Source organism: Myxosarcina sp. GI1 (assembly GCF_000756305.1).
GTDB lineage: Bacteria > Cyanobacteriota > Cyanobacteriia > Cyanobacteriales > Xenococcaceae > Myxosarcina.
Window position 1 is genome coordinate 1 of record NZ_JRFE01000050.1, and the last position, 57671, is coordinate 57671.

53 protein-coding genes and 6 pseudogenes (1 of these 59 running past the window's edge) are annotated in these 57671 nt (G+C 39.9%); 28 read left to right on the top strand and 31 right to left on the bottom strand.

Annotated features, from left to right (window positions below; genetic code table 11):
• Positions 1-461: 461 nt before the first annotated feature.
• Both KV40_RS26340 and KV40_RS35345 read right to left on the bottom strand, forming a co-directional pair.
• Positions 462-1241, bottom strand: a pseudogene (locus tag KV40_RS26340) (transposase); the annotation flags it as partial.
• A gap of 103 nt (positions 1242-1344) precedes the next feature.
• Positions 1345-1542: pseudogene (locus tag KV40_RS35345) on the bottom strand (IS701 family transposase); the annotation flags it as partial.
• A gap of 315 nt (positions 1543-1857) precedes the next feature.
• On the opposite strand from KV40_RS35345, the gene KV40_RS26350 reads away from it, so the two are divergent.
• Positions 1858-2373, top strand: a complete 516-nt coding sequence (locus KV40_RS26350; RefSeq protein WP_036487534.1) for an MAPEG family protein — start codon at positions 1858-1860, stop codon at positions 2371-2373.
• Between the two features lie 228 nt (positions 2374-2601).
• Here KV40_RS26350 and KV40_RS26355 read toward each other — a convergent pair.
• The 3 genes and pseudogenes from KV40_RS26355 to KV40_RS26365 all read right to left on the bottom strand — a co-directional run bounded on the left by KV40_RS26355 (position 2602) and on the right by KV40_RS26365 (position 4467).
• A pseudogene (locus KV40_RS26355) lies at positions 2602-3687 on the bottom strand (tyrosine-type recombinase/integrase).
• Positions 3684-4199 (bottom strand): GNAT family N-acetyltransferase, encoded by a 516-nt coding sequence (locus tag KV40_RS26360; protein WP_036487535.1) that lies wholly within the window; start codon positions 4197-4199, stop codon positions 3684-3686. Before KV40_RS26360 ends, KV40_RS26355 begins: the two are co-directional and overlap by 4 nt.
• Entirely contained in the window at positions 4189-4467 is a 279-nt protein-coding gene (locus KV40_RS26365; protein WP_036487537.1) for a DUF1778 domain-containing protein, read from the bottom strand. The genes KV40_RS26360 and KV40_RS26365 overlap by 11 nt, the downstream gene beginning before the upstream one ends.
• A 92-nt stretch (positions 4468-4559) precedes the next feature.
• Here KV40_RS26365 and KV40_RS26370 point away from each other — a divergent pair, with 92 nt between their 5' ends.
• Genes KV40_RS26370 through KV40_RS26390 form a run of 5 tightly spaced genes read left to right on the top strand, consistent with a single transcriptional unit; the run spans position 4560 to position 6540 of the window.
• Positions 4560-4778 carry a Uma2 family endonuclease gene (locus KV40_RS26370; RefSeq protein WP_081942948.1) on the top strand — a complete coding sequence of 73 codons (219 nt, stop codon included), beginning with the start codon at positions 4560-4562 and terminating at the stop codon, positions 4776-4778.
• A 7-nt stretch (positions 4779-4785) separates the two neighbouring features.
• Positions 4786-5256, top strand: coding sequence for a hypothetical protein (locus KV40_RS26375; RefSeq protein ID WP_036487539.1), 471 nt, complete (start codon positions 4786-4788; stop codon positions 5254-5256).
• Positions 5257-5291: 35 nt separating this feature from the next.
• Entirely contained in the window at positions 5292-5546 is a 255-nt protein-coding gene (locus KV40_RS26380) for an AbrB/MazE/SpoVT family DNA-binding domain-containing protein (RefSeq protein ID WP_036487540.1), read from the top strand.
• Positions 5534-5941 (top strand): type II toxin-antitoxin system VapC family toxin, encoded by a 408-nt coding sequence (locus KV40_RS26385; RefSeq protein WP_036487542.1) that lies wholly within the window; start codon positions 5534-5536, stop codon positions 5939-5941. The genes KV40_RS26380 and KV40_RS26385 overlap by 13 nt, the downstream gene beginning before the upstream one ends.
• A gap of 5 nt (positions 5942-5946) precedes the next feature.
• On the top strand, positions 5947-6540 hold the full coding sequence (locus KV40_RS26390) for a hypothetical protein (RefSeq protein WP_036487544.1): 594 nt from the start codon (positions 5947-5949) through the stop codon (positions 6538-6540).
• Positions 6541-6547: 7 nt separating this feature from the next.
• Here the strand turns inward: KV40_RS26390 and KV40_RS26395 are convergent, their stop codons facing one another.
• From KV40_RS26395 to KV40_RS26420, 5 genes and pseudogenes are all read right to left on the bottom strand, one after another.
• Positions 6548-6790, bottom strand: a complete 243-nt coding sequence (locus KV40_RS26395) for a WGR domain-containing protein (protein ID WP_036487545.1) — start codon at positions 6788-6790, stop codon at positions 6548-6550.
• Positions 6791-6877: 87 nt separating this feature from the next.
• Positions 6878-7360 (bottom strand): annotated as a pseudogene (locus tag KV40_RS36860) (IS4 family transposase); the annotation flags it as partial.
• 154 nt (positions 7361-7514) lie between these two features.
• Positions 7515-8768: a group II intron maturase-specific domain-containing protein gene (locus KV40_RS26410; RefSeq protein WP_216595469.1), complete on the bottom strand. Its 1254-nt coding sequence runs from the start codon at positions 8766-8768 to the stop codon at positions 7515-7517.
• Between the two features lie 2 nt (positions 8769-8770).
• Positions 8771-10432: a group II intron reverse transcriptase/maturase gene (gene ltrA, locus KV40_RS26415; RefSeq protein WP_036476559.1), complete on the bottom strand. Its 1662-nt coding sequence runs from the start codon at positions 10430-10432 to the stop codon at positions 8771-8773.
• Between the two features lie 613 nt (positions 10433-11045).
• Positions 11046-11753: pseudogene (locus KV40_RS26420) on the bottom strand (reverse transcriptase N-terminal domain-containing protein); the annotation flags it as partial.
• A gap of 558 nt (positions 11754-12311) precedes the next feature.
• On the opposite strand from KV40_RS26420, the pseudogene KV40_RS26425 reads away from it, so the two are divergent.
• The 5 genes and pseudogenes from KV40_RS26425 to KV40_RS26445 all read left to right on the top strand — a co-directional run.
• Positions 12312-12794: pseudogene (locus tag KV40_RS26425) on the top strand (transposase); the annotation flags it as partial.
• Positions 12734-13342, top strand: coding sequence for a Crp/Fnr family transcriptional regulator (locus KV40_RS26430; protein ID WP_156114200.1), 609 nt, complete (start codon positions 12734-12736; stop codon positions 13340-13342). The pseudogene KV40_RS26425 and the gene KV40_RS26430, both read left to right, overlap by 61 nt.
• A 274-nt stretch (positions 13343-13616) precedes the next feature.
• Complete coding sequence (locus tag KV40_RS26435) at positions 13617-13886, top strand: DUF1830 domain-containing protein (RefSeq protein WP_052055989.1); 270 nt, start codon at positions 13617-13619, stop codon at positions 13884-13886.
• A gap of 61 nt (positions 13887-13947) precedes the next feature.
• Positions 13948-14271 (top strand): hypothetical protein, encoded by a 324-nt coding sequence (locus KV40_RS26440; RefSeq protein WP_156114201.1) that lies wholly within the window; start codon positions 13948-13950, stop codon positions 14269-14271.
• A gap of 16 nt (positions 14272-14287) precedes the next feature.
• Positions 14288-14470 carry a hypothetical protein gene (locus KV40_RS26445; RefSeq protein WP_036487549.1) on the top strand — a complete coding sequence of 61 codons (183 nt, stop codon included), beginning with the start codon at positions 14288-14290 and terminating at the stop codon, positions 14468-14470.
• Here the strand turns inward: KV40_RS26445 and KV40_RS26450 are convergent.
• Positions 14457-14705 (bottom strand): hypothetical protein, encoded by a 249-nt coding sequence (locus KV40_RS26450; protein ID WP_052055990.1) that lies wholly within the window; start codon positions 14703-14705, stop codon positions 14457-14459. The genes KV40_RS26445 and KV40_RS26450 overlap by 14 nt on opposite strands.
• A 356-nt stretch (positions 14706-15061) precedes the next feature.
• Complete coding sequence (gene aat, locus KV40_RS26455; protein WP_036487551.1) at positions 15062-15637, bottom strand: leucyl/phenylalanyl-tRNA--protein transferase; 576 nt, start codon at positions 15635-15637, stop codon at positions 15062-15064.
• A gap of 164 nt (positions 15638-15801) precedes the next feature.
• Between aat and KV40_RS26460 the strand changes: the two genes are divergently transcribed.
• Positions 15802-17112 (top strand): YcjF family protein, encoded by a 1311-nt coding sequence (locus tag KV40_RS26460; RefSeq protein ID WP_036487553.1) that lies wholly within the window; start codon positions 15802-15804, stop codon positions 17110-17112.
• 197 nt (positions 17113-17309) lie between these two features.
• Here KV40_RS26460 and KV40_RS26465 read toward each other — a convergent pair whose 3' ends face one another.
• Positions 17310-18524: an NAD(P)/FAD-dependent oxidoreductase gene (locus tag KV40_RS26465; RefSeq protein ID WP_036487555.1), complete on the bottom strand. Its 1215-nt coding sequence runs from the start codon at positions 18522-18524 to the stop codon at positions 17310-17312.
• 436 nt (positions 18525-18960) lie between these two features.
• On the opposite strand from KV40_RS26465, the gene KV40_RS26470 reads away from it, so the two are divergent.
• The 3 genes from KV40_RS26470 to KV40_RS26485 all read left to right on the top strand — a co-directional run bounded on the left by KV40_RS26470 (position 18961) and on the right by KV40_RS26485 (position 22483).
• Positions 18961-19470 (top strand): DUF1993 domain-containing protein, encoded by a 510-nt coding sequence (locus KV40_RS26470; RefSeq protein WP_036487557.1) that lies wholly within the window; start codon positions 18961-18963, stop codon positions 19468-19470.
• Between the two features lie 596 nt (positions 19471-20066).
• Entirely contained in the window at positions 20067-20945 is an 879-nt protein-coding gene (gene bchL / locus KV40_RS26480) for a ferredoxin:protochlorophyllide reductase (ATP-dependent) iron-sulfur ATP-binding protein (protein ID WP_036487561.1), read from the top strand.
• Between the two features lie 131 nt (positions 20946-21076).
• Positions 21077-22483: a ferredoxin:protochlorophyllide reductase (ATP-dependent) subunit N gene (locus KV40_RS26485; protein WP_036487563.1), complete on the top strand. Its 1407-nt coding sequence runs from the start codon at positions 21077-21079 to the stop codon at positions 22481-22483.
• A 126-nt stretch (positions 22484-22609) separates the two neighbouring features.
• Here KV40_RS26485 and KV40_RS26490 read toward each other — a convergent pair whose 3' ends face one another.
• The 11 genes from KV40_RS26490 to hisA all read right to left on the bottom strand — a co-directional run bounded on the left by KV40_RS26490 (position 22610) and on the right by hisA (position 34939).
• Positions 22610-23014 (bottom strand): response regulator, encoded by a 405-nt coding sequence (locus KV40_RS26490; protein WP_036487565.1) that lies wholly within the window; start codon positions 23012-23014, stop codon positions 22610-22612.
• A 605-nt stretch (positions 23015-23619) separates the two neighbouring features.
• Positions 23620-23940 carry a hypothetical protein gene (locus KV40_RS26495; protein WP_036487567.1) on the bottom strand — a complete coding sequence of 107 codons (321 nt, stop codon included), beginning with the start codon at positions 23938-23940 and terminating at the stop codon, positions 23620-23622.
• A gap of 76 nt (positions 23941-24016) precedes the next feature.
• Positions 24017-24925, bottom strand: coding sequence for an alpha/beta fold hydrolase (locus KV40_RS26500; RefSeq protein ID WP_036487569.1), 909 nt, complete (start codon positions 24923-24925; stop codon positions 24017-24019).
• A gap of 37 nt (positions 24926-24962) precedes the next feature.
• Complete coding sequence (locus tag KV40_RS26505) at positions 24963-26558, bottom strand: sodium:solute symporter (RefSeq protein WP_036487571.1); 1596 nt, start codon at positions 26556-26558, stop codon at positions 24963-24965.
• Between the two features lie 563 nt (positions 26559-27121).
• On the bottom strand, positions 27122-27310 hold the full coding sequence (locus tag KV40_RS26510) for a hypothetical protein (protein ID WP_036487573.1): 189 nt from the start codon (positions 27308-27310) through the stop codon (positions 27122-27124).
• A gap of 144 nt (positions 27311-27454) precedes the next feature.
• A complete protein-coding gene (locus tag KV40_RS26515) occupies positions 27455-28063 on the bottom strand; it encodes a low-complexity tail membrane protein (RefSeq protein WP_036487575.1) in 609 nt (202 codons plus the stop codon).
• Between the two features lie 88 nt (positions 28064-28151).
• The gene (gene infB, locus KV40_RS26520; RefSeq protein ID WP_036487576.1) at positions 28152-31118 is read right to left on the bottom strand and encodes a translation initiation factor IF-2; all 2967 of its coding nucleotides are present in this window, start codon (positions 31116-31118) and stop codon (positions 28152-28154) included.
• A gap of 293 nt (positions 31119-31411) precedes the next feature.
• On the bottom strand, positions 31412-31717 hold the full coding sequence (locus KV40_RS26525; protein ID WP_036487578.1) for a YlxR family protein: 306 nt from the start codon (positions 31715-31717) through the stop codon (positions 31412-31414).
• A gap of 30 nt (positions 31718-31747) precedes the next feature.
• A complete protein-coding gene (gene nusA / locus KV40_RS26530; RefSeq protein ID WP_036487580.1) occupies positions 31748-32983 on the bottom strand; it encodes a transcription termination factor NusA in 1236 nt (411 codons plus the stop codon).
• Positions 32984-33444: 461 nt separating this feature from the next.
• Positions 33445-33906 carry a ribosome maturation factor RimP gene (rimP, locus tag KV40_RS26535; RefSeq protein WP_036487582.1) on the bottom strand — a complete coding sequence of 154 codons (462 nt, stop codon included), beginning with the start codon at positions 33904-33906 and terminating at the stop codon, positions 33445-33447.
• Between the two features lie 259 nt (positions 33907-34165).
• Positions 34166-34939: a 1-(5-phosphoribosyl)-5-[(5-phosphoribosylamino)methylideneamino]imidazole-4-carboxamide isomerase gene (hisA, locus tag KV40_RS26540; RefSeq protein WP_036487584.1), complete on the bottom strand. Its 774-nt coding sequence runs from the start codon at positions 34937-34939 to the stop codon at positions 34166-34168.
• 944 nt (positions 34940-35883) lie between these two features.
• On the opposite strand from hisA, the gene KV40_RS26550 reads away from it, so the two are divergent.
• The 4 genes from KV40_RS26550 (at position 35884) to KV40_RS26565 (ending at position 39677) form a co-directional block, all read left to right on the top strand.
• Complete coding sequence (locus KV40_RS26550) at positions 35884-36699, top strand: DUF1206 domain-containing protein (RefSeq protein ID WP_036487587.1); 816 nt, start codon at positions 35884-35886, stop codon at positions 36697-36699.
• Between the two features lie 27 nt (positions 36700-36726).
• Positions 36727-37530, top strand: coding sequence for an SDR family oxidoreductase (locus tag KV40_RS26555; protein ID WP_036487589.1), 804 nt, complete (start codon positions 36727-36729; stop codon positions 37528-37530).
• Positions 37531-38868 (top strand): NAD(P)/FAD-dependent oxidoreductase, encoded by a 1338-nt coding sequence (locus KV40_RS26560; protein ID WP_036487591.1) that lies wholly within the window; start codon positions 37531-37533, stop codon positions 38866-38868.
• A gap of 266 nt (positions 38869-39134) precedes the next feature.
• The gene (locus tag KV40_RS26565) at positions 39135-39677 is read left to right on the top strand and encodes a hypothetical protein (RefSeq protein WP_036487593.1); all 543 of its coding nucleotides are present in this window, start codon (positions 39135-39137) and stop codon (positions 39675-39677) included.
• Positions 39678-39803: 126 nt separating this feature from the next.
• Here the strand turns inward: KV40_RS26565 and KV40_RS26570 are convergent, their stop codons facing one another.
• From KV40_RS26570 to KV40_RS26580, 3 genes are all read right to left on the bottom strand, one after another.
• Positions 39804-40676 carry a hypothetical protein gene (locus KV40_RS26570; RefSeq protein WP_036487595.1) on the bottom strand — a complete coding sequence of 291 codons (873 nt, stop codon included), beginning with the start codon at positions 40674-40676 and terminating at the stop codon, positions 39804-39806.
• A 66-nt stretch (positions 40677-40742) separates the two neighbouring features.
• Positions 40743-44489, bottom strand: a complete 3747-nt coding sequence (bchH, locus tag KV40_RS26575; RefSeq protein ID WP_036487597.1) for a magnesium chelatase subunit H — start codon at positions 44487-44489, stop codon at positions 40743-40745.
• A gap of 145 nt (positions 44490-44634) precedes the next feature.
• On the bottom strand, positions 44635-45093 hold the full coding sequence (locus KV40_RS26580; RefSeq protein ID WP_036487599.1) for a DUF1772 domain-containing protein: 459 nt from the start codon (positions 45091-45093) through the stop codon (positions 44635-44637).
• Positions 45094-45193: 100 nt separating this feature from the next.
• Here KV40_RS26580 and KV40_RS37055 point away from each other — a divergent pair, with 100 nt between their 5' ends.
• The 3 genes from KV40_RS37055 (at position 45194) to KV40_RS26590 (ending at position 47449) form a co-directional block, all read left to right on the top strand.
• Positions 45194-45316 (top strand): hypothetical protein, encoded by a 123-nt coding sequence (locus KV40_RS37055; RefSeq protein WP_256381173.1) that lies wholly within the window; start codon positions 45194-45196, stop codon positions 45314-45316.
• 18 nt (positions 45317-45334) lie between these two features.
• Positions 45335-45511: a type II toxin-antitoxin system HicB family antitoxin gene (locus tag KV40_RS37485; protein WP_216595737.1), complete on the top strand. Its 177-nt coding sequence runs from the start codon at positions 45335-45337 to the stop codon at positions 45509-45511.
• A 465-nt stretch (positions 45512-45976) separates the two neighbouring features.
• On the top strand, positions 45977-47449 hold the full coding sequence (locus KV40_RS26590) for a GAF domain-containing protein (RefSeq protein ID WP_052055991.1): 1473 nt from the start codon (positions 45977-45979) through the stop codon (positions 47447-47449).
• Positions 47450-47556: 107 nt separating this feature from the next.
• Here KV40_RS26590 and KV40_RS26595 read toward each other — a convergent pair whose 3' ends face one another.
• Together KV40_RS26595 and KV40_RS26600 are read right to left on the bottom strand one after the other, a co-directional pair.
• Positions 47557-48966 carry an S-layer homology domain-containing protein gene (locus KV40_RS26595; RefSeq protein WP_081942951.1) on the bottom strand — a complete coding sequence of 470 codons (1410 nt, stop codon included), beginning with the start codon at positions 48964-48966 and terminating at the stop codon, positions 47557-47559.
• 52 nt (positions 48967-49018) lie between these two features.
• Positions 49019-49705, bottom strand: a complete 687-nt coding sequence (locus tag KV40_RS26600; RefSeq protein ID WP_036487601.1) for a hypothetical protein — start codon at positions 49703-49705, stop codon at positions 49019-49021.
• Between the two features lie 153 nt (positions 49706-49858).
• On the opposite strand from KV40_RS26600, the gene KV40_RS32680 reads away from it, so the two are divergent.
• A complete protein-coding gene (locus tag KV40_RS32680) occupies positions 49859-51148 on the top strand; it encodes a PPC domain-containing protein (protein WP_052055993.1) in 1290 nt (429 codons plus the stop codon).
• 36 nt (positions 51149-51184) lie between these two features.
• Here KV40_RS32680 and hpnH read toward each other — a convergent pair whose 3' ends face one another.
• Positions 51185-52201 carry an adenosyl-hopene transferase HpnH gene (gene hpnH / locus KV40_RS26610; protein WP_036487603.1) on the bottom strand — a complete coding sequence of 339 codons (1017 nt, stop codon included), beginning with the start codon at positions 52199-52201 and terminating at the stop codon, positions 51185-51187.
• Positions 52202-52420: 219 nt separating this feature from the next.
• On the opposite strand from hpnH, the gene KV40_RS26620 reads away from it, so the two are divergent.
• Positions 52421-52705 (top strand): DUF4212 domain-containing protein, encoded by a 285-nt coding sequence (locus KV40_RS26620; RefSeq protein WP_371260843.1) that lies wholly within the window; start codon positions 52421-52423, stop codon positions 52703-52705.
• Positions 52706-52738: 33 nt separating this feature from the next.
• Positions 52739-54394 (top strand): sodium:solute symporter family protein, encoded by a 1656-nt coding sequence (locus tag KV40_RS26625; protein ID WP_036487607.1) that lies wholly within the window; start codon positions 52739-52741, stop codon positions 54392-54394.
• 41 nt (positions 54395-54435) lie between these two features.
• On the opposite strand, the gene cobS is transcribed toward KV40_RS26625, so the two are convergent.
• Positions 54436-55224: an adenosylcobinamide-GDP ribazoletransferase gene (cobS, locus tag KV40_RS26630; protein WP_036487609.1), complete on the bottom strand. Its 789-nt coding sequence runs from the start codon at positions 55222-55224 to the stop codon at positions 54436-54438.
• Between the two features lie 293 nt (positions 55225-55517).
• On the opposite strand from cobS, the gene KV40_RS26635 reads away from it, so the two are divergent.
• From KV40_RS26635 to dcm, 3 genes are all read left to right on the top strand, one after another.
• Positions 55518-55958, top strand: coding sequence for a hypothetical protein (locus tag KV40_RS26635; protein WP_036487611.1), 441 nt, complete (start codon positions 55518-55520; stop codon positions 55956-55958).
• 214 nt (positions 55959-56172) lie between these two features.
• Positions 56173-57294, top strand: coding sequence for a tRNA guanosine(34) transglycosylase Tgt (gene tgt / locus KV40_RS26640; protein WP_172657352.1), 1122 nt, complete (start codon positions 56173-56175; stop codon positions 57292-57294).
• A 44-nt stretch (positions 57295-57338) separates the two neighbouring features.
• Positions 57339-57671, top strand: the start of a protein-coding gene (gene dcm, locus KV40_RS26645; RefSeq protein ID WP_036487612.1) for a DNA (cytosine-5-)-methyltransferase. The gene runs 735 nt beyond the window's last position; only the first 333 of its 1068 coding nucleotides appear in the window; its start codon is at positions 57339-57341; its stop codon lies beyond the right edge, outside the window.

Below are 57671 nucleotides of genomic sequence, written 5' to 3' on the forward strand. Positions count from 1 at the left end.
AGGCGGTAGCCTCTGTGGGTCGCTTTTTAGATCGAAGGGAATTGAAACTGCTTGTAGCCCAAACTAGACTCAATTAGAAAGATAATTATCAAATTAATCTAGAAGGAAATAAAGCTACGTATTGTAGTATAAAAGAAGTTAAAAAGACTTAAAAAGAGTAGCGATCGCCTTTGGCAATGGTGAAGAAGATCGCTTATTTAAGAATGGATGGGTTGCGATAGACTGTCCATTTAACAATATATAGTAGGTTATGTTATTAATTTCATGAAATCCATGTCTCAGCTTGACCAATCTGCCCTAAAAGCTCGAAATATATTGCTGACTATGTTTTTAGTGCATATTGTCTTAGAATACTATGCTAGTGGTTATTGCCAAAGACTTATGGGCTATTAGTCGCATTTTAGTAACCATTGTCGTGATGTATTTTGTTGTACAAGGGCGCAAGTGGGCTAAGTGTGTGAAGTCACAATTGATGGCTCAACATTGATAATAAAGTAATCTATATCGTCTGCATTTTCAAACAAAGGTGCATTCATAACGATAGCTATTTTTCTTTTTCCTTTAAGACGAAATATTTCTACTTCAATAATAGCGATCCAAACAGTTCTCGCTTTTTCTAAGTTGATTAAAATTTGAGTATAAGCCTCTTTTGGCAATGATTCTGCCAAAGTGTCTAATCTTATTTCTTCTGGAAATTTTTCTGAATTAACAACTTTAACCTTACGATTTTTAGCCAGTCCTCCTAAGTAGTTTAAGTTTTTCTGTTCTCGTTCCTTTAGAAACTTTGTATTATTACCATATCCTGAGTCAATTAATACTATTCCTGGTCTGTGTCCCCTCTCTAAACTTTTATCAATTAACTCTAAAGCCAACTCTGGCTTTTTCTTAAATAAAGGGTCTTTTTTTCCTTCAGGTAGCGAATTACCATTTTGATATAATTCTATATCTAAAGGTAGGCTTTTTTTTCCATCATACAAATGAGTTGTTACTATTACATTACCATTATCAGTTTTTCCTATTTCACCAATATATTGACGACCTACTCCTGCTGTAAAATTTCCACTGCTTGCTCCGTCTTTACGCTGAGGTTTCCTCAGCGCAGGCGGTGCGCTTTTTCGATGTCCACTATCATCAACAATTAAACTGAATCCTCTACTTACCCTAGTTTGATTGCATTTGTTCATCACCTCCAAACGTCGCTCATTTATTTTCTCTGTCGACCAAGTTGCTTCAGTTAAGAAGCGATGCAGCGCGGTCTTGGGGGTTTCCCCGCAGGAAGCAAAGCTTCCAAGCGTCGCTAGACGCGACTTCGAGCCTTGCTCGTGCAGCGACTGCATCAAGACAGTGGTGTAATTTGTGGTAAGTTACTCCTACAGAGTCTAAAGCCATTTGATATATGTTTTTTCGCTCACTTTCTCCCAACAAACCCCCCAAATAGTTTCTGAACTCTCTTTTTTGTGCTTTAGTTCTCAATAAATCATCAAACTTGTTACACCATCTATTAAAACAGGGAGGCATGGCTGAGGAAGTAGTTTCTCTCATAATAGCGATCGCCAACAACAGTGACGTTAAAACTATAACAGGTAATTATTTTACCCTGTTTTTACTTTTTTGAATGTTTAAGTCCCGCTATTACGAACGGTTATTATTTTCTCGTGTCCACTCTTTACACTGTGTCACTTAACTCTTGGCTTGTTTTGAGATGTGTTCATCAGTCAGGTTGGGTTGTCTTTTGCCCTGCCTATATTTCTTTGGAGGCGATCGCGAATTACTTTTCAAGAACTATCGCATTTACGAGCAATTTCAGAAGCTTAAACCTTCTGAAGCTAAAAAATAACAGTTTTAAAACCCAAATAAATGTCTAATTTTCTACCCGTTTCAACACTTTTTGGCGGAATCTTTAGCTTGATGGCGATCGCTCTTTCCTATGTAGTAGCAATAGAGCGAACTAAAAAACGGGTCTGGCATGGGGTATCTCTAGCAGATGTGTCTAATCAACCAGACTATTTAAAAGAACCTGGAAAATGGGCAGCTTTTGTCGAGAACTATACACAAAAGTCGATCGCTACTAAATCTTATGAATCTTGCGATGACGGCGTATTGCAGCGCAAAGTCAGAGCTTTTGGCAACTTTATGGAATATGTTCCGTTAGCGTTGCTGTTAATTATACTGCTAGAACTAGTAGGCTCGCCAGCTTGGTTATTGTGGCTGTTAGGAATTGTATTGACTATCGCTCGTATCGCTCATGCTTGGGGAGTGATTGGGATTTATGGTGCTTCACCATTTCGAGCTATTGGCTTTTTTCTTACATGGTTAGTTTACCTTTTGGGTGCTGCTGCCTGTCTTTTTTATAGTGTAATAAGTTTTTTGTAGTTCGAGCGATTAATTGGGAAGATTGGAAGTCCGTCGATATAGTAAGTATTAGCAACTAAAAAGCTTTTTAAAAAGTCTATTTGTTTCACTAAATAACTAATTCACATCGCCAATTATATCCAAGCTTGATAAGCGATTGCGAATGGAAGGCGATTTAACTATTGCTTTCAGTCGCAAAAGGATTCGGAAGACTAAGAACGGTAAACCTCAGCGAAATTTGTTCGTGAATCATTGAGGATTGCTAGATTGCATATTTAGTTTTTCCTCAACTGCTGCACTTGGATTATGCTCCCATCTGTCTCCTACATGGGCATAAATCGAAGTAGTCCGAGGATCGGCATGTCCTAGTAAATCTTGTACCTGTCTTAAATCCGCACCAGTTCTCAATGCCAGCGTACCAGCAGTATGTCTTAAACTATGTGCAATAAGACTTCTACCAGGTGTGTGTTTGAGATTGCATTCAATCAAAGCGCGATCGCAGATCTCTCTAATGCTGCGTCGGGATAATTAACCACCTTTATTGTTGTTACTCAAAGAGACAAAAACATAATCTGTTGGTTTAATTTTCCGTCTCAAAACTTTCCTCCTCATCTGAAGATATTCATCGAGTTGAGCGGCTAAATTTTCAGTCAGAGGAACAATTCTGCTAGCTCGTTTGGCAGATACTTGTAGTCCAATTTTAATACCCTGCCTGACAATATCTTCTACTTTAAGCTGCTGCATTTCTACCGTTCTGCAACCTTCTAAACTCATAATGCCAATTAAAGCGCGATCGCGCAGCAAGCTCAGTTTTGCTTTATTCGTCTTAGCTCGCTCTAATTGAGACTGTAAATAGTCAAGTAGATATTTTAGTTCATCTGCCTCCATAAAGGTAATTCGAGCGGCAGGATCTTTTCTATCTTTGGGAGCTTTAACTTTGGCTGCGGGATTATTACCAATTAATCCATGAGCTATCGCAGCATTGTAGAATATTCTGACAATATTCAGTTTGGTGGCGATCGTACTGTTAGCGTATCCAGAGTTAACTAAATCTTGTCGGTACAGCTTGATATCTTCTGGTTCTGCTTCTATGGGCGAGAGTAAATTATCTCGGCACCAGTTTAAATACTGCTTAGTTTGGGACAAGTAATTCCGAATGGTATCAGAGGACGCTGCACCATCTCCTACTTCCATCATTATGAATTGGGCAAAGATATCTTCCAAGGTAGTGGTCAATTCAGGTGTAACTATTACAGGATCTTTAATTTCAGCTTTCTCTTTCTCTTTTATATGAATTACTTTGGTTTCTATTATTGGAACAATATCGATCTTCATAACTCAAACTCTTGTTTAATAGTTTTTATGGGGAGAAACAACGATAGGGAGTTATCTTCAAAGGGAATAAATTCATGTTTGAGATAAAACTTCTTTGCTCTATCATCAATAGCATCTACTCTTACTGCATAAATACCGATATCTGATGATGCTCTAACTATTCTCAATAAAGCATCTACCAGTAGCTCTGTACCTAATCCTTCTCCTTGACAGGAAACATCTACAGCCAATCGACCAATCAACGCTGCTGGTATGGGATAAGCTGGCAATCTTTTTCGCTTTTCTTCTGGTAACGAATGAAACTCGATCGCGCTAGAACTAATCGTGTAATAACCATCAACAACTAGGGGCGTATCTGGTTTGATAGCTACAAAAGTTTTATTGATGCCCAACTTATCGTTTTGTCTGGCATAACGTTTTAGATAGTTGTTTAATTCTTCGTTGCCACAGTCAAAATCATTACGGTTGTATTTCTTCTCCAGAGGTGCAAAGTTCCAGTAACTATTTGACATACTTATCTCGATATTGGCGTATAGCAATTTTTAACTTCCCTTTTAAATTAGGCGGATTAGCTATAGCGGATAGAAATAAGTCGCGATTGCGGTCTGTCAAAATAAGCTTTTCTCGCTCTTCAACGTCTTTTTGTGCCTGGGGTAATAGATGTATCAGAGTATAGGCACTCAAGGATACTCCATGCATTGAAGCTGCTTTTTCCAACAATGCTTTTTGTTCGGCTGTGACTCTTAAATCGATACGGCTGTCTTTTGATGAAGCTGACATAATTAAAAGAGCGATACATTACCCTACTATTCTATCCTATATACGGAAGATATACGTACATTTAGCCCTACATCTGATAAGTGTCCGAGTTAATGTGCCTTACTGATGACTTAGATGAGCTACGCAATAAAATGAACGAGTATATTAATTGCGGCGTAAAGTTGGGTTGGTTGATTTGTCCTGACGAGAAGCAGGTAGAAATATATCGTCAAGGACAGCAAAAGGAAGTTTTAGATAATTCTAGTAGTTTGTTTGGGGAAGATGTCTTACCAGGATTGACAGTAGATTTGATAGATATTTTTACTGATTGATTAGCTCGTGGGAAGAAAAGCCGCTCCTAAATGCGTTTACTGCGCCAGGAACTATATCACGGAAGAAGAGGCACAAGTCAAGCATCCAGAATGTTATGTTACTACAAATCGTCTTTGTTATTACAAACGCTATCGGTTGCGAAACAAGAGTCGGGTCAATGCCAAACGTCGCGCCTCTGCTGCTAGAGCCAAAGGTATTGAAACGCCAGAGTCAGTTTTACCCGAAGCCTATCGTGCAGAATTAGAAATATACGGAAAAGAGAATCAATTCGTTCATGCGATCGCTCTAAAAATCTATCAAGGCAATAAGTTAACCCATCAGATGTCGCCCCAACACACTCAAGGACTCAGGCAGCCAGAGCTTGAAGCGTATATTTCCAAGCTGTTAGATTATTTGGAAACAGAATATGCTATAGATTGTTTTGGTTTAATCTATTGGTTGAATCCAGAAGAGTGTTCGGAGTGCCGAGAGAATTAGCTATAATTCTTACTATAATCTTACCAGCCATGATAATGAATACTAGACTATCGAGTAAGGGACAGGTAGTAATTCCTCAAGAGATAAGAGAGATGAACCATTGGCTTCCAGGTCAAGAACTAATTGCAGTTAACACCGATGAAGGAGTTTTGTTAAAACCAAAACGAGCTTTTGCTGCAACTACCGTTGAAGACTTAACTGAGTTTCGACCCTACAAAGGAAAAGCCAAGTCCGTTGAGGAAATGAATGATGCCGTTAGAGAACAAATCGCAAGCCGATGGTACGAATAGGTATCGATACCAACATTGTTGTTAGAGCGATAGTAAAAGATGAACTTCAACAGGCTCAAATATCTCTTTCAGTATTGCAAGAAAGAGAAACTTATATTTGTCATACGGTAATCCTTGAAACTGTATGGGTACTAGAATCTGTTTACAAACTTTCAAAAGTCGATATTATCAAAGGTTTAAAATTGGTTTTTGGATTACCTAAAGTTTTTTTAGAAGATTCGGGCGCGATCGCTCTAACTTTAAGATGGTATTATTCTGGTTTGGACTTTGGCGATGCCCTTCATTTAGCGACGGCGCAAAGGTACAAGACATTCTATACTTTCGATAAAGCCTTAATCAAAAAAGCTAAAGAAATACCCCAAATAAAAGTAGTCGAACCGTCTAGTGGCAAGTAAATTTGATGGATTATTCTTTTAGCACCATAATCCAACGGGTTAATCTAATTGCTTCATCAAAGTTGAACGATGAAGTCAAACTACGGCAAGCGGGCGAACTATTCTATCAGAGTAGTCTGAGTATTTTAGTTAGAGCAGAAGCAGCCTTTGAAGCATCTTTACAACCAGAGATAGCTACAGCCGATACTAAAATAGATAGCAGCTTCAGTCTATTTATAGACTCTCTAACCCAACAAAGCGTTAGTACTATTTTTTTACAGAAATATCTCCAACCTCAAGTTAGGGCAGCATACCAACGTGAATCGCTAGTAACAATTTCGACTCTAACTGCTGTTGAAGCTGTAGAGAAATATAGTTTAGAGAAAATAAGTTCGGAGGTTAGTTCTCTAGCTTACGATGAAAATATCAATGCTTGGATAGACAAAGTAGCAGAATGTCTAAGAGGTAATCCTCAAGTTAACACCCTAATTCAAATTGTCAGAGCGACCGATTTATCCGTAGCTCAAGTTTTCATTTCTTTACTATTTGGCAACTTTGAACTCGTGCCATCGGAAAACTTCTATGATGGCTTTAAAATTCTCGCTCGAAATATTCAATAGAAGCGACTCAAATGCTTAAAAATTCATAACCACGCACTCGACGGCGAAGTTGCTGTTTTTGGTACTCTTCCAATCCACTTTGATAGTCGGAACAAACTACCGAGTTAGAACGACCGTAATCTAACCTTACAGCACTACCCCAGGTTTTTTTGACAATCCAATCGCCAAAAAGGTTTTGACAGAGTTCGACCGTATAAAATCGTGTATTTTTTTGCCAAAACGAACGCTGCCACAGTTCAATTTGATACATAATGTTCATTGGTGACAAGTTAAGGCTCTGTGTCGGTTGTCAAGAGGGATTCGGAGACAAGTCCAGAGGGGGCATAGCTCTTTTAGGGCGAGGGGATTTGACTATCCCCAAGTCGCGATTTTCAGGTGCAGTTAGATAGGCGATAATATTGGTGACATTGCCTTGATTTAATGCTTGGGTAAAATGATAAATTCCGCGAAAAACCATTTCTACAGAAATAGAATTTATAGGTAAGGTAAGCTCGTCAGCAATCTCATCAGAGAGAGCGAGGAGAAGAGCAGAGAAAAGCCATGTTGCCCAGATTTGTAATTTAATCCCATTAATCGAACGCCACTTGCTTCAAGTCGGGGAACCCGCCCAACGCAGTGGCTCACCAGTCCACAAGTAACTCAAACCTAGCAACCGTTTAAGTAGAAGAAAACTTTCTTCGATTCGCCAGCGACGTGAGTAGAGAGCGCCAACCACAAAGGGAGGTAAAATCTTGGGGTCAAGTACCGAAGTAAGATATCGATACCAGCTACGACCATGACGAATCTCAACTAAACGCAAATCCAGAATGGGATTACCTTTAAGTTTCCGAAACAATGCCTTTGCGAACTGGAGTTCGCCGCCGATTAGAGTCGGGGTAGTTGTTTCCAACTTACCCCTCTCCTCCGAAACCGTACTTGTGCTTTTCAACACATACGGCTACTCAAACGTATCCACTTTGTCAATAACTGACCCCTCAACTGCTGAGTATAACTGGAATATCATCTACCCATAGGTAGTTTACTTTCGACCATAATTTATGTAACTCCGTTAAGAAGTTAGATAGTCGTTTTTTCCTTATTTCAATCATATCCAGTGCTGTTTTTTCATCGTGACAGTGTGCGTGTAGTAATTGGAGATTGTCATATACGTTTTTACCGCCGAGGGCAATAGCCGTAATATGGTCTTCCTCCAAAACATCTCCCTCACGAAAATATAATCCGCACCAGCTACATTTGCCTTTTTGCTTCTTGAGCTTAATAGCCTTGGAAACGGGCATTTCGGGATGTCTACCCATTCTGGTACTCCAATAAATCAGGTTGCCGTCGTAGGGGCTTTTATCGCCTTTAACTTTTACGTAGTTGGTTGAACTGCTATCGAACGAACTATGCAAAAGTAACCGAAGAGGGTTCGCGTCCCCTTCCCTGGTTGCGAATATCCAATTTCTTTTACCGATTTTTGTGTAATATTTTTTGTAAGCCTTTTTAAGACTTCTGCATCGGTATCTGCCCCAAGCTCTTAATTTGAGGTATACAAGATGATCTTGTTTAGTTAAGATGTTTCTTGTTTGGGCATCAGAAAACTTGTAATAGTTGCACCATCCCCTGATTACAGGGTTAAGCTCTGAGATTATCCGAGCTTGTGATGAGTTCTTGTGTTTCCTGATGACTTTTATACGACTTTGATGCTTTTTACAGGCATCTTTGCTTGGGGTGATGAAGGTATTAAAACCAACTACGTCTTTTTTAGTATTTCTAGGGCTGACGTATTTACCCGCAGGAAATTGTCGAATGTTATATCCGAGAAAGTCAAACCCTGCTATTCCGTCCTCACTCTTCTCTGAATCCAGAGTGTGAGCTATTCTAGTTTTAGTTGGTTTTAATTCCAAACCTACATCTTTTAACCACTCCGAGATTAATTCTCGACATCTCTGGATTACCTTAAGGTCGTGGTGTAGCACAACGAAATCATCCGCATACCTGACGAATGTTAGTTGACTTACTTTCTTTTGCCAGCTTATCTGGCTGCTCGGTTTGTCTTTTCTTCTAATATCCAATGTCTTAGCATATTCAATAAGCATATTTTCTATGCCGTGTAACGCTATATTGGCTAGAAGTGGGCTAAATAGAGTAGGCACAAAGCGCACTTTCCAATCTTGCGATTGATGTGTTTCTTCATACCTCTCTCCAAACCGTACGTGACAATTTCTCGTCATACGGCTTTCCATCATTGTTACCTCCGACCAAACGAGGGTGTTAAGGCATGACAAGAGCGACATAGTAGCTGAAGATTATCTTCAGTGTCTTTACCCTTGCTTTTGCGCGGTATGATGTGGTGCAGGTCTAGTTTTCCTAGTGCGCCACAACATTCGCATTTTGCGCCCCTCTCAGCTTTAATTTTCTCTTTGAGTTCGCGCCATGTGACGTTCTCGGCATTTCCCATCCAGATTATTTGGGATAAAGGTATTTCTGGCTGTGCTGCTGATAATGTTCCAAACCCTTCTAAATAAGGGTTTTCTGGTGAACGAGAACGGTATTTCTTTAGGGGTAAATCGCTCATCCTATAAAGAAAAAGGTGATTATCCCCGTTGAGTACACCAAAGTTCCATCTCTTCCCGTTCTCACGGAGTTTGAATCTATCTAGTACTTTTCGTTTGGATACTTTATGCCGTTTACTTAACCAGAGAAACAGCCTTTCGTTAACCCAGAAGTCTAGATCTTTGGCTAATTTCTTGGTGTTAGTATGGCGATAGTAATTAATCCATCCTCTGAGTACTGCGTTTAAAGCTGAGATTTTGAGCAATGGTGAATCTTGAAACCACTTGCGTCGCGTCATCTCTTTAATCTTGAGCTTCAACTTTTTAATGTTTTCCTGGGCTGGAGTGACCAGCATTTTAGGTCGGTCATTAGATTTTACGTATCTTTGAACGTGAAAACCTAAAAAGTCAAAACCTTGATTTACATGAGTTATGTGCGTTTTTTCTGGTGAAAGTTCGAGCTTTAGTTCTTTCCAGAGGAAGGCTTGAAACTCTTCTTTTAGCCTGATGGCTTCTGCTTTCCCACCGTTGGTAAGTAGTAGCCAATCATCAGCATATCGAATCAGCGCACAGTTTCCCATGTGGTTTATTCGACGACGTTCTTTCTGTTTGCGGTGAAGATTGCCGTATTTGTTCCACCAGTAGAGGTCTAGCTGATGTAAGTAGATGTTCGCCAAAATTGGCGAGCAGATTGCACCCTGCGGTGTTCCCGTTTCGGTGCGTTTGAACAAACAACCTTCCATAATTCCCGCTTCAAGAAATCGTTCTATTAGTTTTAAGAACTTTTCATCAGAGATTCTTTGAGCCAGCAATTTTATCAATATTTGATGGTGAATGCTGTCAAATGCTCCTTTGATATCCCCTTCGATAACCCAATAGTATTTGTTGCGTCGGTTGATGTAGCTATCTAATCGGGCGATACAGTCCTGTGTTCTGCGTCCTGGTCGAAAACCGTTGGAGCAGTTCAAGAAGTCGCTTTCATAAATAGGTTCTAACACCATTTTGACAAGCATTTGTACTACTCGGTCTTTGATTGTAGGAATACCCAATGGGCGAGTTTTACCGTTAGACTTAGGAATGTATATTCGACGAACGGGCATTGGGCGGAACTGTTTTTGACGCAGTTCGCTTTCAAGCTCTTTCACAAATTTAGACTTTGCTACCTCTGATTCTAGAGCCTTTTTGCTTATTCCATCGACTCCTGGTGTCTTAGACCCTTTATTTGAGAGAATTGTCTTTAGGACATCGGCAATCCAATCTCGACGGCAAATGAGCCGATAGAGATGGTCAAATTGATGTTCCTTCTGGAACTTTGCTTTTATGGCGAGACTACGTTGGGTTTTGATGATATCGGACATACTTCTTAGTCCTCTCTACTTCCTATGTGTATCTCTAACAATGACTGCCATCCTTCGCCATGTACCAGACTATTTTCTGGCTCGGACTACTACGATGGCTCTGCCACGCAATAACTACTTCAGTTGCAGTTAACCCAGTCTGTGACCAGACCAGCTATTGCGCTTCCTACGTTCATACTTCGGTAAGTGGTTACATTTAACCGTGGGCTTCTTCTTTACTCCGTAAGGATACAGACCTAGTATCCCCGACATCAGTTGATAATTTGTACCCTTATAATTAGAGCAATTTGAACCGCGTCGAAAGTTCTTTTCAGTCAAACGAGTGCAACATTGACTTACCTGATGTCTCACGCCATCTCTGTTGTTTAGCGGCGTGTCCAAGGTGTAGGAGCGTCGGACGAAGATTCCTTTCGTAGCCATAGTTAAATTCAGGCTCGAAGCCTCATACTGTAACAGAGTGCCAGTATTTTGCCCCTTGTTCCCCAGGCTTCAAACAGGTTTTTACTCATTGTCCCCTGCCTGCTGGGTCAGCCTTAGTACATTAGGGAATGTACTATCTCTTGGTAGTTTTCACTCTCCTTGAGCATTACCAAAGTACGCTTCGCAGCGCACCCACGCCACCTTGAGGTGTTCCTTCAGATATAGCAGTAAATACCCCTTTGTCTATGACCCCAGATTTTAACCAAGCTTTAATTTGTTTCCTGACTTTTCCTCTGTGGTTAAGTCTTTGGAGTAATGTATTGTGGTTGATGCGGTCAAAGCATTTTGCAATGTCGGCATCTAAAACGTACTTGGCTTTAGATTGAATTGCGTTCTTAATGTGCTTTATCGCATCTTGGCAGGCTCTTCCTGGTCGGAAACCATAGCTTGAGGCTTCAAACTTTGCCTCCCATTCTGGTTCTAGGGCAGCTTTGACTACCCCTTGTAAGGCGCGGTCGTATATGGTAGGTATTCCTAATGGACGTTTTTCATCCTTCCCTGGTTTTGGTATCCAAACTCTTCGAGTAGGTTTACTTCTACCTGTAAGTTTGAGTTGTCCTACGAGTTTCATACGAGCTGCTGGGGATAGGGATTTTTCCCCGTCCACTCCTGCTGTCTTTTTGCCTCGATTTTCTTGTGTTACCCTGCGAACCGCTAGCACTTTGCATGACCAGGAATTCATTAATGTTTTTTGAAGTTTTCGGACTTTTTTGATCTCTCCACGACGAGAGGCAGCATAAATGCGCGTTTGCAGCTTGTAGACATATTTATCGACTTGTTGCCAATCAATACTGTCCCATCCCACAGTCTTCGACTTTGAATCTGTATTAGGCTTGTTCACTGTTAATTACACCTTTAGCTTTGATACATTTGCGGGTCACGTCTGCTTATCCTGGGCATTACCCCATCCTTTTTCTGGCTTTACCTGTCGTTTCAGATTAGGCTTTTGCTTCTTGACCCATCTCTTCCATTTACACCATACGGGTCGATCCCTACCAGTTAATTTTGGGGATGTAATTGGGTTACTTCGTTCCTACAGTCATTGTTTGTGTTCTTTAGGGTTTATCTCTCCGCCCATTGAGCTAGTTGCGCGACACATAAATCCGAAAGTTCTGTGTACTTAGGCTCTGTCTGTTGTTTCAGACGCAGGGTGTGGTCTTGCACCACTAGCTTATTCCCCCTGCTGATGAACTGTAAGTTATCATTTCTAAAGGATTAAAGTGCGAACTCAAGTCAGGATAACTTACTTTAGAAATGTGCCGTATCCCCCTAGTTATCTAGGTTTCACGACAACGAATCGCACTTCGCAGAACGCCGAGACGCTCCAGCGGTTGAAAGGCGTTTGAGCGCATAGCTCTGTAGCGTCGCTAGGCGCGACTTGGGCGCATACGCCCTGCGCTTCAAACTTCATTTGGTAGTCAATGAGTTGGGAGAACTGTTAAACGTTAATCTCACTCCTGGTAACGTAGATGACCGTCGCCCTATTCCTCAGCTACTTCAAGGTCTTTTTGGTAAATTTTTTGCCGATAGAGGTTATGTCTCTCAAAAGCTGGCTAATCAACTTCTGGAAGAGTTGGGGATTCAGCTTTTTGCCAAACCTCGTCGTAATATGAAAAATAAGCTAATGTGTCTTCACGATAAGCTTTTGTCCCGCCAACGCTCGATTATTGAAACAAGCTCTGGAGAGATTCGACGTGCTTCGCACGGCGGAGTGCCGCAGGCACTCAATGACCAACTCAAAAATATTTCTCAGATTGAACATTCTCGTCATCGATCGCCTGTCAACTTTTGCGTTAATGTTCTTTGCGGATTAATTGCCTATTGTCATCAACCCAAGAAGCCGAGCCTCCGTCTCGACTGGCTTTTACCTCAATCTACTTAACCCGAACTCAGGTTAGTTTAGTGGGAAAAAACGGCTTAATTGGTTTGCCAAGAATTTTAGGCTCGAAAACTAGTACTCATCAGGCGATCGTACAGGTTATGGGTACGGCAATGAGAATTAAAGCTGAAATCATAGAAGACAAGTTTAGTAAATTGCCAGAACTGCGCCGTACTTTATTACTCTACACCCAAACTAGATTGAGTTATGTCGGACAACTAGCTGCCTGTAATCGTCAGCACAAAATAGAAAAAAGACTAGCAAGATGGCTACTTTTAGTTCAAGATTGTCTGGCTGTAGAGGAACTACCCCTAACACAAGAGTTTATTGCTAATATGTTGGGTACCAATCGTGCTGGAGTCACCATCGCTGCGGGAAGACTACAAAAAGCAGGAATCATTAGCTACACCAGAGGCAGTATTACGGTTTTAGAGCGTACCAGGCTCGAACAGATGTCTTGCGAATGCTACGACCTGATGCGGCAAGAACAACAAAGGCTATTCGGCGATCTCTACTGCCAAACTTACAAGAAATATGAGAAAGCGTGTTAAAGTTTATGAGAACGTTTAATAAAACTTTGTCTGTGTTAGAAATCATACAGACATTTTTACAATCGAATGTCATTATAGTGCTGTAGGTATAGATCGGTTAAAACCGTATAAAAGCCTTGAAATAATAATTTTTATGAGTCATCGGTTTGAAAGTCTAAGCTTGATAGTTTCGCTATTCAAATCGTTTGCAGATAAATAATTTAATTTTCCAGTACTGCTACCTCAAAAAATTTACATTTTGAAATATTCATTAAATTAATTTAACTATTTAGTCATGACCAAATCTCAAGGTGTTGTATATCAGCCTCCACTCGACACTGAATCTGAAGAAATTCTCTGTCAGTATGTCAACGCTACCAGTCACTTACAGGTAATTAAAATTAACAATATTGATAATTACGATTGGGAAAAAGTTGTTTTTCCAGGTCAAAGAATTTTATTCAATACTTTCAAACGGGCAGAATTGAGTATATATAGTACTGCTCAAATAAATACAATTTTAATCGATACCATTGACTGCAAAAAACTTAAGGTAGATGAGTAATTTTTTTGTTTAGCTGCGTTTTAATGTCTATTGCCAACAAGCTGCATTTTGAGGTTTAACCATGTCTTCTCTATCAGTAAATTTGACGCATCTATGCTTGGAAAAAGAAATTAAGTACATTTTGTCGTCTAGTCTTTATCATCCTTATTATTCTTTTTTGGAAAACACAAGTATTAAACAACAAATAATTGACTACGTACTTAGCAGCGTACCTAATCGACAGCTGATAATTACAGAACTATTAGAATTACCTCAAGAATCGAGTAGTTTTTTTCCGCAATGTCCGATAGAGGAACGAATAGAAATTAATAAGCTAGTTCTATCAAAACTTACCAACATCTTAAGCGATCGCGTCTTGCAAAAAGCTATGAAAAACGTAGCATAAACAGAGGTAAATAATAATGAACAAATGTTTGTGTTGTCAAGATAAATTATTACGTCATTTAAGCCATCAGCGCAGCTATTGGTTTTGTCCGACTTGTCATCAAGAAATGCCTAGCGTCCGCAGTATGGTTTTGGCTCCTTCTAAATTAGAAATTGCCAGAAACAAGATAACCAAAACTGTATTGGTTAAAAACTTTTAAGTTTTACTTGAAAAGAATAAGAAAGATAATCTCTTAAATATTTGTCGAAAAAATTAACTCTAATAAACAATTCTTCCATATTTATTTCTAAAAAACATTTTGGATTTGAAAGCTTACCTAGTGCAACTGTATAAAACTTTTTTATTTTATGAATCTCTAAAGCTTTTTCTTTGTCCCAAATATCTGTTGGATGTTTTTTAGCTTTAAACCAGCTTTTACAATATGTAATATTCATGTTTTTCTTTAGCAGCATCCAAAATAGATTGTGGTACAAAGTTCTTTTGTACTGGTACTTCTAATATCTTTTGACCACTGATAGTTTCTCCTGCTACATTACTGTCAGTAGGAACGTCAAGTATTTTTCGTCCAAGAACGTATTTTTTCTAGATATGATTTCTATGGTAACAGGGTCGTAAGAATCTAATATGGCGTTGGTAAGTAAGTAAATGCTCTAAGAAAAAACAGGGACGGTATCAAATCTGAGATAGTGTAATGGCAACCGAATATAGAAGAAGAAAAAACTGTTACGACATTGAAGCAAAGGGTAAAAAAAACAGCGATTAGTATCGTGTTTCAACCCAAACAGTTTTTTTAAATAAAAGTACAGGAACTACTTATAGCTTTATTAAGTAAAGCCCGATATTTTCGAGGAGAGACTATATAAGAACCAAAGCGTTCGAGGTGAGAGTTTTGTAACTGTGCGTCAAAGAGCATAAACTTTTTCTGGCGAAGATGTTCGACTAATTTAACCATTGCTACTTTAGAACCTTCTGGAATGCGATAAAACATCGATTCGCCAATAAACGCACCGCCAATGGCAATTCCCAAGATTCCTCCTGCAAGTTCGTCTCCCTGCCAAGTTTCAAAGCTGTGCGCCCAACCTGCTTGATGCAAAACTAGATAAATTTGGCTCAACTTTTCAGAAATCCAGGTAATATCGCGATTGGCACAGCCCTGACAAACGGCAGCAAAATCTCTGTCGATCGCAATATCAAAACGCTGTTGATTGATAGCCCTTCTTAAAGATTTGGGATAGCGAAAGCGCTCGTCTAGAGGAATTAAGGTACGCTGGCGACTAGAATACCAATCCAATTCACCATCATCATCTGCCATCAAAAAATAACCTTGTTTATAGCCTTCAATAATTGAGGAAACATCAATTTCCATATTTTTATTTATTCTAAAAGTTCCCAAAAACAAATAGACGATTACTATTCCGTCATTTATCGTAGACCATAGATACTAAAAAAGTTATTATCTATAGCTAGATGTTACTTGCGATTTTCTTATGTAACTTTAATATGAGTGTGTATCGGTAAGTTTAAAATAAGATGAATGAATCCGACGAGCGAGATTTACCTCATAGCGATAAAGAAAAAGTTAGTAGTTCTAATGCAATTGACGATTGGAAAAATCGTGCTGTGGGTATTTGGCAGGGAGCTACAGGGCGTTTGAAAAAAATGCTGCCTGTCGAACAGATAGGAAAGACTGCTGCTAGTTGGTTTGAGGTTAGCGACTCTAGAATTGCCGAGATTTTAGCAGCTGTGAGAACTGAGTTACCAACTACAGAAGCAATGTTAATTGGTAAGCCTCAAGCTGGTAAAAGTTCTATCGTTCGTGGTTTGACAGGAGTTTCGGCACAAATTATCGGACAGGGTTTTCGTCCCCATACACAGCATACTCAAAGATATGCCTATCCTTCTGAAGATTTACCGCTATTAATCTTTACCGACACCGTCGGGTTAGGAGACATCAAACAAAACACCCAAATAATTATTGAAGAATTAGAGCGAGAAATAGAAACCGAAAATCGCTGTGCCAAAATTCTTATTCTAACGGTAAAAATTAACGATTTTGCTACCGATACCTTAAAACAGACTGCGGTACAGCTACGGGAAAAGTATCCTCAAATTCCCTGTCTGCTAGCGGTGACTTGTCTGCATGAAGTTTATCCAGGTGATGTTATCAATCATCCTGTTTATCCTCCCGAATACGAATCAATACAGAGAGCTTTTAGCGCGATCGAAAATGATTTTAAAGACTTGTGCGATCGCTCGGTGCTAATTGATTTTACTCTAGAAGAAGACGAATATCAGCCCGTATTTTATGGTTTAGAAGCTTTCAAAGAAGCCCTATCTGAATTACTGCCCGAAGCCGAGTCTCGCGCTATCTATCAGCTATTAGATAAAAAAGCCGAAGATGAATTGGGCAATATTTACCGCAATGCAGCGCGACGTTATCTGGTTGCTTTTTCGACTATCGCCGCAACTCTAGCAGCCGTACCCCTTCCTTTTGCAACTATGCCCGCACTTACCGCGGTACAGGTGTCTTTAGTAGGCTTACTCGGTAAGTTGTACGGACAAACTCTATCTCCTTCTCAGGCTGGTGGTGTCGCTAGCGCGATCGCTGGTGGCTTTTTTGCTCAGGCAATTGGTAGAGAGTTAATTAAGTTTATTCCTGGTTTTGGTAGCGTTATCGCCGCTTCTTGGGCTGCTGCCTATACCTGGGCTTTGGGTGAAGGTGCCTGCGTCTATTTTGGCGATCTTATGGGTGGCAAAAAACCCGATCCCCAAAAGATACAATCGGTAATGAATGAAGCGTTTAAATCGGCAAAAGAAAGGTTTAAAGGTATGGAAAATTAGACGATCCCTTTAAATATTAATTATGCTGCAAAAATTACAGCATAAAACTAAATCAAAAAATTATTTTTTCGCTAGTATCGCAATACTATCGCTAGCTGTTTGTGGTTGTAATTTTGCCAACCAAGAGACTTTTAATACCACTTCTGACTCAAAAATAAAGCTTCATAATACAATCAAAGCTCAATAGAAGTTTTTATTTACGAAGCGATCGTCTTTCCTGCTAACCAAGATGTAGTCCAAGCACTCTGAAAATTAAAGCCGCCAGTAACACCATCGATATCTAAAACTTCACCTGCAAAATAAAGATTGGCACATTTTTTGCTTTCCATAGTTTTGAAATTAATTTCTTTGATGCTTACACCACCACAGGTAACAAATTCATCTTTAAATACACCTTTACCCTTTATTTGATATTGTCCTTGCACAAGTTCGGCTACTAGTTTATTTGATTCTTTTTTGCTTAACTCAGTCCAGATCTTTTGCTCTGAAATACCGACATAATTAATTAAGCTTTGCCATAGTCTTTTAGGCAATTTTAACGGACAATAACCTAGTATTTTTTTCTTTGGGCTTTCAGTTTTTATCTGTAATAAATAATTTTTTAAAAACTCTGCGTTGTATTCTGGTAGCCAGTTGATTTCTAAATTATCGGCATATTTGCGATCGAACAAATTTCTGGCACTCCAGGCAGATAGTTTAAGAACGGCAGGACCACTAATGCCCCAATGAGTAATTAATAATGCGCCCGTTTGTTCTAGCTTATTTTTGCCCGTACCTAGTTTGACTCTTACATTTTGTACGCTGACTCCTGCCAAATCCTGCAAACGCACATCTTTAATATTAAAAGTAAACAAAGAGGGTACTGGCGACTCGATTTTATGACCGAAGTTTTTTGCCCAACGATGTCCTAATGGGTTACTTCCTGTTGCGATTAATAAGCGATCGCAGTTTAACACTTCGCCGTTTTTTAGTTCGATTTGAAAATTATCGTTAGGTTTAGTTACCGACTTAACTCCTACACCAGTACGTAAAACAACTCCTGCTTTAGCTGCGGCTTCTGTCAAGCAATTAATAATAGTTTCTGAGTTATCGGTAACGGGAAACATTCTGCCATCAACTTCGGTTTTTAACTTGACACCGCGAGACTCAAACCAGTTGACAGTATCTCTGGGTTGAAAACGGGTAAATGCACCCCGCAAAGCTTTACCGCCTCTAGGATAGTTTTGCACTAACAGGGCAGGATCGAAACAGTTATGGGTAACGTTACACCTACCGCCACCAGATATTCGGACTTTGGCCAGGGGTTTACGACCTGCTTCAATTAAAGTAACTTTAAGTTTACGATCGGTTTCGGCTGCGGCGATCGCTCCAAAAAAACCAGCCGCACCACCACCAATAACAATTACGTTCAATATCTTCTTGTTTTTAAAATTCCCCAGAGCAAACCAGAGATTAAAGTTATTAGAAATAGGATAATAATAATTCCTCCTGGCAAAAATGTAAGCAGACCAAACCCTCTAAGTACGTAGAGCAACAAGAAGGCTATCAGGGAATATAAAAATACTTTCGGTAATGTCTTCGATATCACGGTGTACGGGCGATCGCATTATTGCTGGTTTGATTTTAGCAATTTCTTACTTTTATATTCTACATTCATAATTTTTTATGCCAAGTTTTTGAAGCTAGGTTTAAAAGTGCTCTCAGAAGATATGACTCTGCCTCGCTACCGATAAAGGTAAAGTACTTTTCTAAAGATAATGCTAAACCCGATTTATAGTAGGTACTGAGATATAAAAAAAATCCCAAACACAGTTATGCTTTATCAATTAAGTCTTAAGAATTCATAAAATGCAAAGTCAAAATATAGATTCAATTAAAACTATCTTCCAAAGTCGTCTAACGACTCTCGAACACCTGTTAAAGTTGGCTCAGTCTCATTTTGATGGTAATGAATCTTTCCTTCAGAAGCGAATCGTAGCTGATATGCTTCCACTTGGTACACAGATCGCTTTTACCTGCAATCAACCACGCAACTTTGCTTTGTGGTGCGATGGCAAACCAATGGATAATCTAGATCCAGAAGTCACATCCTTGGCACTGGCATACGAACACATAGCAAATACTCAAGGACTTCTTTCGGGCATTAAAGTCAAAGATGAAAAGCTAAGTGAAGTTACGCGCCTCGACGAAAAAGATCTCTATATCGAGATGTCTGGTAGCGTCTATGTAAATGACTTTCTAATTCCAAACTTCTACTTTCATCTAGTCACGGCTTACGACATTCTACGCATGGCAGGTGTATCCATTGGAAAACGAGATTACATGATGCACCTGGTTCCCTTTATCAAGAAGGCATGAAGCCTAATGAGGTTTATTCTAGAAATTTTGGAAATTAACAGCAACCGTTATTTAACCTTACTGGCTTCGTTGTTTACAAATCTAGACATTATCTAGCTTGCAGCTAAAAATTAACGCTTCTTTACTAAAAAAAAATCTGTTACTTCCAATACTCCTATTTTGAGATTCGCTCTAGCTTTTTACTCGATTTAACTACAAGTTCTACAAGCGATCGCCTTTTTTGTTTATAAGCTATATATCTTGCTAGTCAATACTTTCACTAGATTTATAGCCCAAAAAATTTTGTGTTTTTGCTCTTGGCGATCGCTTAAGATAAACTTAATGTTTATTTTTTGTGTTTTGTTTTTATTTATCTTAAGCAAAACTCTAAAATTTTGTTTTAAAGCATAAATAAGCTTCAGACAAAAAAAAAAGCTTGTTTGTGCAATCAAAATCTCTTAAAAACTTAAATAATACGAATAAAGCTCTATCTTGTTCTGAAATCGCCTTTATTTTCTAGATAAATTAATTAATAATGCAGTCATGAAAGCTTTTGAAAAAAACGAGAGCGATCGCAACTCATATAAATATCTGTATATAGAAATTAGGAGATCGAAATGAGTCAAATTAGATTAGCAGTTTATGGCAAAGGCGGTATCGGCAAATCTACGACTAGCTGTAATATTTCCGCAGCCTTAGCAAAAAGAGGCAAAAAAGTTTTACAGATTGGTTGCGATCCCAAGCACGACAGTACCTTTACCCTCACGGGCTTTTTGATTCCCACGATTATCGATACGTTACAAGAAAAAGATTTTCATTACGAAGATATTTGGCCCGAAGATGTAATCTATGAAGGGTATGGCGGCGTTCACTGCGTAGAAGCTGGTGGTCCTCCTGCTGGTGCTGGTTGTGGTGGTTATGTTGTGGGTGAAACCGTTAAGCTACTCAAAGAATTAAACGCTTTTGACGAATACGATGTCATTCTCTTTGACGTACTCGGTGACGTGGTTTGTGGTGGTTTTGCCGCACCCCTCAACTATGCGGACTACTGCATGATTGTTACCGATAATGGTTTTGATGCTTTGTTTGCTGCCAACCGCATTGCTGCATCGGTTAGAGAGAAAGCCCGTACACATTCATTGCGTCTGGCTGGTTTAATTGGCAACCGTACTTCTAAAAGAGATTTAATTGATAAATATATCTCTCACGTAGCGATGCCAGTCTTAGAAATCTTGCCTTTAATTGAAGATATTCGCGTTTCTCGCGTTAAAGGAAAAACTCTCTTTGAAATGGCTGAGGGCGATCCTTCTTTAGAATTTGTCTGCAACTACTATCTCAATATTGCCGATCAGATTTTGGCACAGCCAGAAGGTGTAGTTCCTAGCGAAGCCCAAGACAGAGATTTATTCTCGTTGCTGTCTGACTATTATCTCAATCCTCCTGTTGAAAATCAAAAACCAACAGAAGAAGAAGAGTTAGATTTGATGATGGTTTAGATCGGTTAGCAATTATCAGTTAACAGAAAACAGTTTATCTCAATACTCATTATTCTAAGGCTACTGCAAAGATGCTTTTAGAGTAATGTCATTAATGTTCGGACAAACTAGAAAAGAGAAAAAATAAAAACATGACCGCTACACAACATCAACCCGACGCACTAAATTTTGAATGCGAAACTGGCAATTATCACACCTTTTGCCCCATTAGCTGCGTGGCATGGCTATATCAAAAAATTGAAGATAGTTTCTTTTTAGTCATTGGTACTAAAACCTGTGGTTACTTCCTGCAAAATGCGATGGGAGTGATGATTTTTGCCGAACCTCGCTACGCAATGGCAGAACTAGAAGAAGGGGATATTTCCGCACAGTTAAATGACTACGAAGAATTAAAAAGACTGTGTTTGCAAATTAAGCGCGATCGCAATCCGAGCGTAATCGTCTGGATTGGTACTTGTACTACCGAAATTATTAAGATGGACTTGGAAGGATTGGCACCCAAGTTAGAAGCCGAAATTGGTATTCCCATCGTAACCGCCCGCGCTAACGGTTTGGATTATGCCTTTACTCAAGGAGAAGACACCGTACTCGCAGCAATGGCGCACAAATGTCCTAAAGAAGCACCCAAAGCCGAAGCCGAAAAAGAAGAACGCAACGCTATTTCTAAATTGCTTAACTTTGGCAAGAAGAAAGAAGAAACTAATAACGAAGCATCAGAATATAAAGACCATCCTCCTTTAGTATTGTTTGGTTCCTTACCAGATCCTGTCGTTACCAACCTTACTTTAGAACTCAAAAAACAGGGTGTTAAAGTATCTGGTTGGCTACCCTCCAAACGCTATACCGAATTACCTGTAATTGAAGAAGGCTACTATGTAGCTGGCGTTAATCCCTTCCTCAGCCGCACCGCTACTACTTTAATGCGTCGCCGCAAAACCAAACTCATTGGCGCACCTTTCCCAATTGGACCTGATGGTACTCGCGCCTGGATCGAAAAAATTTGTTCGGTCTTTGGTATCGAACCCCAGGGCTTAGAAGAAAGAGAAGCCAAAATTTGGGAAAACTTGGAAGATTATATCCAGTTGATTCGGGGTAAGTCAGTTTTCTTTATGGGAGATAACTTACTAGAAGTTTCTCTAGCCCGTTTCTTAATCCGTTGCGGTATGACTTGCCAAGAAATTGGTATTCCCTACATGGATAAACGTTATCAAAAAGCAGAACTGGATCTACTCGAAAAAACCTGCAAAGATATGGGCGTACCAGTTCCTACTATTGTCGAAAAACCCGACAACTACAATCAACTGCAACGTATTAAAGAACAAAAGCCAGACTTAGTAATTACTGGTATGGCACACGCCAACCCACTAGAAGCTAGAGGTATTAATACTAAGTGGTCGGTAGAATTTACCTTCGCCCAAATACACGGCTTTACTAACGCGCGGGATATTTTAGAATTAGCTACTCGTCCGATGCGTCGTAATAACAACCTTAAAGAATTAGGTTGGGAAAAATTGGTTAAAGAAGAAGCTAAAGTTTAAGCAAGTTTAAACTTTAGTCTAGATAGATCGAAATCGGAGTTTGGCACTGCCAAACTCCGATTAGTAATTAAAAATTATGTAATTTGCGATCGCTAAAATCAGTGTTTATCTAAAAAGTCAAAAGCTTTATGCAAACTGCGGCAAGCACTCTCGGTCGGAGCAGCTCTTTCGATCGAGTAGTTTATGAACTTGCGATAATAAATAGTCTATATTAAAAGGTTTATGCAAAATACCATCGGCTCCATTTTCTTTAGCTTGTTCTGCACTAATTTCGTGATTCGCCGAAACTAACAAAATTTGTGTCGAAGATAGTTCTTTATTTTGGCGAATTTGTTGACTGATTTCTAAACCATTGACATCTGGCATCATGATATCCATCAACATCAACTGAGGACGTACTCTTTGTGCCAACTTCAAAGCTTCTCTACCATTAGCAGCCGAAATTACTTCATATCCATCTGATTTTAAAACAAGTTCGATCAAATATAAAATATCGTCGTAATCATCGACTATTAATATCGGTTTAGTCATCGCTTTGAGTTTATTAAATTTACCTGGTTTTAGTAGCCTATATAAAACTTACCTGACAAATCCCTCTAAAGCTTCTAACTTTTGATGGCTATTGTTTTAAATTAGACTCTATCTTTAGTATTATCGATTCATAAGACTATTTATTTAATAAAGTTTATAAAGTTTTGTTACAAAAGCCGTTATTAGTTAAAACATCTATCAAAGTAAACAACAACTAGGCTCAATAGAACCAAGGCAATTTTGGTAAGCTTAAATATTTGATGGTTTTGTTTCTATAGAAGTGCAGCTACGATCTCTAAAGTTTTGCCAATTTATTTAATATTTATTTAATATTTATTGTTAGCGGGCTACTCTAGCTATTCTAAAAAACTATCAGTACTCGGTTACTAAGTATGTAGACAGAATTAAATGCAATATAACAAGAGTTGGTAAATCACCCAAAACTTTTGTTGCTCCTGTCTCTTTGACACCATAGTTCACTTTAATTAACTAAGTTCACTTACTTATCCGAGCTATCCAAACGTTAGGAAATTAACTGGAATAACTATAAGTAGCGATCGCAATTGATTGCAATCTCGTTTAAAAAGGCGAGATTACTATAAAGTTTAAATTTGACCCAAAGATTTTGGAGTTTTGTCTAAATTGCGAACCAAATTTCTGCAACCTGCACAATCACAACCATATAGCTCGATCGCTTTGTCTCCTTCACGGTCTACTGCTTCAATGGTTGCAGGATCGTAGCTGTCACAACTACAGTCATAAAAAGGATAGTCGGTATCGCTTTTAGGAATTGTAGCTTCACTAGCTACTTCTGGTGCTTTAAATACATATTCGCGTCCTGTATTTGCCTCGGCAGCATTAGTGCCTATCATAGTTAAAGCTACAGAACCAGAACAACCTAAGATACTCAATAATTTTTTATTCATAAATCGACTCTGATATTGAGAACAGTAATAGTTAGTTAACGATGATAATAACTGACATCTTAAAAAACTAAAACCTTTATTGAAAATTGCTTGTAGTTTTAAGCCAATCTAACAAAATTGGATTGACTACTTCAGGAGCCTCATCTTGCGGGCAATGTCCCAAACCTTCTAAAGCAATAAAGCGATCGACAGCGGCAATCTTACCCAGTTCTCTGCCCATTGAGACTGGTTCCCAGGGATCTTCCGTTCCCCACAGTAAGATAGTTGGACAAGTAAGCTGAGGTAACAAGTCCTCTGGCAATGGTCCTTGAGAATAACGGGTAAAAGCGATAAAAACATCTACTGCCCCTTCATCAAATGCTGGTTTCATTAGCATTTCTATGAGTTCATCGCTTACTGCTTCGGGGCGACGATATGCCTGTAACAAAATTTTACGAACTACCTTGGGTTTGGCAATTTGCTTGAAAAAGAAATTGCCGATCCATTTATTACCCAAAACTCGCTGCATTATGGCAGAACCGTAGTTACGATACCAGGGTAAAGTAACTCGTTTGCGATCGTGCAATAATCTTACCGAACAATTTATTGCTGCTACTCCCAGGGTTAATTCTGGGTTATCTACCGCAGCTTGCATCACTACAATACAGCCGATGGAATTGCCAACTAAAAATGCCGGGCTACCCACAACTTCTCGACAAAAATCGGCTACTTGTTGGCCCCAGGTTTCAAATGTATAGCTAATATCCCCTGGTGAGGGTTTGGCAGAACCGCCAAACCCAATTAGATCGATCGCATAACAACGATATATTTGTCCTAAGACGGGTAGGTTTTTGCGCCAGTGTCCCCAGGAAGCCCCAAATCCGTGAACTAATACTACCGCAGGAGCATCGTTATTTTCACCACAGCTTTGATAGGTAATATTAAAACCCTGCCAGTTCCAATTTTGAGGAGTTTTTGAATTTGCGATCGCTCCAACAGTTGTCATATTCAGTCAATTGATAAAAGTTTATGTTATTTATCTTCTACCACCACCATACGACCATGACAATAATTAAGACAATTAGACCGATAGAAAGATATCGATAGTTAGAATACCAAGGGCATTGTTTTAAATCTTCTGTTTCCTGTTGCCACATTCGTGGTTTCCACACCAAAGCCTCAGTTTCAGGTGAGGGTTCGGGGGTAAACAAGCTAATGACCGTCATCGCTATGCAGCTTAAGACAAATAGTATCCCGCAAGCATAGAGATACTGAATCGAAAATTTGCCTAAAACTTCTACATAAACCCAGGCTATAACTCCCAGAGGAAAACCTACCAATAGAGTAGTTACTGCTGCCTCAGATGTCGCCCTACGCCAAAATAAGCCAAAAAGATAAACGGCAACCACTGGCGGCGTGACATAGGAAAAAATTGACTGTAAATACTGCCACAGGGTAGGAAATCGAGTTACTTGCGGCGCCCATAGTGCTGCCAGCACCATTGCTACTAAAGTAGCAATACGCCCGATTCTGGTTAAGCTCTGACTATCAGTATCAGAGCGCAGCGTCCGCACGAAGTCCATCGTCACCAAAGTCGATACAGAATTTAAAATTGCTTCCAAACTAGAGAGTATAGCGGCAGCAACGGCAGAAAGAATCAAACCTCGTAACCCTACTGGCAGCAAGTCAAAGGTTAAAGTTGGAAAAACTTTATCGGGGTTTTGCAGATCGGGATAGAGAACCGTGGCGATTACGCCAGGCATAATTAAAATAAACAAGTTGGGCAACTTTAATAAGCCAGCAAACAAAGCTCCCTTTCGTCCTGCTGCTAGAGAATCTGCTCCCAAAGCCCGCTGAATTATGTACTGGTTAGTACACCAATAGTAAAAGGCAATAATTAAAACTCCCGTTATCAGCCCAGGCCAGGGCAAGTTGCCATCGCTAGCAGGCTTAACCAGATGCAAGGCTTCGGGAGATACGCGATCGCGGACGCTCTGCCAAGAGTCGAGCTTGAGAAAAGACAAGACTGCAATCGTAGTTCCACCACCGATAATTAAAGCTGCCTGTAGGGCATCGTTTAGCACTACGGCTCCCAAACCACCAAAGGTAATATAAATACCTGCGATCGCTGCAGCCGAAAAAATTGTTACCCACAGAGGAATTGAAGGATACAAAGTCTGAACGATCGTTCCTCCTGCATACAGCGAAGCTGCCGCATCGATAAATATTCCCGTTAATACCAAAAAACTAGAAAATGTCAGCCGCAAGCGCGTTCCATAACGTCGCTGTAAAAATTCTGGAGCGGTAAACATTTCTTCTTTGAGGTACAGCGGCAGTAAAAAAACAATAAAGAAAATTAAGATTACTGCGGGAATCCACTCATAGTTGTAAACACCAATACCATTGTTGTAGCCACTACCAGCAAATGCTACAAACGAACTACCGCTCATGTTCGACACATAAAACGAAAGACCGATAATTGGCCAACTGATGTTTCTGCCACTTAAAAAGTAGCTTTCTGCATCTCCACCCGATTTGGAAGTTTGACGGGCACTATACCAGCCAAAGGCAATGCGGGTTCCCAATAGATAAATTAAAAATACAGCTAAATCTAGGGTAGTTACTGAAAAGTCAGGCATACTGCCTATCCCTAATTATTTTTACTAAGTCAGAAAAGCTCCGTCATTTTATAAATCCGCGTTGTTTGGAATTTTCTCGCAATAAAACTTATGACACAAACATAGTTTGAATCATAGCTTTGCTATTAATGGCGGACGTAGCGGGCTTTCTCTAACCCCTATGTTTAATCTATCTTATTTTGGGATGTTATCTTACAAAACAGCTAAAAATTAAGATATGTAATCGCTCGCAGCTTTTAAAAGCGTAACTGGTTGAAATGAAAACCGCTACATGTTAGTGAAAATTGATTGTTTTGCTGTCAACCAAAAATTTAGCCGTATTAATAACTGACGCAAAATGGTGAATAATCAACTGTTCTAGTTATCGTCTGAAAAAAGAACAATCAGCCTTTTAAACCTTTTCCCCTGTCTTGGTTGCGCTTTTTTTTGCGTATGTCGTCAGGTGGCTCGGCGCACACTGCTATAACTTTCTCAATCCGCGTCCGTCATCTGCCTGGTGAAAGCCCAGGCAGGACGGTGCGCTTTCTTCTGAACTTAACGGATTTATTAGGGCGTAATATTAGTTAATAAGCCAAAGTTGCTAGAGTTTCTTCGAGATAGTGACGTACTTGTACGTCTAAACTTTCGTTTAGCTCGCCTCTAGCCTGCTGCCAGTTCAGAAAACCCGAGCTGCTGGCAATTGCTTTTTTGAGGTTTTGCCAAATTTCGGCATCTTGGGAGTTACTTTGCTTGTGAACGGTTGAACTGGTCATAATATTTTGACTAAATTTTTGCACTCGATTTCCATAAGCATTTTTGGTTTTGCTCTAAAATGATTTATGGCTCTATTTCTAGAATAGCTCAACTTGAAAATTAGTCGGTAACTAGCACTACATTAATTTTAGTTACCCAAAAGTTTAGCTGTTCTGGCTTTGAGTGGGTTCTACTAAAGGCAAAATTTTATTCACCTTAAATCCTGGAACTGTAAAATCTAAAGGGATTTTCTCTATGGAACAGGGTTCGCTATTGAGTAACCGCGATTCCTTGCTCATCAAAACATTAAAAACGCTAATTGGCACTTGAAAAAATAGATTGGCTGCTAAAAAAGCAACTGCTGCGATCGCCAAACCTAACAACCGCCACTGAGGAAACCAAGAGGCAACCCCAATTGCTAACGGTGATAGGCGAAATAGTAGCCAGAGAATAAATAACATCAAGCCAGCGGCGATCGCACTCGCCCAACGATGCCTGGTTGTTTTAAATTGAGTCAAAATTTGCCGCTGTCTAACCGTTAATTGTTCTGGTTTGAGAGAAACTACGGCAATACTAAAAATATCAAACGGTCGCGCTAGCTGCATCCATAATACGGGAAGCGTTCCCATAGCGGCAATTAAAACAAACTCCAGCAAGGAAAACGGCAGTGGTTTGCCAATTTCCAAACCCAGCCAGGTGCACTCCAGGGTAATTGGAAATAAAACAATACCAGCCAGGTGAATCCACAGAAAAGGTTCCGAACGAAAAGTCATTGGCTTATCTAGTATGTGTAGTAAAAAACAAAACCGCAAGCGGTGAGGTAGCTTGCCACCGCTGTCAGTTAAACTTTACTGTCTAGACTTAAGTTGCCAAAGTACGGCGTTTAAAGACCATTTCATAGGCTTCCACAATATCGCCTTCTTGCCAATCGTTAAATTTAGCCGAACCCAAACCGCATTCATATCCTGCGTTAACTTCCTTGGCATCTTCTTTGATACGCCGCAGAGAATCTAAGTTGCCATCATAAACGACTTGCTGACCGCGATGCACTCTAATCCGACAGTTACGGACTATTTTACCAGACTGGACGTAGCATCCCGCTACCGAACCCCTGCCAACTGTAAAGACGGCTCTAACTTCTGCCTGACCGAGATTTTCTTCTACTTCTTCGGGGTCGAGCAGTCCTTCCATCGCCCCTTGAATTTCATCGAGGAGTTTGTAAATGATATTGTATTGACGAATATCCACTCCTTCACGGTCGGCAGCCTGACGAGCACCGCTGGCCAGAGTAGTATTAAAACCGACGATTACCGCACCACTGGCGGCTGCCAGATCGACATCGGTTTCGGTAACTTCTCCTGGAGATGCCAACAAGATCCGAATTTGAACTTCGTTTTGTGGTAGCTGCTGTAAAGAACCGAGAATTGCTTCTACCGAACCCTGTACGTCGGCTTTAACAATCAAATTGAGTTCTTTTAGTTCTCCTTCTTGTGCCTGAGCCGACAGAGTACTAAGGCTAACGCGACGCGAAGACATCGATTGCTGAAGTCTTGAATCTCTTTGTTGGCTGGCGCGGCGATCGGCTACAGTACGAGCTTCTTTTTCACTGGGATAGACATCAAATTCATCACCAGCTTCGGGAACTTCATTCAAACCTAAAATCTCGACGGCAAAAGAAGGTGTTGCTGCTTCTACTTTATTACCCCGATCGTCGATCATGGCGCGAATCTTACCGAGAACCGATCCCGCTACGATGTTGTCTCCCACTCTCAAAGTACCGTTTTGTACTAGCAAGGTAGCTACAGGACCTCTAGTGCGATCTAGATTAGCTTCGATAATCGTACCTTTAGCAGGGCGATCGGGATTTGCCGATAGTTCTTCTATTTCCGAAACCAGCAAGATCATCTCAAGTAACTCATCGAGATTTTCTCCCTTGAGGGCACTGACGGGAACCATCGGAGTAGAGCCGCCCCAATCTTCGGGAACCAACTCAAATTCAGTAAGTTCCTGCATGATGCGATCGGGATTGGCTTCGGGTTTGTCGATTTTGTTAATCGCGACGATTATCGGTACTTCTGCTGCTTTAGCGTGGCTGATTGCCTCTTTAGTTTGTGGCTGTACGCCATCATCGGCAGCTACTACTAAAATAGCGATGTCTGTAACCCTGGTACCTCTGGCACGCATGGCGGTAAAAGCTTCGTGACCAGGAGTGTCGAGAAATACAATTTGCTGCTGGGAGTCTTCGCGATCGAGATCGACGTGATAGGCACCGATATGTTGGGTAATGCCTCCCGCTTCTCCCTGAGCAACTTTGCTCTTTCTTATCGAATCTAGCAAGGTAGTTTTACCATGGTCTACGTGTCCCATAATTGTTACTACGGGAGGACGAAGCTGAAGATTTTCAAGATCGTCTACATCGAGCATTTCGGTTTCTTTAGTTGCTGCCGATCGCTCTTCTGGAGTTTCTACCTCTACTCCTAGTTCTTCTGTTACTAAACGTGCGGTATCTAAATCTAGAGTTTGAGTGATGTTAACCGCAATTCCTTTAAAGAAAAGATTTTTGATAATATCTGTTTCGGGAATATTTAATCGTTCTGATAGATCGCGAATTGTCAAATTGTCTGTTAGAACGATCTTTTCGGGTAACGTCTGAACTTCTTTGCGGGTTTGCTTTTCTACTTTGGAGCTTTTTTCTGCTGTTTTAGGAGTAGGTTTTTTCGGTTTTTTGCTGCTGGTTGCGGCAGTTTTTGGCTGTAAAGCTTCGGGTTTGGGAGGACGCGCCGTCGATATGCTTACAGCAGTGCCGCCGTTATTATTATCGAAGTCAGTATCAAAATCATCATCATCATCATCAATAATTGGCTTAGGTCGGCGTTTGCCTTTACCAAGCTTTGATTTTTTAGAGCTTTCTTCTTCTTCTTCATCAACCCATTCCTGAGTTTTCCTCGGAGGAGTGGGACGCTTAAGTCTGGTTTTTTTGACTTCTGTTTTGTTGATAACTTCGTCTTTATCTGTATCTTCTTCTGGCTCTAAAAGCTCGTTGGGTTCTTCTTCAATATCCGAAGCTGGTTTGTCTACTGTTTTAAGTTTGGGCGGCTTTTGTAGTTTTGGTAGATCGGGAGGAGAAGCAGTTTTTTTGTCCTTTGCTGGTTTGGCCTCTTTTGCTGGTGCTGGTGCTGGTGCTGGTGCTTCAACATCATCCGCTTTATCCGCTCTAACTGGCTTGGACGGCGGACGTACGGATGTTTCTTTAGCAGCTTTAGCTTGTCGTCTAGAAGGCGGCTCTACTAATTTCGGTGGCTTGGCTGCCGCTACTCGTTTCTCGTTTTTATTAGTAGTATCTGTAGTATCTTGGGTTACGGTTTCGCTTTTAGATGGTTCTTTTAATTGAGGAGGTTTGTTTGGAGTGGCAGGCTCTACTCGCTCTCGATCTGACCTATTATCTTTTAATGGTCTTGGCGGTGCTACTAACTTGGGAGGAGATGCTAACTGAGGCGATCCCGACTCGTTCTTGGGTGTTTGAGGAGCAGAGTCAGAAGCAGGTTGTTTGTGATGAACTGCCAAAACCTGTTGTTTGCGTTTTACTTTGGGCTTGTTAAGTTTATTTTCTTTGGCTTTACTATTGTTGTTGCCATTATTGCCATTGGTTTTTGCGGCAGAAGTATATCTTACTGCCACGCTTTTAACTCTGTCTGCTTGTGCTGACGTGATCGTACTGCTATGGCTCTTGACTGCAATATTAAGCTGTTCGCAAATATCTTTAATATCTTTGTTGTCCAAATTTAATTCTTTTGATAGTTCGTATATTCTTATTTTGCCGTTGTTCATCCACTAATGCCCCAAATTGGTTTGCGCTGTTGATTGTTTACATCATTTGTTCTTTCCTGCTTTTTGTTTGGCTGCTAGCATTTAATTTTTGCTTGAGAAAGTTGACGCTTTCTTACCAAAAATGTCGATTTTTTGTTTAGCAATTCCCTACATTATCTATTTTAGGAAAAAATACGGTGGTGTTTGAAAAATTTTGAGTTTAAATTTCAAAAAATTACTTAAAATTACCGATTTACTATTGTTGAATTTTATTTTTGTTAAAGCTGGCGGGATACCATACTACCACATTCATTTTAGATGCCTGGCAAGTTGCCGTCAGATTTTAAATTTTTAGACTCTTGGCTCGATACGCGATCTAGCAGTCGTTCCTGCAAATTTTGAGAGCTGGATTGAGAAACTTTGGTACGGAGCGATCGCGCCAAACGCTGTTTGCTAAAGGCTTGGCGGATACAAGTTTTTTGAGGACAAATATAAGCCGAGCGTCCCATGCCCCGATCTAATTGAACTGCGTAGCTAGGATGTACTCTGACCACTCTTATTAGAGTTTCTTTTGGTGCTAGTTGCCGACAGCTAATACAGCACCGATAGTTGGGTTTCATCAATTATCGCTATAGTATTCGGGGCGATCGCTAAACGCTAGTTTCTTCGGTTTCGGTAAATTCCTCTACTGGTTCGGGTTCTATTTCTGGTTCTTCTTCCGCTACTGAGGCTGCTTCTGCCTCGTATTTTGCCAGATCTTTAATATCAATTTTCCAGCCTGTAAGACGAGCCGCCAAGCGTACGTTTTGACCTTCTTTACCAATTGCCAAACTCAACTGATCTTCGGCAACCAATACTAAAGACTGTTTTTCTTCGGTATCTGCTAGAATTACTCGATCTACTCTGGCAGGACTTAGAGAATTAGCAATATAAGTAGCGGGATCGGGAGACCAGCGAATCACGTCGATTTTTTCGCCGCGCAATTCATTAACTACTGCCTGAATGCGCGAACCTCTGGCACCGATACAGGCACCTACAGGATCTACATCTCGCTCTAAAGTATCTACCGCTATTTTAGTTCTTACTCCCACATGGCGTGAAGGGGGGTTAGCCTCCCTGGCTACGGCAACAATCCGCACGATTTCTTCTTCAATTTCTGGAACTTCATTGCTAAACAGTTCTACAACTAAACCTGCTGCGGCTCGCGAGACGATTAGCTGCGGTCCTCGTGAAGGAGTATCGCGTACTTTCTTTAAATAAACTTTAAAAGTTACATTAGAGCGATAAGTATCGTTGGGTAACTGCTCGCGTTTGGGAAGTTCTGCTTCGACTTCTGGCTGCCCCAAACCGCTGCTGACGGCAACAATTGCCGATTGTCTTTCAAAGCGAACTACTCTAGCCTGTAAAACCGTTTCTTCTAAATCTTTAAATTCTTCTTGAATTAATAATCTTTGGCGATCGCGCAGTTTTTGTAACAGTACCTGTTTGGTTTGTATCGCCGCCATACGTCCAAAATCTTTTTGTTCTGGAGTTACATCTACTACTACCGAATCTCCTACCTGAATATCGAGATCGTCTACTTGATCTTGTACTTCTTTGAGGGCAATTTCGCGATCGCGGTCTTCTTCGGCAATCTCTTCTTTATCGACAATAACTTTGGTAGTTAAAATTTGAAATCCTTCTTCATCTATATCGAGTTGAACGTTGAAATTTTCAAAATACTCATCCTCGAATTCGCTATGGCGGTTTTTGGAACGACGAAAACGCTCGTAGCCTTTTAATAAAGCTTCTCTAAGTGCTTCTTGAACCGCAGATTCTGGTAAATTATAACTTTGACTGATTTCTTCAATTGTGTTTTTTAGTCCAGGTAAACTAACTATAGTCATAAAATTGAACTCCTATATAAATAATTGAGTTAATTGCAGCGATCGCTTGTACGTAGTCACAAAGCAGATAAATCCAGCAGCGATTGGCGCAAGTACGGGAGGAAGCATCGCCCTCTTCAATAGCTGTTCTAACAATGCTTTTAAAACATTCGGTGCTTGTTGCGAGGCTACTACCGCAGACAGACTATCTGTCAGGTTTTATGAGCGCGATTGCGAAGCTATGACTTAGGCTTATCGCGCTTATGTCGATCTCACCACAAAATACGATAGACGATCGATAAGTCTCGGTCTGATGTTAAATGGCTTTACTTTTAAAAAGTTTATTTAGCCACTTACACTAATCTAAATACGCTAAGGACTTTGGCTCTGCTATTCGAGCTTCATCATAAGGTAAAATCGAGCTATAAAGCGATTCTTTACTTTGGTGTTAGCACTGCAATAATTTTTAACGCCCCACTATGTTAACTATCGTCTTGTAACCGTACTGTAGCAACTAAATCGCGAGGTATGGCAACTGCTTTGCCTTTCTGGTTGAGATAAATTGCCTCGTCATCCCTACCCTGAAGATTGCCCTGCCACTGTTTGTGCTGTTTGTAAGGAGCAAAAGTTTTTACCGTTACGGTAAATCCTTTAAAGGCAATAAATTCTCTGTCTGTAGTTAGAGTACGAGAAATTCCGGGGCTGGAAATTTCTAAAACATAAGAACCAGGAATAATCTCTGCTGCATCTAATTCAGCCTCTAAAGCTTTACTCATTTGTTCGCAGTTTTCTAAACTAGTATCTTCAGTAAGATTGCGAACATCTACTCTTAAAACTGGTGGGGTTTTGTTAGTTTGAAAAACGGCATCGACTAGCTCGAGATTTAAACTTTTGGCTACAGGAGTTGCTATTTCAATAATTTGAGCAATGACAGGATAAGTCACGGTTTATTATTGGTAAGGATCGGTCGTTATTTTTAGCCAAGCTATTATTTACTTGAAAGGTTATTCGAGCAATAAAAAAAGCGGGTGTTTCCCACTGTCGCTTTGCTAATAGTGCCTTCACAGGTAGAGAAATTTGAATGGAGGCAAACTTCTCATATTTGTTTATGTTACCAATAAATGTCTTTAGTTGCTAAAAGAAATCGGAAACTGCCTGATATAAAAAATTGGCGAGGCTGTTATAGCCACCTGCCAAGACTAATCAGGCAAAACTAGAAAAGCCACTGTTTGGTGGTATATCTTGCCAGCGTCCATTTCCCACTGCCTGCAATGCCTCTTTAAGATCGAGATCGCCTGTATAAATAGCACGACCGACGATCGCTCCTTCGATACCAAGAGGTTCTAAAGCGAGAAGACTGAGTAAGTCACTTAGAGAACTAACTCCACCAGAAGCAATAACGGGAATATCGATCGCTTCAGCTAATACTCTTAAAGCTGGTAAATTGGGACCAGAAAGAGTACCATCTCGCTGAATATCAGTATAAATAATTGCTGCTACTCCCTGTTTTGCCATGCGCTGCGCTAGTTCGGTTGCTTCTGTTTCGGAAGTTTCCAACCAACCTTTAGTTGCAACTCTACCGTTGCGGGCATCGATCCCGACTAATATTTGCTGGGGAAATTCTCGGCATAATTCCGTGACTAAATCGGGCTGTTCTACAGCTATAGTACCTAAAATGGTGCGTTCTACTCCCAGATCCAGCAACCGAGCAACAGAGGTGCGATCGCGCAATCCTCCTCCTACTTGAATGGGAATAGAAACCTCACGAACAATTGCTTTTATAGCTGTTAAGTTAACCGATTTTCCCTGTTTTGCTCCGTCAAGATCGACTACGTGAATTCTAGTTGCTCCCTGTTGTTCCCAACTACGAGCGACTTCAGCTGGGCGATCGCTAAATTGGGAGGCGCGAGCGTAGTCTCCTTGATACAAACGAACGCATTTGCCATCTAATAAATCGATTGCTGGGATTACTTCCATAAACTGTAATAAAAAATAAAGATTAAAAATTGATTATAGATCGCCTGGGCGATCGCACTGGAGTTGCTGTCAGCAAGCAAAAAAGTAAAATTTGTGCGTTTTATAGCGGTTCTCATATTAGACAAAGTACAAATCTGCACCAAGGACAAATTCTCTAAAGCCTAATAAGAGCGAGATGTATCTCACCCAATTCAGAAGTGCTAATAGATTGGAAATTCTTGACTGCTCGCTAGAAACTAATAGAAGATGTTCTTAATAATTATCACCAAGTTACCTAAAACAGACGACTCTGACAATTCTTAATATAAATAGGGAATAAAATTTTTTTGTTTTGTTTGGCAACATTGTAGTTTTTATAAATCAAAAAAATACTATATCAATAATTGTTAACTTGTGTATCGATTCACTCAATATATGTCTATTGAAAGACGATGTTTTTTACTTCAATGTCTTACGGTAAAAATACAGCTAGTAAATAGATCTTATAATTAATCTATTTTATTAGATAAATATTAGACAAAACTTTAATTACCGCTTATGAAATATAGAACCACAATAGCATCATCTCTAATCAGTTCTGGAATAACAACGCTTTTTCTTAAAGTACTTCCTGGGGATTCACTTTGGTGGGGAATTGGATTATTAATTGTTGGTATTTCCGTACTTTTTGTTAAAAAAAGTGACGAAGTTTCTTTGCCTTCAAAATAATTAAAATTAAAAAGGAAGATAAAAATTATAAAAGGTATCTTCCTTATGACATAAATTGCCAAGCGCAAAAATACAGTTAAAATATTTTTGCCGAAGAAATAATCAGATCGAGTTAAAAATAACTTATATTTTACAATTGCTAAAAAAACAATCAAATATGTTTTGTTTTCGCCGTGTTTTACAAATAGTAAAATGTTTGCCAGTAAAATAAAAAATTAGTGTTTTTAAACTGATAAATGCAGCAACAGCTGAAAAACATATTGGGTAATCCTTGGGCAAATCAATTTATTTTAGTTGGTTATGTTGCCAAAGGAATTTTGTATTTTCTCATTGGCGTATTAGCAATTCGAGCCGCATTCATGACTGGCAAAGAAGCAGTAGGAACATACAACACACTTGTTACTCTTGGACAACAGCCTTGGGGGGGAGTGTTTCTTTGTTTTTTGGGAGTAGGTTTGATGGGTTACGTACTGCGGCGTTTTCTTCAAGCAGTACTAGATCCTGGATATTCTGATTCTTCTAATTTAAAGCGAATTTTGCATCGATTGGGCTATATTATGAGCGGTTTTAGTTATGCGGGTATTGCCTATTCGGCACTTGATGTATACCTGGAGCTAGGAGAACAAGACGACAAAATTGAAGATGTAGTAAAAGAGCTATTTATGCAGCCTTTCGGTAAATGGTTAGTTTTTTTAGGTGGAATATTTGTAGTTGGTATTGGACTTTCGTATATGTATGGAGCATATACGGGTTCCTACATTAGCGATTTTCGCTCTCGCGAGCTTTGGGATAGTTTTGAAGAATGGGCGATCGCTACAGGAAAAGTAGGTGTAGCTTCTAGAGGTGTGGCTTTTGTTTTGACTGGTAGCTTTTTAATTCAAGCCGTAGTGTGGACGGACATCGACTTAGCAGGAGGACTAGAAAATGCTTTCCAAATTGTATCATTGCAGCCTTTGGGATGGCTGTGGCTGGGGCTAATAGGGATGGGTTTTGTCGCTTATGGTTTGTATCTGTTCGTGTCCGTAAGATATCGACGTTTTATTTTAAGATAAATAAAATCGACAAGCTAACTAGGTGTCATGACCCAATTAAAGGATGCTGTAGTTGTCCTCACTGGTGCAGCAGGAGGGTTTGGTAGAGAATTTACTCGACAATTGTTACAAGCAGGTAGCCGTTTGATTCTTACCGATATTGATGAAAAGCTGTTGCGCGATCGCATTACTGAAATACGCCAAGAAATAGCTTCAGGTGAAATTATTGCTTATTGGAATATCGATCTTGCCAGTAGTGCAGGATGTGAGACTCTTTACACTCGCATCAAGTCATTAAATCTACCAGTCGATATTTTAATCAACAATGCTGGGCTCGGTCTGTTTGGGCGTATGGATGAAGTGCCAGTAGCCAAATGGGAGCGTTTGATGGAAATAAATCTAATCTCTCCAATGCGCTTGAGTTCGCTGTTTATTGCCGATGCGATCGCTCGCCGACAGGGACATATTGTTAATATTTCTTCGATGGCGGGGTGGGTTGCTCCTGCGGGCATGGCTCACTACAGCACTAGTAAATTTGGCTTGCGAGGCTTTAGCGAAGGATTGTATAACGAAGTCAAAGCTTATAATGTAAAAGTCACGGCAGTGTATCCTTTTTTTAGCCGTACTCCTATCTTACAGTCGGAAGGATATGGCACTTTAGCTGGGAATAAAGAAATTAACGATCGCCTGATAAGCGATCCTGCCAGGGTGATAAAAAATACCATTAGAGCGATCGAGAAAGACAGACTTCACGTATTCCCCGATAGGATAGGAAAGAGTATTCACCTTCTCAAACAATATTTTCCGTCATTATTGGACTGGTTGGGCGCTCGCGGTACGAGAAATAAATAAATGAGTAATAACCACAAACAATTAGTTATTGGTGCTGGCTTTGTCGGCTTAGGGATAGCGCAAGCTTTAAAAGAAGCAGGTATACCTTACGATTGGGTGGATGCCAGCGACAACATTGGAGGCAATTGGTATCACGGAGTTTACGAAACTGCCCATATTATCTCCTCTCGTAAGGTAACAGAGTTTACTCATTTTCCCATGTCCAAAGATTATCCCGATTTTCCTAGCGCGCAACAGATGTGGGATTATCTTAATATGTTTGCCGAACACTTCGATCTCAAATCACAAATCGAACTCAACCGTACTGTCAGCTACGTTAGACCGATTGAAAATAACCTCTGGGAAGTAACTTTTGCTAATGGCGAACGGCGCATCTACAAAGGTGTAATTATGTGTAACGGTCATCACTGGTGCAGGCGGTTTCCCAAGTTTGAGGGTGAGTTTGCAGGGGAAATTATTCATTCTAAAGACTACAAAAAACCCGAACAACTGCGCGGTAAGCGAGTTTTGGTCATCGGTGGTGGTAATTCTGCCTGCGATATTGCCTCTGAAGCGGCGCGAGTAGCAGATAAAAGCGTATTGAGTCTTAGAAACTCAGTTTGGTTTTTGCCTAAATCTTTCGCAGGAGTTCCTTTAGTCAATATTATTCAGGGTTGGATGCCAGAATGGTTTCAGCGTTGGTTAGCTTACAGCATTATTCGCCTTACCTTTGGCAAACACGAACGCTACGGATTGCCCAAACCCAACTATCGGATTTTTGAAAAACATCCTACTTTAAACAACGAAGTTCCCTACTATATTCAACACGGACGCATTATTCCCAAGCCTGCCGTAAATAAGCTTGATGGTCGATGGGTGGAATTTTGCGATCGCACTCGCGAAGAATTTGACTTAATCGTTTGCGCTACTGGCTATTATGTAGCATATCCTTTTTTACCACCAGAACTTCAGCGAGTAAAAGGCGCAACGGTGCAGTGTTATGGCGGTTCGTTTTTAGCTGACTATAAGGGTTTGTCTTACATTGGGTGGGGACAAGTGCGCGGGGGAGTCGGTTCGATAATGTCGGCTTACGCACCAATTTTTGCTCGTTTACTCAAATTACAGAACGAAATAAATATTCCCCTTGGTTTAGTATTCAGAGAAATGGGTCAGTCTCTACCAAAAACCCACCTCAGCGATCCCCATCAAACCTTTAGGCAATTAAAATTTCTCAACTTATTTTTTGGTTTCTTGGTTAAAAAAGCGCGTCAGATTGATAAGCGATATCCCGAACATCAAAATCAGCCGCTTCCTTATCCACAAAATCGAGAAGATAAAATGTTAATCACTATAAAGTAAGTCAAAATTATTAACATAAAATAGCTAAAAATCTATTATGGGTCACAACATTATCGGTCGATGAGAAATTAATAGAAATGCCAAATAACTTATCCAAAGATGCACCACCTAGTTTGTTTCAACATCACATCTCTGGTACGGGTTTTCCAGAGATGCAAATTTCAGAAAGAAAAGAAGAATAAATTTTGTCATTTATTTAGTTTATATTAGGAAGAAAAGAATTTTTTATATCATGAAATTTTTATCTAATAAATAGAATCGTTCTCATGAGATACCTAGTTGGGATAGTTCTTTTATTTATCAGTAGTTGCAGTTACTTTGCCGATACGCAAAATTTCGACGCATTTTATCCTTATGAATTGATAATAGAGTCTGATAAATCTGAGTATACTGTCAATGAAAATATTCTTTTGACGGCTAGCGTGATACCAGACGAACCTGATGTTATTCACGTTTACGAAGATCGGACAAAATCATTCAGACTGTCTCTACGTGCTATGTCTGATGGTGATATTGACTTCAGCGATAATGATTTTTATGGACTTCTTAGAAAATCTACAAGTGAAGATCGAATAGATGTAATTGAAATTTCTCCTTCTAATCCGTATCGTTTAACCATAGATGGTCGCATTCTTCAAAATGATAAAGATAGCATCGTATTTGACTTTGACGAGTTTGGTACTTTTGTTAAACCTTATAACGGTGAATTTTTGATATGGGGTTACTGGCTCCCTATTAACCACGATCCAGTAGATTCTCTTGAGGATTTTACAAAGTCGGTTAGTATCTCTGTTGAGTATCCTAAATAAATCCAAACCCATACATTTCAAGCTAAAAAAACGAAACTTAACACGATACTAAATTATTGGCGATCGCTCTTAATAAAAATATTACATGAGACTTCTAGATTAACTTTTTATAATTCTTAGATATCATTAATAATCTAAATACAAACCAAATTTATATTTACAACATCGATCTACCCAGTCAAAAAATATTTCTAGCCAATCATTATCGAAAAAACTTTCTTTAAATTCTTCAAAATTTAGATAATACCTATCTTCGTAATAATCTACTTTCCAACCATCATTTATTTTAGAATCCCAAGCCCTAGTTAATTCAATAACATCCTTGAGATAATTGAATGTTTGGCGGTATGTGGAATCAAAATTATCGATTTTGTCTGAAATTGGCTGTTGTGGGTCTACACGAATTTGAATACATTCTACTTGAGGAAGTTCTAATATTTTTTGTCTTATTGTTTGCAATTCTGAATTTTTCTGCCAATTATTATTTTTGTCTAAAGAAGCAATTGCAGTACTTTGTAAAATATTTAAGTGACAGATAAAAGTATTTAAAGTTTCATATAAATAGATTTCTTGAAGATATTCATCATGTTGATTATTTTTAACTTCTGCAATCCAAGTTTGCCATTTATCTAATTGTTTTTCTAATTTTTCTAGTAAATAAGTTCGGCAATCTAAAACTCGCCATAGAGGAGGGAAAATAGCCCATCTGGTAATTGGATATACTCGCATACAAGAATGCAAATCGGAAATATCTTCTGCACATCCTTTTTCTTCGTTCCATTCTGGAAATTCTAAAAGACTTTTTAATTCTTTAGAAGCTTTTATATAAGGCTGGAGATGGATTTTTTCTAACAAACTATACAAATTTTTATCTTTGTCAAAATTAGAACTCCATCCCCAGAGAGATTGAAAACTTATAGCTTGGCGTTCGATTAATTTTTTAACTAAGGATATGTCTGTATTGTCTTTTAATTTAAATCTGAACCAATCAATACCCATAAGATAATTTTGGAATATATCGTAACTGATAAAAATTAATTTTAATTGTCAATTGTCCATTGTCAATCAAACTGTTACTCCTTCTAATTCATCTTCGGTAGACTGATACAACTCCCTCAACTTCTCTAACTTTTCTTCATCGGCATTCCACAAACCCCGTCCGTGTGCTTCAAGCGATCGCGCTACAATATTTCTAAACGCTTCAGGATTGGCATCTCGTAATTTTTGCGCCATCTCAGCATCTAAAGCATAGGTATCTACTGCTTGGTCGTATACCCAATTATCTTTAAAATTAGCCGTACCACCCCAACCAATTAAAGCCGTCATCCGTTGCGAGATTTCATACGCGCCACCGCTGCCTTGGTCTGACATGGCTTTTGCCCATTTAGGATTGAGTAACTTAGTACGGTACTCCATGCGTAACAGGTCTTTTAACTTGCGGGGAGTAGTATCTTTAGAAAAGCTTTCCACAAAAGAAGCCTCTACTTGCTTGCCGCTTTGTTTTTCCGCCGCCAGCTTTAAACCGCCAGTATTGCCATAGTATTCTTGGATGTCGGTTAAGCCATATTCTACTGAGTCAATTTCTTGGACGATGCGATCGCTGGTTTCTAATAACTGAGATAATATTTCTGGTCTGGCTTGTCCTTTGTCTTTGCGTCCGTAGCTAAAGACGTTGCGGTTTTTCCAGGTGTCTGCCAGTTCGTCACCAGATTCCCAATTGCTATCTACTACCTTATCGTTTACCAAAGAACCAAAATCACCAGCAGGGTTAGAAAACATTCTCGCACTAGCATTATCTACCCCTTTCGCCTGTAAAGCTAAATAGTGTTTGCGAATATAGTTATCAGCTTCGGATTCTTCGGCTTCTGCTGCCCGTTGAAACAAGTCGTCTAACAGTTCGATAATATTGACAAAGGTATCGCGGAAGATACCAGACAGGTTAGCTAAAACATCAATACGAGGATGTTCCAATTCTTCTACAGATATCAACTCGTAACGCACAATTCTTCCCGTACCTTCTTTTACGGGTTCTGCACCTACAAGTTCTAATAGAATACCTAAAGACTCACCTTTAGTTTTAATCGAATCTAAACCCCACAGCATTACCGCTACAGTTTCGGGATAGTTTCCTGTTTCTTCCAGGTTTTGGGCAATAATCTTTTCAGCTATTTCCTTACCGCGTTCGTAAGCCGCAGGGGAAGGCATCCGATAAGGATCTAAAGCGTGTATGTTTCTACCCGTAGGTAATACGCCACTGCCGTCTCTAAGCAAGTCTCCACCAGGCGCGGGGGGTATATATTCTCCATTTAAACCCCGTAGCAAATTGGTTAACTCATCGGTATTTTGTGCCAACAAATCTCTAATTTTTATTGCTTCTTCATTGGGCGAAAGCCTTTCGCTCCTACTTTGTGTATCTGTATCATGACGCGAGGTAATATCGCCAATTTCATTTTGCGATAATTCTTTATCGAAATAAGCCTCTAAATATGACTTTAACTGTTCTTCATTGGGTGCATTTCCTAAAACGTGCAAGCCAGAAGAAAATAAACGCTGTTCTAATACCTGCAAGTATTCGTAAACTTGGAGAAAATATTTATTAATTATCGTCTTACTAAACAATTTCGCATTCTCGACAGTAAAACTAATTCCTTGTTTCGATCCTTCTTCAAACTTGCAGTCCTTTTCTATACCAGCATCGACAATTTTTTGACAGATAGCTTCTCGTAAAGCCTGATTTTTTTCAGGATCTTCACGATATTCAGCAATTAATTCTCTTAGTGCCATCAATTCTTTATACAAACCCGCACGTCCGTAGGGCGGTACGTTGTGAGAAACTAAGACACCATAACCCCGACGTTTTGCCAAAATTGATTCTGAAGGATTATTAGCAGCATAGATATATAAGTTAGGTAAATTGCCTAACAAAATATCAGACCAAGAATAGCCAGTATTACCCAGAGGCGAACCAGGAAGCCATTCTACAGTACCGTGCATTCCAAAGTGAACTATTGCGTCGGCTTGATATTCGTGTTGCAGCCACTTGTAAAAAGCTGCATACTGCGGATGGGGGGTTAAATCTTTCTCAAACATCAACCGCATAGGATCGCCTGCAATTCCTAATGGTGGTTGTACTCCTATCCACACATTACCCAATTGAATACCGCCAATTTGAAAATCATCGCCGTAGGTTTTAATTCCCGTACCCGTTAGTGACTGCCATTGCCGTTCGATTTTGGTAGTTTGTAGATAACCCAACCATTTTTCTAAAGTGCGAACGTTAACTGAGGTTATGTCGCTTTTGTTATCAAAAGAAGCCATAGCTTCATCCGCTTCTTTTACTTTTTGAATTATCTCCTCGCCATCTTCGGGTAGTTCTCCGACTTCATAACCCTGTGTTTTTAAAGCCTGAAGAAATTTTAATAAACTCTGTGGCACATTTAATAATGCGGCAGTACCAGTTGCGCCATAACCAGGAGGGAAGCCATATAAAATAACGGCAATTTTTCTTTCTGAAGTGGGTTTGTGTCGCAACTCAATCCAGTTTTTAACTCTGCTGGTGAGGCGTTGTAAACGTTCGGGTACGAGATAGATATCCTCTCCTACTAAACCACCTAAAGGTACGGTATCGATCGCGCCATCTAATTCGGGTAGAGAATATAAAACTACACTCTGCAAACCGCCTATTCCCTGTCGCGTCCAAGAGTAGATATCTTGAATTAATAAAGGTGCAGCGACGATATAAGGAACGTTCTTAGCCGTTAGAATGCGCTTAGCTACTTCTACCTGTCTCCCTGCTTCCATCGAACCCGCAGGACCTCCAACTAATGGAAAACCAATGGTAGAAACAACTGCATCGACTTTTACCGCATCATCTTTTAGAGATAAAATTTCTTTATTACCCTGCTGTCTTTGTTCTTGTTCGTAGTCAGTAGTCAGCCAGTCTCGAACCGCAACATGACCTTCTACGCCATTAATAAATATTGGCAGGGGAATCAAACCTGCGGTTTCAAAATGTTTAATTAATTGCGGAATATATGGTTGTTTGGTAATTACGTGTTTGCGATACAGCAGAATACCAACAACGGGTTTCTGTAGGGGCTGTTCGCGAACAGCCCCTACTACAGGAATCGTCCTGACATTGTTTTGATACCAATTTGAATAATTTTGTGGCGACGTAAAATAACCCTGATATTTGGGATGCAATAAACCCATGTTGGGGGTTTCTATCGCTGGTGGAATATCACCAACGGTCAAACCCAAATATTTCTCCGCCAGCGTCCAACACATAGCCGCGACGTTTTCAGTTCCCCCCGCATTCCAGTAACCGTAAATAATCAACCAGTTACGCAAGTCTCGGACTTTTTTGCCAGGAACGTATTTTAATAATTTGGGTCCCGTTTTTAGAAAACTTAAATAGCCAGCCAGCTTATCTTCTTCCCTGCTGTTGCCAAACTTACTTAGGATAAATTTAACGGGTTTGGGCATTCCTTTTGGTTTATCGCCGATCGCAAATTTACCCAACTTTGTCAGACTAATTAATTCTATCGCCGACTCAAAAACTAGTCTGATAGGAATATCTTTAACTCTTTCTTTTAACCAAACAACTTGGTCGTAGTCGAAGAGCAAACTGGCAAAAAACACATCGGCAGACTGTAGCGCAGTTTCTACTTTATCGGAAGAAGTAGCAATGTCGCGATCGCTGAAAAAGATTACCTCCAACCCTTCACATCGCACCGTCGCCATCTCCGCCGCCTGACGATAGAGGTTGCCATTAAAAGATTCAAATCCCGCGATCGCCACAATCCGTTTCATAGTCCAGATTCTTAAAGTTTCTTTATATATTCCTACTTATGATTTTAAGAAAATTTTAGAGTAAAGGTGATGATTGTAAGGTGGAGTGAGATTGGGAGCAAGCGATCGCTTATTCAGGAATTTCTACTGTAATTAGAGCTTTCTATTAAGAACTAGCTTTAAATCCCATTGATAAAAGAATAAATGCCAAAATCAAAAATATTACCCTAATCCAGTTATACAAATCCCATTTGCTTCTGGTTTGCTCCCAATCTAGCGGTAATTCAGTAATATCCCATTCTTTTACTCGATTGTTCAGAGGAACTGGAAAAATCAGACTATAGAGAATTACGATTGCCCAAATTGAGGCAGTAGCAAACAACCAAGGAAATACGGATTTAAAATAGAACCAAGCGATTGCACTAACTAAAGTATGTAAACCTGTTGTCATGCCCATCCAAAAAGGCATTACTCTACCGTAAAGTTTGGCAAAATGTTGTATCGTTGGTAGATTTGAACGATGATTATCAGCAGATAGCGACGGATGTATAAATGTAGATACGGCAAACTCATTACCTGTAAGAAGAGCAGAGTTTAAAAGTAGGACTAAAAGTACTAGCTGCATCTATACTTATGTAGTTAAAAATTATACGACAATTTTATCGGAAGCGAGCGAATCAAGTAAAAGATGTTCGTATATTTATATTAAGTGCAAAAGTAAAAAAATGAAATATAAAGGATATGAAGCCGTAATTGAATATGATGAAGTCGATCGCCTGTTTTTTGGCGGAGTAATTAATACTAGAAATGTTATTTCTTTTGATGGTAAAACAGTAGATGAATTATAACCGTCTTTTGAAGCAGTAATTGAGGAATATCTAGAAGATTGCAAGCGAGAAGAAAAAGAACCCGATCGAGCATTTTCTGGTCAATTTAATCTGCGAAATTCTCCTGAGTTACATCGGAAAATTAGTATTGAAGCAAAAAAACAAAATTTCAGTCTCAATAGTTTTGTCGAACAAGCATTAAATAGAACAGTGTGAGTAGCTTCTAGTTACGATCGCTGACAAGGATAACTTTTAAACAATCGAATTGAAGCCAAGAAACTAAAAAAAGGCTTTGATAGTTTTGCCTTAGTTTTTTACTAGTTTAATGCTAAATATTATCAATAAGCAGCTATTGGCAGCGTAGTTATATCGTTTCTTTAAATGTTGAATACAGATTGAGAAGTTGAATACAGATTGAGAAATTTTCCACTGCTCCCCAATCCTTTACAGTCAATCAATAGCTTTATTTTAGGTAATTAATATTAGATCTTGATAACAAAAACCAAAAAATAATTCAGTAAAATTACCGAACAAACCTTTATAATTATTTACAAATTTCTCGAACTAACAGTGGTTATTGTTGTTAAATTTCGATGTCGAGACTCGACCAAATACTGCAATCGGCTCTGCCGCTGCGCTTCGGGCAATCGCCTATTAAACCTATAAGTGTTGCTAAAGTTTATGAATATTAAGCCATTATTGACAGACTCAGATCGAGGTAAGATTCAGCAAAGCGACCTACTTGCTGAATTTATTCAAGATCGTGAAAGTGAGTTGGTTTTAGACCTGGTAAAAGAAATTCGTGCCGCCGTTTCAGAACAAGATTTTTATTCAGTTAGCGTCAGAACGGTCTATCGGGTTTTAAAATGCGATCGCGTGGTAGTTTATAGTTTAGAAAAGGACTCTCACGAAAAGATAATAGCCGAAGCCGTAAATCCTAGATTTACTCGCACGTTAGGTACGGTTATCGAAGATCCCTGCTTTGAAAATAGATACATTAATAAATACCAACAGGGAAGAATTACAACCATTACCAACATCTATGAAGCGGGAATGAGCCGATGCTATGTGGAAAACCTGGAAAAAATTGAGGTTAAGGCTAATTTAGTAGTTCCTATATGCGATGCTGAAGGCTTATTATACGGATTATTGATAGCACATCAATGTTCGGATTTTCGACAATGGAAACAGTCAGAAATCGATTTTGCGCTGCAAATTGCTAGTTGGACTGCCGAAAGACTTTTAGAGTGGAAAAAACAACAGCAGCTAAGCTCGAAGCTGGAAAAAGCTGCTCGGTGGCAAGAACAGATGACCGAACTGGTTAGAAAGCTTCACCAGCAAGAAAAAGTTGCCTCAGTTTTACAGTTTGCAGTAGAAAAAGCTAAAGAAACGTTAGAATGCGATCGCGTCGTTATTTATGGTCTTCAAGAAGAAAACATCGGTAAAATTGTTGCCGAAGCTAAAATTTCTCCCTTGGCTCCAATTTTAAATAGCGTTATTAAAGATCCTTGTTTTGAATATCGATACATCGACAAATACAAACATGGTCGAGTTTCGGCAATCTCTAATATTTTTGAAGCAGGGATGAGTAAATGTTACGTAGAAAATTTGGATAAAATTGCCGTAAAATCTACTTTAGTCGTTCCTGTAAATTGGGATGATGGAGAAGTATATGGTTTGCTGGTCGCTCATCAGTGTTTTAAATTTCGAGAGTGGCAAACTGAAGAAATTGAGTGGTTAAAACAGGTTGGTTTTCATACAGGTTTATCTCTATCTAAGGTTAAATTAAACGAACGCATTGATGATAATCAGTCCAATATAGCCTCTATAGAACTAGCTAGAGATACTATAACTATTTCTAAATCTAATATCGAGCAAATTAGAGAACCAGTGAGAGATGCTTCGCAGCTATTGATTGAAGCTAATAATTTAAACAAATTACTAATTAGAGAATTTAATTCAATTATTGAAAGTATTTCACCTCAATCTAGAAAGCAAACTAAGTTTATTCAAATCTTACTTAAAAAACTGTCGGCAAATTTAATCGAACTCAAAAAAGCTCATATTGCCTTGCATAAAAACAGCAACAGCATTAATGAACTTTTAGAAACTGCGGCTCGGGACTTATATGCTAAAGAGTCAAAAAAACTTTGAAAGAAGCCGTAAGCTCTAAGCTTAATTAAAAGTAGTCAGTGAAATCAGAAAGATTAATTTTTACATAATTTTTCTCCTTTCACTGCTTTCACCAATTTCTGAATAAACTACTCGCTTGCTGGAGAAGTTTTAGCTATTTCTGGTGCGGTAATTCCCTCACCCTGAAAACCAAAATACCACAGGGAAGCTGCTGCTTCAGCACGAGTTACGGGTTTTTTGGGTTGAAATAAAGTAGTGTAACCAAAAGCGCGACCCACATTAGAGCGATCGCCGTTTTGAAAATCGGCAAATAAAGCTTTTAAAGCAGTAGGGTCGATATCGGTAGCATCTTGAAAGCCCCAACTTTCTTTAATTGCTTCAATATCTGCCTGTGGTAGAGCTTTGCGGGTATCTAGAGGTACCTTCCAAGTAACTAAATCCTCTCTTTTTAAAGGAGCGTTTGGTTGAAACAAGAGTTTACTGCTGTCTTGAGTAAGCATTGAAGGAATTAAACCAGCTTCTGCCAATCCCTGAATCGCGCCAAAACTCGGACTGTTGCTATTTACATCATTAAAAGCTGGCTGTTCGGGGTCTTTAGCTTCGTAAATTTTTTTATTTGGAGAATCTTGATAATACTTATTGTTAGCTGCAATTAACCAGCGTGCATACTCACTACGGGTTATGGGTTTATTAGGAGCAAATTTATCTGTGGCGACATTTTCTTCTTGAATGTAAGGAGTCAGAATTCCTAATTTCGCTACGTCGCCTACATATTGTTGAAGTTGTTCGGGAACTTCAGCCAGATCGCTAAACTCTGCTGTTGTGGAAATTTTTGCAGTAGGACTATTTGCTACATTTTGTGGCTTGGTGTTGACTGAATTTTGGGTATTTTTAATTTCTTCTTCGACAGCCGTATTTGCAGGAGCAAACAAATTATCCTCTGGTGTCTTTTCTGGTTGCGGTTTGCTTGCAGAATTTAAATTAGTCTCTGGTTCGCTAGGTTGATAGGCAATAGTCAACTCGGTTTTATCGCCATTGGCTTCTGCATCCGAACTCAACTGTTCTAAAGAAATAGCAATCTCTAAATTGTCTTTACTGGCTATTGCTTCAGAAGTTTCAATATTAGCAGCGAGATTGAATGGTTGAATAATTTCCCAACCATCGCTCTTTAGTCGTTCTTGATAGTTAGAAGCGATGCGAGCGATTGGATCTGGCGATCGCCAGATTCCTCTCCCTGTCTCGTCAGTTAATCCCGATTCTATATTTTGCAACTCGGCTGGGCTATAGAGAGGAATCAAATTGGGAAATTGTGATAGGTCGGTCGCCTCACTTCCCGACAATTTTGAATTCAAAGAATTGCCGTTATCTTCAGCTTGTAAATTAGAAGTTGGAGTTGTAGTTTGGTTTTTGCTTAGTTGAGGATCGGCACTAACTAAATTTTCAATTGCGCTACCGTTGCCACAGCTAGCTAGCAAAGCTAACAATAACGTCGATATAGCCTGAAACGCAACTGTTTTATAAGGTCTAATGTGTAACAAGATCGCTCGTCAAAAAGTTTTGTATTCTTTAATTTTACCAACTTAACCCGCTCTAAAATTGGCTACGTTTAATTTTGCGGCGATACTGGGTTTTTGGTACGTTTCCGAGTTCGCGGCTAACTTCTAAAAACACGTCACGAGCTAGCCAGGGATACTGAGCGAGCCAAAGATTTTGTTTGGGAAAGTAAGCATCGCTAATTTTGTCGATTGCTGAAAGGTCGGGACGGTTGGATAGCACTACTAATTGGGCAACTTGACCTGTAGTAATGGCTTTATGAATTCGCTTTAAAGGAGCATGTACTTCTAGTTCAAAACCAGTTTCGTCAACTAGAACCACATTGATCCAGCGTTCGCGGTTTTCTACGATGACTAATTCGCCTCGCTTGTTTACTGTTTCTTCTTCACCAATTAATTCTTCAGTTAGATAAACTTCAACAACTTTTCCCTGCCAAAAACCACCGTATTTAAAGCGGCGAGCAGTAGAGTTACGAGTGCTAGCTAAATATACGGGACACCACAGCCAATAAAGTCCAGAGATCGCACCTAACAACAACAGTAAAGCCTGTCCCGATTCGCCAATTATCAAATCTATAATTAAAATGACTACTATTGCTACTACAGATATCAGCAGACGATTGAGTAAATCTTGCCATTTTCCCCAGTAGTGAGAGTACTGTTGACTGGTAGCAATTAATGGAATTAGTTGTTCTAATTTTTCTCGCGTTAGAGGTATTAACATAGAGTTTTACAGCGACGGGTATCGATGAGGGAAATTGAAAATTTGAGAAACAAGTTTAATAGATGTGTTGTCTATGTTGACATATTCAGTTAGCAATGCCACAAAGTTTGCAGTTGGTACAACTAACCTGGCTGAGTTTGGGAAATAAAGATTATGTTCGACTTAGATACATTTAGGGTTAATAAGGCTATTTTAGTCTCTCTTTCTACCTTGCTCTTACCAGGGGCAATCGCTGTTCCTATGAAAGTAAGGGCACAGCAAGCAAATTCTTTTAGCTCGACAACACAATTACTAGCTCAAGCTCAAACCGCTGCCATCGAGTCAGAAATCCTGGCAGAAATCAATCGCGCTAGAACTCAACCTCAAGCCTATGCCGACTGGCTGGAGCAACAACAGCAATATTACCAAGGTATTTTGTTAAAGCTGCCAGGGGAACAAGCTATTAGAACCAATCGTGGCTTCAAAGCTTTACAAGAAGCGATCGCTTTTTTACGCCAACAACCGCCTTTACCACCTTTAAGCAGTTCTGAAGCTTTGTCAGCTACAGCAGAAACTCAGTTAGATGCGATCTTTAATTTTACTAATGGCATCAATATTAATCTCGACAATATTAGCTACAGCCTTGTTACTCCTCAAGCAATTGTCATGCAGTTAATTGTAGACGATCGCTTTCCAGATCGCCGTCGCCGTCTTAGCTTGTTTACTACAGAGTCAGAACAAGCGGGAATTGTCTGTGAGCCTGACGAACGATACGATAACATTTGCGCGATCGCCTACAAACCAGATAGCGCAATCGCTAGTAATACGCGATCGGATACGGAAGTAACTACTACTGAGACTGCTACCCTACCTCCACCAACTCCGCCCGAAAATTCTCAATCTACCATCAGTAGTACCGTTCCAGAGCCTCCAGCTAATAACTCGACTCCCGATATATTTATTTCTCCCACTGAAGAAACTGTAGAATCTTTAGAATCCTCTAATTCTGAAAACAGCTTACCAGAAGTACCGAGTATTGAAGTAGCAGTACCACCTGCTGAAACAGTTGCCGACACTGAAGTAGCTAACCAGACAGAAGCCAACACTTCGGAGGAAGTTGCTATTACTCAGAATGATTCTCGTTTGTTAGAAAAAGTAGAGCGTGGTGCTTTAGCATCAGGAGATAAAACAGTTCCCGACGATGGTAGTTTTTACGATTCTTATCCCCTCGAAGGTGATGCAGGAGAGTCTTTTATCGTTAGCTTAGAAAGCGATGAATTCGATACTTTTGTGGCGGTTATGGACGCAGAAGGTAAGATTCTAGAACAAAACGACGATATCAGCGACGATAACAGCAACTCGCGATTGCGCGTTACCCTGCCCGACAAGGGAGTATATCAGGTAATTGTCAACGCCTACGATGAAGGCGGAACGGGTAGTTATGTTTTAACTATAAGTCGATGAGCTAAATTATGCTGTACGATTTTCTCTATTTGTCAATTATCCTCCAAATAAAGCTCCGATCGCTTTACCCATATTTTCGGGCTGCATAGCGGCAGTAGCGGCAGTAGGTTCGTAGCCGCAGTGAACCATGCAGTCAGCACATTTAGGGTTGCCGCTGGCTTTGCCGTAGTTATCCCACTTGGTCTTGCTAATTAATTCTTTGTAGCTAGAATAATGTCCTTCATTGAGTAAATAACAAGGTTTTTGCCAGCCCAAAACGCTGTAGCTAGGACTGCCCCAGGGAGTACAGTCAAAGTCTTTATCACCCATTAAAAACTCTAAAAATAAGGGATTGTGGTTAAAATTCCACTTTTTACGCCCCGATTTCCAGGGAGAGAGAATTTCTTTAAATAAAGCTTTGGTTTGTTCCCTTTTGAGGAAGCTTTCCTGGTCTGGTGCCCATTCGTAGCTATAGCCAGGAGAAACCATCATGCCGTCGAGGTTGAGGCTTTCGAGGAAATCAAAAAATTTCTGCATCTTGGCAGGATCGGCACCTTCAAATACGGTGGTGTTGGTAGTAACCCGAAACCCCTGCTGTTTGGCAACGCGAATTGCCGCGATCGCTTTATCGAATACTCCCTGGCGATCGACGCATTTATCGTGTTGTTCTCGCAAGCCGTCTAAATGAACGCTAAAAGTCAGATAGGGAGAAGGGGTAAATTTATGCAGGCTTTTTTCTAACAGCAAGCCGTTGGTGCAGAGATAGACAAACTTTTTCCGCGCTACCAAACCCCTAACAATTTCATCAATTTGGGGATGTAGCAGGGGTTCGCCCCCAGGTATAGAAACTACAGGCGCGCCGCATTCTTCTACGGCAGCAAAACACTGTTCGGGAGTGAGATTTTGCTTGAGTATTTCTGTAGGATGCTGAATTTTACCACACCCAGAACAGGCAAGATTGCAGCGAAACAGAGGTTCGAGCATCAATACTAAAGGAAAATGCTTGCGTCCTAACAATCTTTGAGTGACCAGATATTTACCTACGGTTATCGCTTGCTGTAGTTGAATTGCCATTTCTCACACCTTTATCTTTAGAGGTTATTGTAATGAGATTTTGGCAATTAAGTGTTAAAGTTGGTGCTTTTAAAGCTTTTCTTAACAGTATTAAAAATGTAAAACAAAAGAAATATTTCTGTAAATTAAATTACAATTTTTTAATTCAGATCGCCTTTTCTAGTACACTCGATTTTTAATGTTTAAAGAAAAGATCGTATGACAGATAACTACGAAGAGATGACGCTTAGTGAGGAAGAACGCCAAATCGCAGCAATTCGGCGCGATCGCTATCGAGCTTACTGGCGTGCCAATACTAAATTAATTCGTAACTTATTGATTATTTGGGCGTTGGCTTCTTTAGTTTGCGGAATTTTGCTAGTTCCCCTACTAAACAATATTCAAATTGGTAATGTTCCTTTGGGTTTTTGGATGGCGCAACAGGGAGCAATTTTTATTTTTGTCATTTTAATTTTTGTCTATGCGATCGCAATGGATAAGCTCGATCGCAAATATCGTCAGTAATTTTATAAAAATTAACTATCAACTTTAAAAATTATGTCAGTCGAACTTTGGACTACTATTTTTGTTGCAATTACTTTTATTATTTATCTTTATATTGGCTGGCGATCGCGAGTTAGAGACAGTGAAGGTTTTTTTGTGGCAGATCGCGGCGTACCTGCCTTAGCTAATGGCGCGGCTACCGCAGCCGACTGGATGTCAGCAGCTTCGTTTATTTCGATGGCGGGATTAATTTCCTTTTTGGGCTACGACGGCTCGATGTATCTTATGGGTTGGACTGGTGGCTTTGTCTTACTTGCCTTGCTGCTCGCTCCCTATCTTCGCAAGTTTGGTAAATATACCGTTCCCGATTTTGTCGGCGATCGCTACTACTCAGTGTGGGCGCGTTTGGTGGCAGTAGTGGCAGCAATCTTTGTCTCACTTACCTATGTGGCGGGGCAAATGCGCGGAGTAGGAATTGTTTTTAGCCGTTTTCTACAGGTAGATATTAATACTGGTGTGATAATCGGGATGATTATCGTGGCATTTTTTGCCATTTTAGGAGGTATGAAGGGCATTACCTGGACGCAGGTAGCGCAGTACACTGTGTTGATTTTTGCCTTTATTATTCCCGCCGTAGCGATCGCACTAAAATTAACTGGCAATCCCATACCGCAACTGGCTTTTAGCTTTAGCGATATCGTCCCCAAACTCAATCAGATACAGGTAGATTTAGGTTTTGCCGAATATACCCAACCTTTTGTCGATAAATCGATGCTGGATATCCTGTTTATCACTATTGCTTTGATGGTAGGTACGGCAGGATTACCCCACGTTATTGTCAGATTTTATACCGTACCTTCGGCTCGTGCCGCTCGTTATTCGGCTGGTTGGGCATTGTTATTTATTGCCATTCTCTATACTACTGCCCCTGCGGTATCGGCTTTTGCCCGCTACAACCTCATTGACAGTCTGCACGATAAAACCATTGCTGAAGTACAGCAACTAGACTGGGCAAATAAATGGTCGAATACGGGACTGTTAGGCTTTGAAGATAAAAACAACGACGGTAGAATCGAGCTAACCCCCGATGAAACCACCAGCGAAATCACTATCGATCGCGATATTATCGTGCTAGCAACTCCTGAAGTTGCCAGTCTTGCTCCTTGGGTAATAGCTTTAGTTGCCGCAGGCGGTTTGGCTGCCGCTCTATCTACAGCTTCTGGGCTACTATTAGTTATTTCTAGTTCTATCGCCCACGATGTTTACTATCGCATTATCAATCCCAACGCTTCAGAAAGTCGCAGGGTAATGGTAGGTAGAATTATGGTGGGATTTGCGATCGCCATTGCTGGTTATTTTGGCGTTAATCCTCCTGGTTTTGTGGCTGAGGTAGTAGCCTTTGCCTTCGGTTTGGCGGCAGCTAGCTTCTTCCCCGTAATTTTATTGGGGATTTTTGACAGTCGTACCAACCGCGAAGGCGCGATCGCTGGAATGATCGTCGGCTTGGCATTTACGCTCTTTTATATTATCGGCAATAAATTTTATGGCATGCCCCCTTGGTTTTTAGGCATTTCTCCTGAAGGTATCGGTACTGTAGGTATGATACTCAACTTTATCATTACCTATACTGTCTCTCGCCTGACACCACCGCCACCAAGAGAAATTCAAGCAATGGTAGATAATTTGCAATCTCCTGAAGGAAATTTTTAGTCAGAAAAAGGAAAAGGTAACAAAACCTTTTCCTTTTTTATTTAAAATGCGGTCAACAAACATAAAATAAATACTTCCGTCCACTCTACTACCGCACCGTAAGTGTCTCCAGTATGTCCCTTTAACTGCCAGTAAAAATAATATCCCGTTAGCAAAGCGATCGCGCAACTAACAGAATTTAAGAAAACAATTTGCCACCAGGTTAAATATTCCAGCCACCAGATAACACCGTCAAACAACAGGATAAATACCAGTCCCAACAATAAATCTTGTGGTAGGCGCAGATTTTCTTTGTGAAACGCTCCCGTTCCTGTTTCTCTTAAATAAGGATAACAAGCGATCGCTGCCACTTGTCCCCATCTCGCCCAACTTGCAGCCAGCATTAATACCAGCCAAAGAGGAAGCGTAGTTTCACTTAAAGCGACAGTTTTTAAAAGAATAATAATTACTGCGGCGATCGCTCCATAAGCACCAGTCGCACTATCTTTCATTACTTCCAAACGACGGCTGATATCCGTAACTGCCAGACCATCAGCAGCATCCATTACCCCATCTAAATGCAATCCACCTGTAATTCCTACCCACATCGCTACAATAATGGCACTGCTAGTTAGATTGGGGAAATTGCCAAATCGTAAAGCGAGCGATAATAAGCCCAATGTTGCTCCAACTGTTAAGCCAACTAAAGGCGACCAACGAGCAACACGCTGCCACTCTCCAATCCAACCCTGTGGCAAAGGTATTATGGTATAAAAAATTACACAGCTTGCCAAAGAACGAAGTAATCGTTTGAATTGAAGCCATAATAACTCTAGAGAAGTTTTTGACACAGAAAAATTCTTAGATAAAAATTCATACGATAGCAGGGAAATATTGAGTTAATATTGTTTCATAGATTACTTTATTTTTGACTGTAACAAACTGTCATTGCAGACAGTGTATGAGTTCAAGCGCAAAACTTATTTATATTGCGATCGTTATAACTACTTATTTATTACTATTTGCGTGTGTTTAAATTTTGTCAGTCAAAAGCTACGTATTGATAATCAACCAGATGTTCATTTACTAACAATAATCTTGAATATTGCCAATTGAGTTTGGAATATCGGATAAAAGCTCTGCTATGAGTCAACACAAATCTTCACAATCCTTTCCCGCACCTTGTATCGTCGATACGGGAATTGTTATTAATCGAGATGATATCAAACGTTTGTTGAACGACCTTGGTTGTGTTCGCTATGTTCATACGATCGATAACCATTTACATAGCAAAGGCGAAGGTAAAGTAAGAGAAGTATTTAACGATCCCGATCGAGCTACTCTAATTGCTAATGGTAATCTCTACATTAATATTCAAAGTTTTAACTATTTACAACTCGGTCAATCTTCTGAGGCAGAAGTCTGTTTCGATTTGATTCAAGAAAATCTTCAACTGCGCTTGATTCCTCTGTCGCCATCTTCAAAACAAAACGATCGAGATCTTGATGCCGCAGTGATAGAAGCAATGGTAGCAGAAGTGCTTTCGGCTCGTTTGGACGTACAGTTAGACGATGAAGACTTCTAAACATTGACCATTGAACTTTGACGGACGTTTGCTGAGGTTTCCTCAGCAAACGTCCGTCACAAGCGCAGCCTCTTTCAGAGGCAAGTCGCGACGCAGGAGCGACGCTTTGGGCGATTCCGCCCTGCGAGGAAACCTCCTCGACTCTAATGACTCAGGAACGCGCGAGTTGAACATTAAACAATGAATGAGGTAAATGCTCAATGTTAAATGCTAAATGCTAAATGATTCAAAGGTGGGATTTTCGTTTCAGTGCCAAGCAACCTGTAATCATACTCAAGCTAGAGCGGGAGTGTTTTATACACCTCACGGCATCGTAGAAACACCGCGGTTTATGCCCGTAGGTACTCTAGCAACGGTAAAAGGAATTACCCCTCGACAGTTAGAAGATGCCCAGGCGCAGATGATTTTGGCTAATACCTACCATCTCCATTTGCAGCCAGGAGAAAAGATAATTGAAGCGGCAGGGGGTTTGCATCAGTTTATGGGCTGGAATAAGCCTATTTTGACCGATTCGGGTGGATTTCAGGTTTTTAGCCTTAGCGAACTGCGAAAGATTAGTGAAGCAGGAGTTACTTTTCGTTCGCCTCGCGATGGCAGTATTATCGAACTGACACCAGAAAAATCGATTCAAATTCAAAATGCTTTGGGTGCCGATGTCATCATGGCATTTGATGAATGTCCTCCTGCTGATGCTACCAAAGAACAAGTACGAGAAGCTACAGAAAGAAGCTATCGTTGGTTGAAAAGATGCGTGTCAGCGCATCAATATCCCGAAAAACAGGCTTTATTCGGAATCGTACAGGGAGGAATACACTTAGATCTACGCTTCAAAGCGGTAAAAGATTTAGTCGCCTTAGATTTACCAGGTTATGCTATTGGTGGCGTTAGCGTCGGGGAAGCAACGGAACTGATTAACGAAACGGTAAAGTATACTGCTCCTTTATTACCAGCAGACAAACCCCGCTATTTAATGGGAGTAGGAACCTATAAAGAAATGGTACGGGCGATCGCTTCAGGAATCGATTTATTTGATTGTGTAATTCCTACCCGTTTGGGAAGACACGGTACGGCTTTGGTAAAAGGCGACAGAATAAATATAAAAAATGCTGCCTATCGAGAAGATTATTCCCCTCTAGATCGAGATTGTTCCTGTTATGCCTGTCAAAATTTTAGCCGTGCTTACCTAAATCACCTGGTGCGATCGCGCGAAATGTTAGGCTATATTTTATTATCCCTACACAACATTACCGAACTGATCGGTTTTACTCGGCAAATTCGCCAGTCAATTTTTGAAGATACTTTTACTACTGATTTTGCTGGCTGGTTGAATGACTAAGCTAAATTATTGCGATTGCTTTAAAAAACTAAAATTTTGTCCCAATGTCAGTTAAAGACGTAATTCATACAGAACAATCTTACATATCGGCATTATTCGAGCAACTAAACCCTAGTTATTCTAGTTATGCTTCGCCTTATTTGATTCAAGATAAAATTAAATTTATCGATCTTTTTGCAGGTATTGGAGGAATGCGTATTGCTTTTCAGACCAACAAAAGCCAATGTGTTTTTTCCTCTGAATGGGATAAATATGCTCGACAAACCTATCAAGCAAATTTTGGTGAAATTCCTTATGGAGATATTAATTTACTTTCGCCTCAAGAGATTCCCGACCATGATATTCTGCTCGCTGGATTTCCCTGCCAACCCTTTAGT

Bases quoted from the DNA above. Each gene is read 5' to 3' on its own strand.
- KV40_RS26350 (WP_036487534.1), top strand. From the start codon at position 1,858: ATGTCTAATTTTCTACCCGTTTCAACACTTTTTGGCGGAATCTTTAGC.
- KV40_RS26360 (WP_036487535.1), bottom strand. From the start codon at position 4,199: ATGTCAAATAGTTACTGGAACTTTGCACCTCTGGAGAAGAAATACAAC.
- KV40_RS26365 (WP_036487537.1), bottom strand. From the start codon at position 4,467: ATGTCAGCTTCATCAAAAGACAGCCGTATCGATTTAAGAGTCACAGCC.
- KV40_RS26370 (WP_081942948.1), top strand. From the start codon at position 4,560: ATGTGCCTTACTGATGACTTAGATGAGCTACGCAATAAAATGAACGAG.
- KV40_RS26380 (WP_036487540.1), top strand. From the start codon at position 5,292: ATGAATACTAGACTATCGAGTAAGGGACAGGTAGTAATTCCTCAAGAG.
- KV40_RS26385 (WP_036487542.1), top strand. From the start codon at position 5,534: ATGGTACGAATAGGTATCGATACCAACATTGTTGTTAGAGCGATAGTA.
- KV40_RS26390 (WP_036487544.1), top strand. From the start codon at position 5,947: ATGGATTATTCTTTTAGCACCATAATCCAACGGGTTAATCTAATTGCT.
- KV40_RS26395 (WP_036487545.1), bottom strand. From the start codon at position 6,790: ATGTATCAAATTGAACTGTGGCAGCGTTCGTTTTGGCAAAAAAATACA.
- KV40_RS26410 (WP_216595469.1), bottom strand. From the start codon at position 8,768: ATGATGGAAAGCCGTATGACGAGAAATTGTCACGTACGGTTTGGAGAG.
- ltrA (WP_036476559.1), bottom strand. From the start codon at position 10,432: ATGTCCGATATCATCAAAACCCAACGTAGTCTCGCCATAAAAGCAAAG.
- KV40_RS26435 (WP_052055989.1), top strand. From the start codon at position 13,617: ATGACCAAATCTCAAGGTGTTGTATATCAGCCTCCACTCGACACTGAA.
- KV40_RS26440 (WP_156114201.1), top strand. From the start codon at position 13,948: ATGTCTTCTCTATCAGTAAATTTGACGCATCTATGCTTGGAAAAAGAA.
- KV40_RS26445 (WP_036487549.1), top strand. From the start codon at position 14,288: ATGAACAAATGTTTGTGTTGTCAAGATAAATTATTACGTCATTTAAGC.
- KV40_RS26450 (WP_052055990.1), bottom strand. From the start codon at position 14,705: ATGAATATTACATATTGTAAAAGCTGGTTTAAAGCTAAAAAACATCCA.
- aat (WP_036487551.1), bottom strand. From the start codon at position 15,637: ATGGAAATTGATGTTTCCTCAATTATTGAAGGCTATAAACAAGGTTAT.
- KV40_RS26460 (WP_036487553.1), top strand. From the start codon at position 15,802: ATGAATGAATCCGACGAGCGAGATTTACCTCATAGCGATAAAGAAAAA.
- KV40_RS26470 (WP_036487557.1), top strand. From the start codon at position 18,961: ATGCAAAGTCAAAATATAGATTCAATTAAAACTATCTTCCAAAGTCGT.
- bchL (WP_036487561.1), top strand. From the start codon at position 20,067: ATGAGTCAAATTAGATTAGCAGTTTATGGCAAAGGCGGTATCGGCAAA.
- KV40_RS26485 (WP_036487563.1), top strand. From the start codon at position 21,077: ATGACCGCTACACAACATCAACCCGACGCACTAAATTTTGAATGCGAA.
- KV40_RS26490 (WP_036487565.1), bottom strand. From the start codon at position 23,014: ATGACTAAACCGATATTAATAGTCGATGATTACGACGATATTTTATAT.
- KV40_RS26495 (WP_036487567.1), bottom strand. From the start codon at position 23,940: ATGAATAAAAAATTATTGAGTATCTTAGGTTGTTCTGGTTCTGTAGCT.
- KV40_RS26500 (WP_036487569.1), bottom strand. From the start codon at position 24,925: ATGACAACTGTTGGAGCGATCGCAAATTCAAAAACTCCTCAAAATTGG.
- KV40_RS26505 (WP_036487571.1), bottom strand. From the start codon at position 26,558: ATGCCTGACTTTTCAGTAACTACCCTAGATTTAGCTGTATTTTTAATT.
- KV40_RS26510 (WP_036487573.1), bottom strand. From the start codon at position 27,310: ATGACCAGTTCAACCGTTCACAAGCAAAGTAACTCCCAAGATGCCGAA.
- KV40_RS26515 (WP_036487575.1), bottom strand. From the start codon at position 28,063: ATGACTTTTCGTTCGGAACCTTTTCTGTGGATTCACCTGGCTGGTATT.
- infB (WP_036487576.1), bottom strand. From the start codon at position 31,118: ATGAACAACGGCAAAATAAGAATATACGAACTATCAAAAGAATTAAAT.
- KV40_RS26525 (WP_036487578.1), bottom strand. From the start codon at position 31,717: ATGAAACCCAACTATCGGTGCTGTATTAGCTGTCGGCAACTAGCACCA.
- nusA (WP_036487580.1), bottom strand. From the start codon at position 32,983: ATGACTATAGTTAGTTTACCTGGACTAAAAAACACAATTGAAGAAATC.
- hisA (WP_036487584.1), bottom strand. From the start codon at position 34,939: ATGGAAGTAATCCCAGCAATCGATTTATTAGATGGCAAATGCGTTCGT.
- KV40_RS26550 (WP_036487587.1), top strand. From the start codon at position 35,884: ATGCAGCAACAGCTGAAAAACATATTGGGTAATCCTTGGGCAAATCAA.
- KV40_RS26555 (WP_036487589.1), top strand. From the start codon at position 36,727: ATGACCCAATTAAAGGATGCTGTAGTTGTCCTCACTGGTGCAGCAGGA.
- KV40_RS26560 (WP_036487591.1), top strand. From the start codon at position 37,531: ATGAGTAATAACCACAAACAATTAGTTATTGGTGCTGGCTTTGTCGGC.
- KV40_RS26565 (WP_036487593.1), top strand. From the start codon at position 39,135: ATGAGATACCTAGTTGGGATAGTTCTTTTATTTATCAGTAGTTGCAGT.
- KV40_RS26570 (WP_036487595.1), bottom strand. From the start codon at position 40,676: ATGGGTATTGATTGGTTCAGATTTAAATTAAAAGACAATACAGACATA.
- bchH (WP_036487597.1), bottom strand. From the start codon at position 44,489: ATGAAACGGATTGTGGCGATCGCGGGATTTGAATCTTTTAATGGCAAC.
- KV40_RS26580 (WP_036487599.1), bottom strand. From the start codon at position 45,093: ATGCAGCTAGTACTTTTAGTCCTACTTTTAAACTCTGCTCTTCTTACA.
- KV40_RS37055 (WP_256381173.1), top strand. From the start codon at position 45,194: ATGAAATATAAAGGATATGAAGCCGTAATTGAATATGATGAAGTCGAT.
- KV40_RS26590 (WP_052055991.1), top strand. From the start codon at position 45,977: ATGAATATTAAGCCATTATTGACAGACTCAGATCGAGGTAAGATTCAG.
- KV40_RS26600 (WP_036487601.1), bottom strand. From the start codon at position 49,705: ATGTTAATACCTCTAACGCGAGAAAAATTAGAACAACTAATTCCATTA.
- KV40_RS32680 (WP_052055993.1), top strand. From the start codon at position 49,859: ATGTTCGACTTAGATACATTTAGGGTTAATAAGGCTATTTTAGTCTCT.
- hpnH (WP_036487603.1), bottom strand. From the start codon at position 52,201: ATGGCAATTCAACTACAGCAAGCGATAACCGTAGGTAAATATCTGGTC.
- KV40_RS26620 (WP_371260843.1), top strand. From the start codon at position 52,421: ATGACGCTTAGTGAGGAAGAACGCCAAATCGCAGCAATTCGGCGCGAT.
- KV40_RS26625 (WP_036487607.1), top strand. From the start codon at position 52,739: ATGTCAGTCGAACTTTGGACTACTATTTTTGTTGCAATTACTTTTATT.
- KV40_RS26635 (WP_036487611.1), top strand. From the start codon at position 55,518: ATGAGTCAACACAAATCTTCACAATCCTTTCCCGCACCTTGTATCGTC.
- tgt (WP_172657352.1), top strand. From the start codon at position 56,173: ATGCTAAATGATTCAAAGGTGGGATTTTCGTTTCAGTGCCAAGCAACC.